Source organism: Demequina soli (assembly GCF_000971195.1).
GTDB lineage: Bacteria > Actinomycetota > Actinomycetes > Actinomycetales > Demequinaceae > Demequina > Demequina soli.
In genome coordinates, this window is record NZ_BBLZ01000001.1 from 359,460 (window position 1) to 417,130 (window position 57,671).

Sequence of the window (57,671 nt, forward strand, 5' to 3'; positions counted from 1 at the left end):
GGACGAGGTATCCCTCGTCCCACCCGCCACATCTGTCATTGCGAGTCGACGAGGCCCCCGACTCCGGAGGGGGGTCGGGGGCCTCGAGGAGGAGCCGCGGGTCAGGCCTTCTTGGCGGAGGCCTTCTTCGCGGGGGTCTTGGCGGCGGGAGCGGCCTCGGCCTTGCGGTTGGCCTTCACCTCGTCCCACGTGATGCCGTAGTACGCGGCCTCCATCATCACCTTCATGTCCTCGAGGATCGGAAGGCGCGGGTTGGCAGGGGCGCACTGGTCGGCGTAGGCGTTCATCGCGAGCGTGTCGAGCGAGGCCATGAAGTCGGTCTCGTCGACGCCCACCTGGCTGAACGAGCGCTCGATGCCCACCGCGTCGCGCAGCTCCTCGACGGCCTTGGCGTAGGACTCCACGCCCTCCTCGGGGGTCGAGGCCGGGAGGCCCAGGTGCTTGGCGATCTGCTGGTAGCGCTCGGGGGCCACGTAGGACTCGGCCTTGGGCCACGAGGCGGGCTTGGTCGGGACCTTGCCGTTGTAGCGGATGACGTGCGGCAGGTAGATCGCGTTGGTGCGGCCGTGGGCGACGTGGAACGTCGAGCCGGTCACGTGCGACATGGCGTGCACCAGGCCCAGGAAGGCGTTGGCGAAGGCCATGCCCGCGATGGTCGCGGCGTTGTGCATCTTCTCGCGGGCCTTGTCCTGGTTCGGGCCCTTGTTCACGGACTCCGCGATGTGCTCGAAGACCATCTTGATGGCCTGCAGGGCGAGGCCGTCGGTGTAGTCGTTCGCGTACACCGAGACGAACGCCTCGGTCGCGTGGGTCAGCGCGTCCATGCCGGAGTCGGCGGCGACGCGCGACGGCAGGGCGGCGGTGAGGACCGGGTCCACGATCGCGACGGTCGGCGTGAGCGCGTAGTCGGCGAGCGGGTACTTGCGGCCGTTCTCCGGGTCGGAGATCACCGCGAACGGCGTCACCTCGGAGCCGGTGCCCGACGTGGTCGGGATGCAGACCAGCTTGGCGAGCTCGCCCAGCTTCGGGAACTGGAACGCGCGCTTGCGGACGTCGAAGAACTTCTCCTTGAGGTCCGCGAAGTCGACCTCAGGGTGCTCGTAGAGCAGCCACATGACCTTCGCGGCGTCCATCGGCGAGCCGCCGCCGACGGCGATGATCGTGTCGGGCTTGAAGGCGCGGAGCACCTCGGCGCCCTTGCGGACGGTGGAGACGCTCGGCTCGGGCTCGACGTTGTCGATGATCTGGACCGACACGTTGTTGGAGCGGCGGTTGAGGACGTCGAGGACCTTGTCCACGATGCCGATGCGGGTCATGGTCGCGTCGGTGATGATGGTGACGCGCTCGACGCCGTTCATGTCGTGCAGGTACTGGATCGCGTTGGGCTCGAAGTACGTCTTGGCCGGCACCTTGAACCACTGCATGTTGTTGTTCCTCCGGCCGATGCGCTTGACGTTGATCAGGTTCACCGCGGTGACGTTGTTCGACACCGAGTTGTGGCCGTAGGAGCCGCAGCCGAGGGTGAGCGACGGCATGAACGCGTTGTAGATGTCGCCGATGCCGCCGTGGCTCGAGGGCGAGTTCACGATGATGCGGATGGCCTTGCAGCGCTTGCCGAAGTCCTTGATGAGCGCGTCGTCGGTCGCGTGGATCGCGGCCGAGTGGCCCAGGCCGTGGAACTCGACCATGCGCTCGGCATAGTCGAGGCCCTGCTCGGTCGACTCGGCCTTGAGGACCGCGAGGACGGGGCACAGCTTCTCGCGGGTGAGCGGCTCGCTCTCGCCGACGGTCGAGACCTCGGCGAGGATGATCGAGGTCTCCTCCGGCACGGAGAAGCCGGCCTGCTCGGCGATCCACTGCGGCGACTTGCCCACCACGTTCGGGTTGAGCTTCGCGCCGGCGCAGTTCTCGCCCGAGGCGGTCACGCCGAAGATGAACTCCTCGAGCTTGGCCTTCTCGGCCGGGGTGACCTTGTAGGCGTGGAGGCGGTCGAAGAGCGCCAGCGCCTTGTCGTAGATCTCGGCGTCGAGGATGACGGCCTGCTCCGAGGCGCACACCATGCCGTTGTCGAAGGCCTTGGAGATCACGAGGTCGTTGATCGAGCGCTCGAGCACCGCCGACTTGTGCACGTAGGCGGGGACGTTGCCCGCGCCGACGCCGAGGGCCGGCTTGCCGCAGCTGTAGGCCGCCTTGACCATGGCGTTGCCGCCGGTCGCGAGGATGAGCGCGACGCCGTCGTGGTTCATCAGCAGGTTGGTCGCCTCGAGCGAGGGGGTCTCGACCCACTGGATGCAGTGCTCGGGGGCGCCGGCCGCGATGGCCGCGTCGCGCACGATCTTGGCGGCGGCGACCGAGGACTTCTGGGCGCTCGGGTGGAACGCGAAGATGATCGGGTTGCGGGTCTTCAGCGCGATGAGCGACTTGAAGATCGCGGTCGAGGTGGGGTTGGTGACCGGGGTGACGCCGGCGACCACGCCGACGGGCTCCGCGATCTCGGTGATGCCCTTGATCGGGTCCTCGTTGATGATGCCGACGGTCTTCATCGGGCCCATCGAGTGCGTGACGTGCTCGCACGCGAAGATGTTCTTGACGGCCTTGTCCTCGAACACGCCTCGGCCGGTCTCCTGGACCGCGAGCACGGCGAGCTCGCCGTGCTGGTTGAGGGCGGCCACGGAGGCCTTCTTGACGAGGAGGTTGACGTCGTCCTGCGTGAATACGCTGTAGGCGTCGAGCGCCTCCTGCGCGTTGGCGACGAGAGTGTCGATCGCGGCGGCGACGTCGGTGGTCGCGCTCTCCGGGGCGGTGGTGGTCATCTTTGTCTGGCTCCTAAGTGCCGGGTGCCGGCCCCCTCCGGGCCTCGATCCCCATGACCTCCACGCTAGGGGCGGCCCGCCCCGATCTCGCGGGGCAGAGGTCCCGGGGACCATGGGCCTAGTACCAGGCATTTCATACCCCATGGGGTATGTTGACCAGGCGTTTTCGACACCTGTCGAGGGGACGATGCGCATCCCGGGTGGGCGCGGATCGTCCCGCCGCGCGGGTTGACGCGGCGCGCCGGCGTCAGTCGGCGACGACCCCCCCGCCCCAGGCCGAGATGCCGCCGTCGAGGCCCACCGTGTGCTCGACGCCGTCGGCGGCCATCTCCTCGATCGCGGCGCGCGAGCGGTTGCCCGACTGGCAGTAGACGGCGTAGTCGGCGGCGGGGTCGAGGTCGCCGACCTGCGCGTCGAAGGTCGTCGCGGAGACGTCGATGTTGACGGCGCCGGGCAGGTGGCCCGCGGCGTACTCCTCGGGCGTGCGCACGTCGATCACGGTGACGCCGTCCTGGGCGACCGCCTCGGCGAAGCGGTCGGCGGACACGTGGCCGCCGTCGAAGGCGACGGGCCCGGAGTCGGCCGAGCATGCGGCGAGGGTCGTGGCGAGCAGGAGCGTGGCGGCGGCAAGAGAGGCGGCGCGGAGGGTGCGGGTCATGCGGGGAATAATACCCCAGGGGGTATAGGCGGCGACGCCCGTCGCGACAACGGCATCGGATCCTGCGGACCTGAGCGGCCGATCGCGTCAGCGGCAGACGACACTGCGATCGGGCCGCCCAGCGCACCGCACAGACACGCCGCACGCAGCCCTCGCGTCACCCGGCTCGCCCTCCGGTTCGGCCTCCGGTTCGGCCTCTGGCTCGTCAGCAGCCGATCACACCAGGCGCTGCCACTGTGCGGAAACCCGTCCTGGATCCGCAGCAAACCCGGTCATCGCGCCCACGCCGCAGGCACCCCGCCCGCTCCCGCGCACAGACGCGACAGCGCCCGGCGCGCACCCCCGGGAGAGCAGGGGCGCGCGCCGGGCGCGGCAGGCGATGCGTCAGGCGACGCGGATGAGCTTCTTGTTGACGAACTCGTCCGCCGCGAGCAGGCCCATCTCTCGCGAGGTGCCGGAGCGCTTCACGCCGCCGAAGGGCAGCTCGGGGCTGTCCGCGAGCACGCAGTTGACGTAGACCATGCCGGCCTCGATCGCGTCCGCGACGCGATCCGCCTGCTCCGGGTCCGTGGTGAAGACGTACGAGCCGAGCCCGAAGGACGTGTCGTTCGCCAGGGCGACCGCCTCCTCCTCGGACGTCACCTTGTACACGGCGGCCGCGGGGCCGAACAGCTCCTCGCGGTACACGTCCATCGCGGGCGTGACGTCGGTCAGCACGGTCGGCTCGAAGAACGCGCCGTCGCGCTTGCCGCCGGCGACCAGGGTCGCGCCCTGCTCCACGGCGCGGGAGACCTGGGCGTCGAGGCGCTCGGCCGCCGCGAGCGACGACAGCGGGCCGATGTCCGACGCCTCGTCGAACGGGTCGCCGGCGTTGCACGCCACCATGGCGGCGGTGAACTTCTCGAGGAACGCGTCGTAGAGGCCGTCGATGACGATGAACCGCTTGGGCGCGTTGCACGACTGCCCCGAGTTGTCCATGCGCGCCTCGACGGCGCCCGCGACCACGGAGTCGAGGTCGTCGGTCGACAGCACGATGAACGGGTCGGAGCCGCCGAGCTCGAGCGCCACCTTCTTGAGGTGCTGGCCCGCGAGGGACGCGACCGCGGAGCCGGCCCGCTCGGAGCCGGTGACCGAGACGCCCGCGATGCGCGGGTCCGCGATCATCGTCGCGGCCTGGTCGTTCGACGCGTAGACGTTGACGTAGACGCCCTCGGGGAAGCCGGCGTCGGCGTACATCTGCGCGATCGCGGCGGCGGACTCGGGGCACTGCGGCGCGTGCTTGAGCACGATCGCGTTGCCGACCACGATGTTCGGCGCCGCGAAGCGTGCGACCTGGTAGTAGGGGAAGTTCCACGGCATGATGCCGAGCAGCGCGCCGAGCGCGCTGCGGCGGATCACCGCGGTGCCCTCGCCGAGGATGTCGATCGGGGTGTCGCCCGTGATGCGCTCCGCGTTGTCCGCGTAGTACTCGGTGATGTCGGCCGCGAAGTCGACCTCGCCGAGCGCGTGGGACAGGGGCTTGCCCATCTCGCGCACGATGATCGCGGCGAGCTCCTCGCGGCGCTCGCGGTGCAGCTCGGCCACCCGGCGCACGAGCGCGGCACGCTCGGCGACCGTCGACGAGCGCAGCCACCCCCGGTACGCGCCGTCGGCGGCGGCGAGCGCGTCCTGGACGCCCGCGTCCGACATCGTCGGGTAGTCGGCCAGGCGCTCGCCGGTGGCCGGGTTCACAACTGCGTAGCCGGTCATGTCTCTCCTCGGTTGGGGGGTGAAGGGAACGCGCTCAGGCGTTCGGGATGAGCGTGTACTTGGTGGACAGGTACTCGTGGATGCCCTCGGCGCCGCCCTCGCGGCCGATGCCGGACTGCTTGACGCCGCCGAACGGCGCGGCGGCGTTGGACACCACGCCCGCGTTGAGGCCCATCATCCCGGTGTCGAGCGAGTCGATGAGGCGGTGGCCGCGGGCAAGATCCCTGGTGTAGGCGTAGGACACGAGGCCGAACTCGGTGGCATTGGCCAGCGCGACCGCCTCCTCCTCGGTCTCGAACGTCGCGATCGCGAGCACGGGCCCGAAGATCTCGGTCGAGAGGATGTCCGAGCCCGGCTGGACGCCGGTGAGGACGGTGGGCTGCACGAACGAGCCCGGCCCGTCGATCGCCGCGCCGCCGGTGGCGACGACGGCGCCCTTGGCCACCGCATCGTCCACGAGCGCGAGCGAGGTCGCGACGGCGCGGTCGTCGATGAGCGGACCGATGGTGACGCCGTCCTCGGTGCCGCGGCCGACGCGCATCGCGTCGACGCGCGCGGTGACGCGGCGTGCGAACTCGTCGGCGACGGACGCGTGCACGATGAACCGGTTGGCAGCCGTGCAGGCCTGGCCGATGTTGCGGAACTTCGCGGCGAGCGCGCCCTCGACGGCCTTGTCCAGGTCCGCGTCCTCGAACACGAGGAACGGGGCGTTGCCGCCGAGCTCCATCGACACGCGCAGCACGCCGTCCGCGGCCTGCTTGATGAGCGCGCGGCCCACCTCGGTCGAGCCGGTGAAGGACAGCTTGCGCAGGCGCGGGTCCTCGAGCAGCGGCTTGGTCACTGCGCTCGAGTGCGTGGTCGTGATGACGTTGACGACGCCGGCGGGCACGCCCGCCTCCTCCAGCACGCTCACGAGCAGCAGCGTGGTGAGCGGCGTGAGGGCCGCGGGCTTCACCACGACGGTGCAGCCGGCCGCGAGCGCGGGGCCGATCTTGCGCGTCGCCATCGCGAGCGGGAAGTTCCACGGCGTGATGAGGTACGAGGGCCCGACGGGGCGCTGCGAGACGACCATGCGGCCCGTGCCCTCGGGGTTGGACCCGTAGCGGCCGTCGATGCGGACGGCCTCCTCCGAGAACCAGCGCAGGAACTCGTTGCCGTAGGTGACCTCGCCGCGCGCCTCCGCGAGCGGCTTGCCCATCTCGAGCGTCATGAGCAGCGCGAAGTCCTCGGCACGCTCGCGCACCAGGTCGAAAGCGCGGCGCAGGATGTCGGAGCGCACGCGCGGGGCCGTCGCGGCCCACGCGTCCTGCGCGGCGACGGCCGCGTCGAGGGCGCGCTGGGCGTCCTCCGGGGTCGCGTCCGCGATGCTCGCGATGACCTCGCCCGTGGACGGGTCGAGCACGTCGAAGGTCGCGGCGGACGATGCGGGGACCCACTCGCCGCCGATGTGCAGCAGGGTGGGGACGGAGTCGAGCAGCGTGCGCTCGGCGGTGGCGGTCATGCGGACGCCTCCGCGGCGAGGGCCGACGCCACGACGTCGAGGCCCTCGTGCAGCAGCGCGTCGCCGATGGTGAGCGGCGGCAGGAACCGGAGCACGTTGCCGTAGGTGCCGCACGTGAGGACGATGACGCCCTCCGCGATGCAGCGCCTGGCGACCGCGCCGGCGAGGGCCGCCGCGGGCGCCTTCGTCTCGGGGTCGACGAGCTCGATGGCCACCATCGCGCCGAGGCCGCGGACGTCTCCGATGCGGGCGTCTCCGTCCTGCATCGCACGGAGGCGGCCGAGCATGACGTCGCCGATCGCGGCGGCGCGCTCGACCAGGCCCTCGGTCTCGAACGCCTCGATCGAGGCGAGCGCCGCGGCGCAGGCGATCGGGTTGCCGCCGTAGGTGCCGCCGAGGCCGCCCGCGTGGGAGGCGTCCATGATCTCGGCGCGGCCGGTGACGGCGGCGAGCGGCAGGCCGCCCGCGATGCCCTTGGCCGTGGTGACGAGGTCGGGCACGAGCCCGAGCTGCTCGGACGCGAACATCGAGCCCGTGCGGGCGAAGCCGGACTGGACCTCGTCCGCGATGAGCACGACGCCGTTGGCGGTGCACCACTCGGAGATCGCGGGCAGGAAGCCCTCGGCCGGGACGATGAAGCCGCCCTCGCCCTGGATGGGCTCGATGATGACGGCGGCCGTGTTGTCGGCGCCCACCTGCTTCTCGATCACCGAGATCGCCTTGGCGGCGGCCTCCGCGCCCGTCAGGCCGTCGCGGTACGGGTACGACATCGGCGCGCGGTAGATCTCCGACGCGAACGGGCCGAAGCCGCTCTTGTAGGGCATCGCCTTCGCGGTGAGCGCCATGGTGAGGTTGGTGCGGCCGTGGTAGGCGTGGTCGAACGCGACGACCGCGGGGCGCTTGGTGAACTTGCGCGCGATCTTGATGGCGTTCTCGACGGCCTCGGCGCCCGAGTTGAACAGGGCGGACTTCTTGGCGAAGTCGCCGGGGGTGAGGCGGTTGAGCGCCTCCGCGACGGCGACGTAGCCCTCGTAGGGGGACACCATGAAGCACGTGTGGGTGAACTGCGCGGCCTGACGCTGGACGGCCTCGACGACCTTGGGGTGAGCGTTGCCGACGCTCGTGACGGCGATGCCGGAGCCCAGGTCGATGAGCGAGTTGCCGTCGGCGTCGACGACGACGCCGCCGCCCGCGGCGACCGCCGCGATCGGGGCGGTGTGGCCGACGCCGGCCGCGACGGCGGCGGCCTTGCGGTCGAGCAGCTCCTGCGAGCGGGGACCGGGGATGGCGGTGACGAGGCGGCGCTCCTGCGCGAGCGAGGGCCCACCGAGGGTGGCGGGGGCGCCGTCGGCGGCGATGTCGAGGGTGGTCATGGTCGCGACGCTAGGCCCGGGCGGGCGCGAGCCGCACTCGCCATCGCGTATAACGGGTTGCGCCGGACTGTCCACGGTGGCACGCTCGGCGCATGGCCTCCCCCACGATCCGCGCGCTGCTCGCGCGGCCGGAGCTCCACCTGCGCCTCGCGACCCCCGAGGACGCCGTCGCGCCCGGGGCGCTCGACGCGACCGTGCGGTGGATCCACAGCTCCGACCTCGCCGACCCCACGCCGTTCCTCGCGGGCGGGATGGTGCTGCTCACCACCGGCACGCAGTTCCGCGACGCGGGCGACGATCCCGCCGCGTACACCGCCTACGTGAGGCGCCTCGCGCGCTCGGGGATGATCGGCCTGGGCTTCGGCACCGAGGTGGCCCGCGAGGGCATCCCGGAGCCGCTGCTCGCGGCGTGCCTCGCCGCACGCCTGCCGCTGTGGGAGGTGCCCTACGACACGCCGTTCATCGCGCTCGCGCGCGCCAACGCGGAGGCGCTCGCCGCGGTCGCGTACGAGCGCCGCACGTGGGCGCTCGAGGCGCAGCGGGCGGTCGCCGTCGCCGCGCTGCGACCCGACGGGCTGCGCGCGATGATCGCCGAGCTGGCCCGCCGGCTGGGCGCATGGGTCGGGCTCGTCGACGCCGACACGCTCATGCACGAGCACCCGGGAGGCGGGGTCGACGCCGCCACGGTCGCGGCGCTGCGGGAGCACGCCGCCGCGATGATCGTGCGCGGCGCGCAGGCCACCTCGGGCGCGACGATCGGCGGCCGCGCCTTCCACCTGCAGACCCTGGGTCAGCACCGCCACCTGCGCGCGGTGCTCGCGATCGCGGCGGAGGACCTCGACGAGCAGCACCGGGCCGTCGTCACGACGGTCGTCGCCATGGCGGCGCTCGCCCTCGAGCAGCGCCAGGACCTCGACCTCGCGCGCGACACCCTCGCGGCAGGCGTCCTGGAGGCGCTGATGCGCGGCGACGTCGCCCTGGCCGCCGCGGTCGCGCGCGCGTCCGGCTCCCCCCTGCCGGAGGCTCCCGTGGTCGTGGGCGTGGCCGACCAGCGCCTCGCGGACACGGGCGGGGCCGGCCGGTGGCTCGACGCGCGTGGCGTCGCGGCGCTGCACGCGACCGAGCACGGCGACCTCGTGGTCGTGCTCGGCGTGGACGACGCCCCCCTGCTCGACGAGCTGGTGCTGCGTCACGGCGGCGCCGTCGGCGTGTCGACCCCGGTGCGCCTCGACGGCATCGCCGAGGCCCTGGGGCAGGCGCGCGCCGCCCGCGACCGCCGCCTCGGGCCCGTGACGCGGTTCGGCGACCTGCCCGGCGCGGGCGTGCTGTCGCTGCTGGACTCCCCCGAGGCGCGCATCGTCGCCCGCGGGGCGCTCGAGCCGCTCGCGGCGCACGATGCGGCCCAGGGCACCGCGCTGGTCGAGACCCTCGCGGCCTGGTTCGCCGCCGACTGCGCGCACGATGCGGCGGCGCGGGCGCTCGGCGTCCACCGGCACACGGTTCGCGCACGCCTCGCGACGGCGCAGGAGCTCCTGGGCCACGACCTCGCGACCGTCGCGGGCCGGTCGCAGGTGTGGGCGGCGCTGCGCGCGGCGGGGCTGCTGGGCTGAGCCGCCCACCCCCGGCCCCCCAACCCCACCGACCCTCCTCCACACTAATTTCGCAGTTCGCGGCGCGTACGTCGGGGTTCGCTACGTGACCTGCATCGCGGGAGCGGTCTCAGCCGCCAGCGCGTGTGGAGGGAGGTCGGGGGATGAGGGCGGGCTACGCGATGAGCGCGTCGATCTCGCTCAGCGCCTCGTCGATGACCGCGAGGCCGCGACGGAGCTCGTCCTCGGTGATGATCAGCGGCGGGGCGACGTGGGTGCGGTTGAAGTGCACGAAGGGCCACACGCCGGCGTCCTTGCACGCCTTCGCGAACACACCCATCGGGGCGGCGTCCTTGCCGGACGCGTTGAAGGGCACGAGCGGCTCGCGCGTGGCCTTGTCGCGCACCAGCTCCACGGCCCAGAACAGGCCCGTGCCGCGGACCTCGCCCACGCACGCGTGGGACTCCACCCAGGACTCGAGGATCGGCTGGACGACCCGCGAGCCCAGGTCCTTGACGTGGTCGAGGATGCCGTCGCGCTCGAACACCTCGAACGTCGCGACGCCGGGGGCGCACGCGAGCGGGTGGCCCGAGTAGGTGAGGCCGCCCGGGAACGCGCGCTCGTCGAAGTGCGCGGCGATCTCCGCGGAGATGATCACGCCGCCCAGCGGCACGTAGCCGGAGTTGACGCCCTTGGCGAAGGTCACGAGGTCCGGGGACACGCCGTGGCCCTGGTACGCGAACCACTCGCCGGTGCGGCCGAAGCCGACCATGACCTCGTCCGCGATGTAGACGATGCCGTGCTTGTCGCACAGGGCGCGCACGCCGGCGAGGTAGCCCGGCGGCGGCACGAGCACGCCGTTGGTGCCCACGACCGTCTCGATGAGGATCGCGCCGATGGTCGACGCGCCCTCCAGGATGATGGTCTGCTCGAGGTGCTCGAGCGCGCGGGCGGCCTCCTGCTCCGGGCTGTCGGAGTGGAACGGCGAGCGGTACGCGTACGGGCCCATGAAGTGCACGACCGAGCCGTCGGCGGGCTCGTTGGGCCAGCGGCGCGGGTCGCCCGTGAGGGAGATGGCCGTGGTGGTGTTGCCGTGGTAGCTGCGGTACATCGCGAGCACCTTGCGCTTGCCCGTGAAGAGGCGGGCCATGCGCACGGCGTTCTCGTTCGCGTCGGCGCCGCCATTGGTGAAGAACACCTTGGTGAAGCGCTCCCCCGCGACCTCCGTGATGCGGCGGGCGAGCTCGCCACGCACGTCGTTCGCGAACGACGGCTGGATGGTCGCGAGGCTGCGGGCCTGGCGCTCGATCGCCGCGATGAGGTCGGGGTGCTGGTGGCCCAGGTTGAGGTTGACCAGCTGCGCCCCGAAGTCCAGGTAGCGGTTGCCCGCGTAGTCCCAGAACTCCGAGCCGGCGCCGCCGGCGACGGGCAGCGGGTCGATGAGCGCCTGAGCGCTCCACGAGTGGAAGACGTGGGCGCGGTCGTCGGCGCGCACGCGCGCCTCCGCACCCGTCATCGCATCGGTCTCGAGGGTCATGTCAGCCTCTCAGTGGTTGCTCGGGAAGCCCAGGTCGACCTGCGACTCGCTGGGAGCGGGCCAGCGGGTGGTGACGACCTTGCTCCGCGTGTAGAAGTGGATCGACTCGGGGCCGTAGATGTGCGAGTCGCCGAAGAGCGAGGCCTTCCAGCCGCCGAACGAGTACGCGCCGATCGGCACGGGCAGCGGCACGTTGATGCCGACCATGCCGACCTCGATGTCGATCTCGAACGCGCGGGCGGTGGCGCCGTCGCGCGTGAAGATCGCGGTGCCGTTCGCGAACGCGTTGGCGTTGACCAGGGCCACCGCATCGCCGTAGGACGATGCGCGGGCCACGGCCAGCACGGGGCCGAAGATCTCGTCGTCGTACACCTTCATGCCGGGCGCGACGTGGTCCACGAGCGACGTGCCGACGAAGAAGCCGTCGCCCTCGAACTCCTGCGTGGTGCCGTCGACCACGACGGTCGCGCCCTCGGCCGCGGCGCCGGTGACGTAGGACGCCACCTTGTCGCGGTGCTCGCGGGTGATGAGCGGCCCCATCTCCGAGGCGGGGTCGGTGCCGTCGCCGATGGTGAGGACCGCCATGCGCTCGGCGACCTTGGCGACCAGCGCATCGGCCGTCTCCTGGCCCACGGGCACGAGGACCGAGATCGCCATGCAGCGCTCGCCGGCCGAGCCGTACGCCGCCGACACGGCGGCGTCGGCCGCGGCGTCGAGGTCCGCGTCGGGCATGACGATCATGTGGTTCTTCGCGCCGCCGAGCGCCTGCACGCGCTTGCCGTTGGCGGTGCCGCGCTCGTAGATCGCGCGGGCGACGGGCGTCGAGCCCACGAAGGACACCGCGCGCACGTCGGGCGAGTCGAGGATCGTGTCGACCGCGACCTTGTCGCCGTGGACCACGTTGAGGACGCCCGCGGGCAGGCCGGCCTCCTCGAACAGCGCGGCGAGGAACAGCGACGCCGACGGGTCCTTCTCGGACGGCTTGAGGACCACGGTGTTGCCGCACGCGATCGCGGACGCGGCCATCCACAGCGGCACCATGACCGGGAAGTTGAACGGGGTGATGCAGCCGACCACGCCGACGGGCTGCTTGGTCGAGTGCACGTCGACGCCGCGCGCGACCTGCTCCGAGTGCTCGCCCTTGAGGTGGTGCACCAGGCCGGCCGCGAACTCGACGTTCTCGATGCCGCGGCTGATCTCGCCCTTCGCGTCCGCGAGCACCTTGCCGTGCTCGCGGGTGATGATGGCGGCCAGCTCGTCCTGACGCTCGATCAGCAGGTGACGCAGGCGGAAGAACACGTCCGCGCGCTTGATCAGGCCGGTCGCGCGCCAGCCGGGCAGCGCGGCCTTCGCCGCCGCGATGGCCTGCTCGACCTCGGCGATCGAGGCGTAGGCGACCTCGGCGACGACCTCGCCGGTCGCGGGGTTGAACACGCTGCCGGTGCGCTCGCCGGCGCCGGCCTCGGCCCCGGCGATGTGATGACGGATCAGGCTCACGGCTCTCCTCTCGGGACGCGCCGGACACTCTGCACGGCGCGGATATGGTGCGATGCCTCAAAGATTCACACATACGATGGCCGGATGGAGCCCTCCGACCGTCGCGATCTCAGCGCCTCTCCGACACATCGTCCGGGCGCCGCGGCGCTGGCGGCGCTGCCGACCGTGGCGGACCTCCTCGAGGACGACGCGTTCCGCGCCGGGCTTCCCGAGGTGATCGTCGGCGGGCCCGCGCTCGAGGCCCCCGTGCGCTGGATCCACACCTCCGAGCGCGGCGACATCGCCCGCATGCTCGAGGGCCGCGAGCTGCTGCTGTCGATGGGAACGGCCTGGCCCGAGGACGATGCGGGGCTCACCGCCTTCGTCGACAGCCTCGCCGACGCGGGGGTCGCCGCGCTCGTGCTCGAGCTCGGCACGCATCATGCCGCCGTCCCGCCCGCGGTCCTCGCCACCGCGCAGCGGCGCGGCCTCGCGCTCGTGGTGCTCCACCACGAGGTGCGGTTCGTCCACCTCACCGAGGCGGGCCACGGCCGCATCATCGCGGACCAGACGGCGGCGCTGCGGGCGCGCGACGAGGTTCGCGACACGTTCACCACGCTCGCGCTGCGCGGCGCGCCCGCCGACCACGTGGTGCACGAGCTCGCCCGCACGCTCGGCTGCCCGGTGGTGCTCGAGAGCCTCGCGCACGAGGCCCTCATCGCCGAGGTGCCCGTCGGCGCCGACGCGACCGTCCTGGCCGACTGGGAGCGACGCTCCCGCTCCGCCCACCGCGACCTCGACGAGGACGAGTCCGGCTGGCTCGTGGTCCCGGTCGACGCGCGCGGCAAGCGCTGGGGCTCGCTCGTGGCCCTGCCGGGCCCCGCGCACGCCGCGGGGCGCCGCAACGTGCTGTCCCAGGGCGCGATCGCGCTCGCGCTGGGCCGCCTCGCCGACGGCGCGCGCGACGAGTGGGCCGCCATCGCGCGCCGCCACGTGCTCGATCCCCTGCTCACGGGCCGGTTCGCCACGCCCGAGGCGATGGCGGCACGGCTCGAGGCGGCGGGCGTGCCCGTCGCGGGCCGACGCCTGTACGGCCTCGCGATCCGCGGCGCCGAGCCGACCGCGGCGGAGATCGAGGCGTGGGCGCTCGCGCTCGGGGGCCGCGCCCGCGCGCTCGCCGTGCCCGCCCGCACCGGCGGCCCGGTGACGGTCGTGCTGCTGTCCCTGCCCGCGCATCGTCCCCTCGACGACGACGCCGCCGCGTCCCTGCCGCGCGCGCTCCGCGACGGCTCGCGGGCCGCCATCGCGATCGGCCGGGAGGCCGAGACGGTGGACGCCGCGACGCACGCGCTGCACGAGGCGATCGACAACGCCGGCGAGCCCGGGCCGGGCGAGGTGCTGTGGGTCGAGCGGCGCCCCCTCGCGCGGCTGCTCGCGAGCCTGCGCGACGACCACCGGCTGCTCGACCACGGCGAGCGGATGCTCGCGCCCATCGTCGAGCACGACCAGCGCACCGCGGGCGACCTGCAGCGCGTGCTGCGCGCCGCGCTGTCGCACCCGGGCAACCGCACCGCGGCCGCGCGCGCCGCCCACCTGTCACGATCGGTGTTCTACCAGCGCCTCGAGCTCATCGAGCGGCTGCTCGGAGTCGACCTCGAGGACGGCGAGACGCAGACCGCGCTGCACGTCGCGCTGCTCACGCGGCCCCGCGGCTGACCGGGCCGCGACCCGCTACGGCGCGAGGTAGACCTTGCGCAGCGTCTCGGTGACGGTCCAGCGGGTCTTCATGCCGTCCGCGAGGCGCACCACCACGCCGGGATGCAGCGCCACCGTCGGCAGCGCGGGCTCGAGGAACTCGAGGGTGCCGGCGCCGGCGATCACCACGAACACCTCGTCGAGCTCGACGTCCTCGTCGACGCCGGGCGCCATCTCCCACGCGCCGACCTCGAGCTCGCCGAGGTAGCCGATCGCGCTCAGCCCCGTCCCGTCCTCGAGGACGATGTCCAGCGCCAGCGCGTCGTGCGGCTCCCCGGGTCTCATGCCTCGAACCCTAGCCCGGCCACCGCGAGGTGCGGCGTGCGCGACTCGCGCCAGCGGTGCGCGACGGCGCGCCAGCAGCGTGGCACGTTCGACAGGATCGCGAGCGCGCCGAACGCGAGGTAGCTCGGGATCGCCGCGGTGCCGGTCCAGCCCGCGCCGATCGCGACGTAGATCACGCCCTCGGCGGCGCTCACGGCGGTCGCGAGGACCGAGATGCCGGCGACGTCGGCCGCGCGCAGGCCGGACCACAGCGCGGGCAGCGAGTACGCGGCGGTGACCGCGACGAGCGCCATACCGACGGACAGGCGCAACGCGCCGACCGCCTCGCCGACGAGGCCGATCAGCGCGAGCCCCGCGACCGTGGCGCCGGCTGCGCGCGCGATGACCGTGCGGAACCCGGCGTCGAGGCGCGACGCCTCGACGCACAGGCGCGCGTGGAACACGGCCCACAGCAGCGTCGCGACGATCACGCCCCACGCGTGCGCGAGGACCGCGACCGCCAGCCACGCGGGGATCGAGCCGAGCAGCACGCCGAGCGACGCGGCCGACAGGCCCGCCACGCTGCGCGAGCGCCGCACCCTGAGCCACGCGGGCACCGAGCGGGCGAGCTCGACGCCCACGAGGGCCGCGCCCGAGGCGACGGCCCAGACGAGGGGGCTCACGAGTCGAAGCCGAGGCCCACGGCGTCGAGGCCGCGCAGCAGCAGGTTCCGACGGCCCTCGCGGTGGTCGGCGCGGTCCAGGCTCCAGCGGGTCGCGTTGATGCCCAGGCTCGCGACGGGCTCGGGCGGGAACGGCAGCGGGCGCTCGCGCACCATCCGCAGCCGCGTCCGCTCGGTCTCGTCGCCCGCGAGCAGGTCGAGCATCACCGCGGCGCCGAAGCGCGTCGCGCCGACGCCGAGGCCCGTGAAGCCGAGCGAGTACGCCACGTCGCCGCCGCGCGCCGTGCCGAAGAACGCGCAGAAGCGGGTGCTCGTGTCGATCGCGCCGGCCCACCGGTGGGTGGCGCGGATCCCGTCGAGCTGCGGGAACGTGGTGAGCAGGTGGCTCGCGAGCTTCTCGTAGGACTCGGGACGGTCCTGGTAGGACGCCCGCACGCGGCCACCGGCGTGGTAGATCGCGTCGTAGCCGCCGAACAGCAGGCGGTCGTCCGCGGTGAGCCGGTAGTAGTGGAACTGGTTGGCCATGTCGGACACGCCCTGGCGGCCCTCCCAGCCGATCTCCGCGAGCTGGGCCGAGGTGAGCGGCTCCGTCATGAGGACGTAGTCATAGACCGGCACCGTCATGAGGCGGTTGCGCCTCAGCAGGGACGGGAACACGTTGGTCGCGAGCGCCACCTTGCCGGCGCGCACGATCCCGTCGCGCGTGCGCACGGCCGGGCCGTCCTCGACGGCCGTCACGGGCGAGCCCTCGAAGATCCGCACACCCAGGTCCTCCGCGACCCTGGCGAGCTCGCGGGCGAGCTTGCCCGGGTGGACCAGGGCCGTGTCGTCGGGGCTGAGGTGCCCGGCCAGGTAGGTCGGCGAGTTGACGAGCGCGCGGGTCGCCTCGGCGTCGAGCCCGCCGGGGCCCTCGAGCCACTCCACCTGGTGCGGCTCCACGGCGACCGAGAGCGCGCCGGTGCGCTGCCAGTCGACGTCCATGCCGTACCGCGCGACCGTCGCCTCGATGGCGTCGAGGTTCTCCATCCCGAGCCGGTCGAGCTGGTCGATCTCGTCGGGCCAGCGCGACTCGCCGTTCTCGCGGCCGTGCGTGAGGCTCGCCTCGCAGAAGCCGCCGTTGCGGCCGGACGCCGCCCAGCCGATGCGGCGCGCCTCGAGCAGCACCACGTCCAGGCCGGGCTGGCGCTCCTTCGCCTGCACCGCGGTCCACAGCCCGGAGTAGCCGCCGCCCACGATCACCAGGTCGGCACGGTGGCTGCCGGCGAGGCTCGGCCGCGCGGGGCCGGGCGCATCGTCCGTCCAGAAGGGCGAGAGCCGCGAGCCCTCCAGCATGCTCGCGATGGACGATGCGGCGGCCGGGTGGCGCTCGAAGACCGTGGTGCCCACGGGTATCACTCCTGACGGTGGTGGGGTCTGGTGGGCATCGAACCGCACCCGCGGGGCGCGCGCAAGGGACCTCGGACACGGCGGCCGTTCCGCGGGAGGCTCGCGACGCATCGTCCGACGCCGCGTGGACCTGGGGCGGGGGGATCGGCTACCTTCGGAGGTGCACTCCCCGGGTGTGCGACCCCAGCGCCAGGCCGGCGGGCGGTCGCGAACCTCACCTCATGAAGATGCCCGTCGCCAGGCCGGTCGGGTGGAGGAGTCATGCCTGTCACGCTCGACCGCGCCCGTATCAGCCAGCTGATCGAGGAGCAGACCGCGCTGCTCAACGAGCGCACCCAGAAGTCCAAGGCCATGTACGGCCACGCCTCGGAGCACCTCTCCGGCGGCGTCGCGTCCAGCTACCAGGGCCGCGACCCGTGGCCCATCTACATCGAGTCGGGTGCGGGCGACCGCATCACCGACGTCGACGGCAACGAGTACTACGACTTCCACAACGGCTACGGCTCGATGGTCCAGGGCCACGCGCACCCCGCTATCGGCGAGGCCATCGCGAAGCGCTACCCGCTCGGCACCCACTTCGGCTCGGCGACCGAGGACTGCGTGTTCGTCGCCGACGAGCTCGCGCGCCGCTGGGGCCTGCCGAAGTGGCGCTTCACCAACTCGGGCTCCGAGTCCACCATGGACGCCATCCGCATCGCTCGCGCCTACACGGGCCGCGACACGGTGATGAAGATCTTCGGCTCGTACCACGGCCACCACGACACCGTCATGGTGTCGATCGGCGTCGAGTACGACAAGATCGGCGACCGCGAGAACTACGAGTCGCTGCCCTACGGCGGCGGCATCCCGCAGTCCGTGGTCGACATGACCGTCGCCGTGCCGTTCAACGACGCGGGCGCCATGGAGCGCCGCATCGAGCGCCTCGACGCCGAGGGTCGCAAGCCCGCGTGCGTCATCATGGAGGCCGCGATGATGAACCTCGGCGTGGTCCTGCCCGAGCCGGGCTACCTCGAGGCCGTGCGCGAGATCACCCGCAAGCACGGCATCGTGCTCATCTTCGACGAGGTCAAGACGGGCCTCGCGATCGCCGCGGGCGGCGCGACCGAGAAGTTCGGCGTCACGCCGGACATGGTCACGCTCGCCAAGGTGCTGGGCGGCGGCATGCCGTCGGGCGCGATCGGCGGCACCGCCGAGGTCATGTCCGTGGTCGAGGACCACACGGTCTACCAGGTGGGCACCTACAACGGGAACCCGCTGTCGATGGCGGCCGCGAAGGCGTCGCTGCTCGAGGTGCTCACGCCGGAGGCGTACGACCGCCTCGCGGAGCTCAACGACAAGATCGTCGCCGGCTGCCAGGGCGTCATCGACAAGTACGACTTGCCCGGCTACGCGATCGGCATCGGCTCCAAGGGCTGCGTGACGTTCTCGACCGAGAAGATCGTGGACTACGAGACGTTCAAGGAGGCGCAGGACGCCGAGCTGTGCGACCTCGCGTGGCTGTGGAACATGAACCACGGCATCTTCATGACGCCGGGCCGCGAGGAGGAGTGGACGCTGTCGGTGGTCCACACCGACGCGTCGGTCGACGCCTACATCCGCGTGTTCGACGAGCTCGCGGCGGCGCTCACCGCCTGAGGCGTTCCGGCTTGACCGGTCGGAGGCCGGGTCCCCACGGGGGCCCGGCCTCCGCCGTTCCAGGGGCGCAACCGTGGAGGGCCGCCAGGACGTGATGGCGGCCCTCCACGGAGATCAGAGCTCCGCCAGCGCCTTGCCGATGATGTCGACCACGCCCGGCGGCATCACGAGCGCCTGCTTGCGGAAGGTGCCGCGCGGCCCCCATTGGACCGAACGCAGGAAATCGCTGGTGCCGTCCACTCCCAGAGCCGACACGAGCGCGCTGCGGATCGCGGCGTAGGCGACGTCGCTCCTGCGGATCTCGATCAAGGGCGTGTCGACGGTGAACCGCGTGCGCGTCAGCGAGGGCAGAGGGGCCGGCGCCATCCATTCGTGCGTGCCGGACCCGACGGTGACCACCTCATCCGATCCTGGCAGCGTCACCGATGCCGACGTGTTGGGCGGCACGGTGACCGTGACCCGCACCACCTCGCCCACCCGCTCCCAGCCGGCCGCGTGAACGCCGTACGCGGACTCGAAGGTGCTGTGCGCGCGCTCGAGGCCATCGAGGATCACGGGGCGTACCTCGATCGCGCTGTACCCCGGCTCGGCGGGCGCGAGTCCCGCGACGCGGCGGTGGAGCCAATCCGCGATGGCGCCGAGCGCATAGTGGTTGAATGACGTCATCTCGCCGGGGTTGACGGTGCCGTCCTCCAGCATCGAGTCCCAGCGTTCCCAGATGGTGGTCGCACCCATGGTGACGGGGTAGAGCCACGAGGGGTTCTCGTCGTTCAGCACGAGACGCCCCGCCACATCGGCGTGCCCGGTGTCGGTGAGCGCGTCCGCGATGAGCGGCGTGCCCACGAACCCGGTGGAGATGCGGTAGCCCGCTCGCTCGACCAGCTCGGCCAATCGGTCGCCCATCGCCTGCCGGCGCGCGTCGTCGACCAGTCCGAAGCCGATCGCCACGGCATACGAGCTCTGAGCATCCGACATGAGGCGCCCAGACGGCGTCACGTACTCGCCGTGGAAGGCGTCACGGATCCGAGAGGCGAGGGCGCCGTAAGTCTCAGCCGTCGCATCGTCGCCCAGCACGCGAGCCGCCTCGGCGACCACCGCCGCCGACCTGTAGAAGTATGCGGTGGCGATCAGGTCGCGATCCGCCTTCGCCTCGACCGGGCGCTCGGGCGGCGCGGTCGGGTCGAGCCAATCGGCGAACTGGAAGTCGCCCTGCCACAAGAGCTTCTCGCCGGCGCGGCCAGCCATCCAGTCCACCCACAGTCGCATGCTGGCGAACTGGCGCGCGAGGGTGTCGCGGTCGCCGAACCGCTGGTAGAGCGTCCATGGGACCAGCGTCGCGGCGTCGCCCCACGCTGCCGTGCCGATCTCCGCCGACTCCAGGATGTCCGGCACGACGAACGGCACGGAGCCGTCCTCGGTCTGCTCGATCGCAAGGTCCTCCAGCCACGACGACAGGAACGCGTCGGAGTCGTAGAGGAACGATGCTGTGGGCGCGAAGACCTGGATGTCGCCGGTCCATCCGAGGCGCTCGTCGCGCTGCGGGCAGTCGGTGGGGATGGACAGGAAGTTGCCGCGCATGGACCACACGACGTTCTCGTGGAGGCGGTCGAGCAGCGCGTGCGAGGACTCGAAGGTCCCGGTGCGGCGCATGTCCGAGCCGACCACGACCGCGGTGACGTCCGCGGGGTCGAGCTGGCCGGGCCAGCCGTCGAGCTGCGCGTAGCGGAAGCCGTGGAACGTGAAGCGCGGCTCCCAGACCTCCTCGCCGTCGCCGGCAAGCGTGTAGCGGTCGGTGGCGGCGGCACGGCGCAGGGTGCGCAGCGCGAGCTCGCCGTTCTCGAGCACCTCCGCGTGACGCAGCGTCACCGTCGCGCCGGCGGGGCCGCTCACGCGGATGCGCAGGTGGCCCACGAGGTTCTGCCCGAAGTCGAGCACGGTCGCACCGGACGGCGTCCGGATCATCTCGACCGGCGCGATCTCCTGCGTGGCGCGCACGGGCGGGCTGGTGCGCGGCACCGGCGCCGTCTTGACTGGGGACGATGCGGCGGGCACCCAGGCGGTCGGGTTCCCCTTGCGCGCGTCGACGTGCTCGCCCGCGTAGATGCCCGAGGCGATGACGGGGCCCTCGTCGGTCACCTCCCACGTGCCGTCGGTGACGACCTCCTCGACGGTGCCGTCCGCGTACACGAGGGTCAGGACCGCCGAGAAACGTGGCTGGTCGGAGCCGTACATGCACTTCTCGAGCCCGCCCCACCCGTACTTCTCCGCGAACCAGCCGGCCGCGAGGTCGACGGTCAAGGTCCTGGCGCCGTCCGGCAGGAGGGCGGTGACGTCGGTCGCGGCGTAGGTGTCGCGCTCGCCGTACGCGGTCCAGCCAGGCTTGAGCCGCTCGTCGTCGACGGCGACACCGTCGACGTAGGCCTGGTAGACGCCATGCGCGGTCGCATGCAGCATCGCGGACACCAGGCCCTCGCGCACGTCGACGGTGCGGCGCAGGCGCACGGGGCACTGCTCGGCGCGCGGACCCGGGTGTGCGATCCACGTGGCGGGCCAGCCATCGCGGACTCCGCACCCGACGGTGACAGGCTCGCTCCAGGGCGACCAGCCCGACTCCGTCGAGCGCACGCGGACCTCGAGCGTCCCGGCATCGTTCGCCTCGAGCGGGCTGAACGGCCACGGCACCTGCGCCGATGCGGGCCCGACCAGCTCGCGGATGAGCGAGCCGCGGGAGGACACCCAGCGGACCTCGGCGGCGCCTTGGATCCAGCCGGCGGCACCGGTGCTGGTCGCCCAGGACAGGCGTGGCGTGCGCGTCATGACGATGTCGCCGAACTGTGCCGACTCGACGCGGACACGGACGGTGGTGGAGGCCACGGTCACCCCTTGACTGCGCCGGAGGTCATTCCGGCGACGATCTGACGGTTGAAGAAGATGTACATGATGAGCATCGGGACGGTGATCAGGAGGATGTCCATGAACAGGAGGTTCCACGACGTCGAGAACTGCCCCTGGAAGTTGTAGAGGGTGACCTGGACGGTCGCGCCCTTGTCTCCGGGCAGGAAGTACAGCGGGTTCTGAAAGTCGTTGAACACTGTGACGGACTGCACCACGATCACGGTGACGATCACCGAACGCAGCAGTGGGAAGATCACCTTGAAGAAGAGCCGCACGGGCCCGGCACCGTCCATGGTGGCCGCCTCGTCCAGCTCGCGCGGGATGGTGGAGACGAAGGCGCGGAACATGAGGATGCAGAACGCCATCCCGAACGCGACCTCGATGAGGATCAGGCCGTGGAGCGTCTTGTAGATCCCGAGGCCCTGCATGACCCAGATGGTGGGCACCACGGCCGGCGGGACGATGAGGCCCGCGAGCACGAGGAAGTTGATGAGCGGGTTCCAGCGGCTCTTGCGGCGCTGGAGGACGTAGCCCACCATCGCCGACACCACGACCATGATGGTGACCGACCCGACTGTGAGGATGGTCGAGTTGATGAACGCGGTGATGAGGATGTAGTCGCGCGACTGCACCACCTCGACCAGATTCTCGACGAACGCCCATTCCGTGGGCCACGAGAACTCGAGCAGGGACGCCTCGGCGCGGGTCTTGGACGCCGTCACGAAGATGAAGGCGAACGGCACCAGGAAGACGACCGCGGTGACGATGATGCCGGCGAGGCCGCCAAGGCGGGAGTAGGTGCGGTTGAGCTTCGACGTCTGAACAGCGGTGCTCACTGGTCGACCTCCTTGCGGTTGAGGAACCAGAAGAGCGGGATGATGATCGCCGCCACGAGGACGAAGAGGACCACGTTGCCGGCGGTGGAGAGACCATAGAAGCCCGCCTGATACTGCTTGTAGACCACGGACGCGAGCACGTCCGAGCTGAATCCGGGACCGCCCTTCGTCATGGTCCAGATGAGATCGAAGGACCTCAGGCCGCCGATGAGCGACAGGATGATCACGGTGGTGGTCGCCGGACGCATGAGCGGAAGGGTCACGTGCCAGAAGCGGTGCCAGGCGTTCGCGCCATCGACCTTCGCGGCCTCGAAGTACTCCTGGGGGATCGCGACGATTCCGGCGATGTAGATCAGCGTGGCGAGGCCGACGCCGCGCCACACGTCGACGAAGGCGACGGAGAAGAGCGCAAGGTCGGGATCGGTGAGCCAGCCCGGCCCCTCGACACCGAAGACGGCGAGGACCTTGTTGATGAGGCCATCGAACGGGTCCATGAGCACGGAGAACGTCACGCCGACGCCCACCGCGGACACCAGCACGGGGAAGAAGACCACGCTGCGCAGATACCCGCGCGCGATGATCTGGCTCGACAGGAACACCGCGAGCAGCAGGCCGAGCACGACCTTCGCCCCCGACGTGAACGTCGCGTAGAAGAGCGTGTTGAGCAGGCTCTCGAACAGATACGGCTCGGCGAAGAACGTCTTGAAGTTCTCGAGTCCGATGAACTCGGAGTCGAAGATGGTCCAGCGCGTCAGTGCGAAGTAGAACGAGGCGAACGTCGGGATGACGAAGAGCGCGCCGTAGATCACGCCGGCCGGCGCGTAGAACCACATCGGGTAGGTGCTGCGCTTGCGGGCCTTCCGGGTGCGGTCCGGCGCGTCGATCGAGGCAGGGGCTTCCTGCGTGCGTGCGTGAAGTGTGTCAGTCATGAGAGGGCTCCGCTCGCCCTCCGGGCCCCGGCCGTGGCCGGGACCCGGAGGTGTGCTGATGGGTGTGGCGTGGGGCTTACCAGCCCTCGAGGCCCAGCTGCTGAGCCTGCTTCTTGACGTCCTCGTCGTAGAGGGCCGCGCCGTCCTGAGCGGAGCGGATCCCGGAGCCGACCTCGACCATGATGTTCTCGAGGGCAGGGCCCTTGACCGGCGAAAGGAACTCGAGCGCGGGGCCGGTGTTGCCCGCGTCGAAGTAGGGGAGCATGTCCGCGACCATCTGCGGAACGTCGTCCGGCAGGGTGCAGCCGTCCACGAAGTACGGACCCTGTGCGCCCACGGCCTCGGTCTGGACCTCGCACGCCTCGGGGGTGGCGACCCAGTTGAGGAAGTCCTTGGCTGCGTCGGAATGCTCGCTCGTCGCGGGGATGTAGTAACCGGGCGAGAGCCAGGTGGTAAGCGGGCTGTCACCCGAGCTGCCGGGGATGGCGAACAGGCCGACGTCGTTGAGGTTGTCGGGGTTGTTGGCCTGGAGCTCGGAGAAGGCGAACGTCAGCATCGGGTAGTGCGCACCCTCGCCCGTCGCGACCATGCGCATGCCGTCTGCCAGGCTCGCGGACGCGAAGTCCTTGTTGAGGTAGCCGGCGTCGGCGACGTCCTGGAGGTGCTGGAAGCCGTCGATGGCGGGCGAGCCGTCGGCGTACTTCGCCTCGTTCGCGGTGTACTTGTCGGCCCACTCCGGGTCCGCTGCGAGAACATTGGCGAAGTCGCCCAGCACGAACAGCTGCGACGTCCAGGTCTCGCCATAAGTCTGGACGACAGGTGCGGCGTCGGACTTCTCGGCGATCGCCGCGTTGTTGGCCATGAACTCGTCCCACGTGGTCGGGACCTCGAGGCCCAGCTCCTCGTACAGCGGGATGTTGTACAGGATGCCGCCGCCCATCGCTGTACCTGCGGGAATGCCGTAGACCCCGCCGTCGGCGGTGACGCCGGCCTTGAAGGTGTCGGAGACGGCCGCCATGTTCGCGATGTCGTCGAGCGGGAGCAGCGTCTGCGACGGTGCGAGCGCCTGGAAGAGCGAGCCGGTGTTGTAGACGAAGAGGTCCGCCATGTCACCGGTCTGCAGACGGGTCTTAACGATGTTGTCGCCCTCGGTGCCGCCCGGTCGCTGCTCGATCTCGAAGGTCACGTTCGGGTGCGCCTCGGTGTACGCCGCGGTCAGGGCTTCGGCGATGCCGACGGTGACCTCCGCGTTGTCGACCAGGAAAGACAGCTCGACAGGCTCAGCGGAGCCGTCGCTGCCAGCAGAGCCGCTCGATGACGGCGAGCTGCCGGTCGAGCATGCGGCGAGCCCGAGCGCGGAGGCCGCGAGCAGGGCGGGCACAGCGAAGGTGCGCCCGTGAAGAGTGAAAGGCATCGTTGTCCTCCTCCTTGGTCAGCGAGGCCCCAATGCCTTGCCGATGAACGGATTCAATCATAAGTCATGCGGGTTTGGCCAGCCTGAATGTAACGGTTCAGCATCGCGTCACCGTCACGAGGCCGCCTCGGTGCGCCGTCCAGCCGTCGGCCGCCTCGCAGGTGCGCCCGCGAGGCGGGACACGACGCCCGGCACATGGCAGTGCCCGCTCGCAGTCGGCGCTAGCGCGCAGCGCCGCTGCTGGCTCGCACCGTCAGCTCCGGGGCGAGTCGATACTGCTGGTGCACGTGCGGTGCATCGGCGGTCGCCCTCTCCTCGTCGAGCAGGAGCCTGAGCGCCTCGGTCGCGATGGTCGTGCGAGGCTGGGCGATCGACGTCAGCGCCACGCTCGCGGTCTTCGCATAGTCGATGTCGTCGTACCCCACGAGCGCAACATCGCCGGGCACGTCGATGCCGGCGCCCTGGAACTCCGCGAGGATCCCTAGTGCGACAAGGTCGTTGGCGGCGAAGATGCCGTCGGGCCGGTCACGGGCGTCGAGCGCCGCGATACGACTGCCGACGGCGCGCCCCTGATCCACCGTCAGGTCCGGCACCTCGAAGACGCTCAACAAGGCGCCGGGCGCCTCGTCGACCGCGCGAGAGACCCCCGCAAGGCGATCTGTGACCTGCGTGATCGGCCCACCCACGAACGCGAGCCGACGCCGGCCCCGCTCGAGCAGGTGGGAGGCGGCGAGGTATCCGCCGGCCGTACCGTCGAGCGAGACGGAGCAGAACTGCTCGGCCCCCGCATGCTCATCGAGCAGGACGATCGGCATCCCGCGTCGCTGCGCCGCCACCAAGCCCGGCGTCACTCCATGGACGGGCGCGACGATGAGGCCGCGCGCACGCGACTCCTCGAACATGGTCAACAGCCGCGCCTCGAGTTCGGGGTCCTGATCGCTGCTCGCGATCACCAACGGCGAGCCCTCCGGCTGCGCGAGCTCCTGCACGACATGAGCGACATCCGCGAAGAAAGGATTGCCCACGTTGAGCACGAGCATGCCGATCGTGTCGGATCTCCCGCCGCGAAGCTGCCTCGCATGGGAGTTCGGCACGAAGCCCAGCTCACCGATCGCGCGCTGCACGCGCGCGACGTTCTCCGGGCTCACCGTCGAGAGGCCGTTGACGACGTTCGACACGGTGCCCATGGACACGCCCGCGCGCTCCGCCACCTCACGGACGCCGACTTTGCGACCCATCAGCCCCTCCCCAATCCGCAGCACTGCACGAGGTCCCGCCGTGCGTGTGCCGTCGACATCGACGGCAACGGTGGGACAAGCCCGGCTCAGGACGTGCACGATGCTACACGGAGAATGAACGCTTTCATTCAAACCCGGACCTCCGTGTCGAACGTGCGCGTTCGCCATGGATGAAGCCGGCGCCGCGCAGGCGCACGCGCGGGATCGGCGCCAATGCGAAACTTCGGCCGACCGCCCGGCCGGCCGGCCCGCGCATCGTCCTACATCACGGTGATGCCGCGGCTCGCGAACTGCCCCCTCACCCGGTCGAGCAGCTCGTGCGACGGCGTGGGCGTGTCCTCGAGCAGGTACGGCTCCCCCGTCGCGGCCCACTTGTCGCGGCCCAGCTGGTGGAACGGCAGCACCTCGACGCGGGCAACGCCGTCCAGCGTCTCCACGAAGGACGCGACCGCGTCGACGTTCTCGACCGCGTCGGTGAGGCCCGGCACCAGCACGAACCGGATCCACATGGTGCGCCCCTGGTCCGAGAGCCTGCGCGCGAAGTCCAGGGTCGGCTGCAGCGGGCGACCCGTGACGCGCGTGTAGGTCTCGGGGATGCCGGACTTGATGTCGAGCAGCACCAGGTCGATCGACGTCAGGTCCTCGTCGGACAGGCGCGCGCCGAGCAGGCCCGCGGTGTCGAGCGCGGTGTGGATGCCCCGCTCCTGGCAGCGGCGGAAGATCTCCATGACGAACTTGGCCTGCAGCAGCGGCTCGCCGCCGGAGATGGTGATGCCGCCGCCGGAGACCTTGAGGACCTTCTCGTAGCGCTCGACCTTCTCCATCACCTCGTCGACGGTGTGGCGCTTGCCGTCGCGCATGCGCCACGTGTCGGGGTTCTGGCAGAACTGGCACCGCATCCCGCAGCCGGCGAGGAACAGCGCCATGCGGGTGCCGGGGCCGTCGGCGCCCGTGACGAGATCCCACGAGTGGACCGACCCGGACGTGTGGTCGACGATGCGCTCGGCGGCGGCCATCTCCTCGTCCGCGATCTCCATGGGAGGGGACGCGAGAAGCGGCACGGGAACGGGGTGGCTGGTGTCGGACATGGGGGACCTCCTGAAGCCGATGATAGAGAGAGCGGCGCCCCGCCCCCGGAGGGGCGAGGCGCCGCTGAGGGTCCTGTCCGCGCTGAGCTGCTACAGCCCGGCGTGGAACGTGCGGGAGAGCACGTCGAGCTGCTGCTCGCGGGTCAGACGGACGAAGTTCACGGCGTAGCCGGACACGCGGATGGTGAGCTGCGGGTACTTCTCCGGGTGCTCCATCGCGTCCTCGAGGACCTCACGGTTGAGGACGTTGATGTTCACGTGGAACCCGTTCGACACGTTGTACGCGTCGAGGATGCCCACCAGGTTCTTCACCTGGTCCTCGCGGGTGCGGCCGAGGCCGGACGGGACGATGGACGTGGTCAGCGAGATGCCGTCCTGCGCCTCCGCGTAGGGCAGCTTCGCGACGGAGAGGGCCGAGGCCATCACGCCGTGCACGTCGCGGCCGTTCATCGGGTTGGCGCCCGGCGCGAACGGCTCGCCCGAGCGGCGGCCGTCCGGGGTGTTGCCGGTGTGCTTGCCGTACACCACGTTGGACGTGATGGTGAGGACCGACTGCGTGTGCTGCGCGTTGCGGTACGTCGGCTGCTGGCGGATCTTCTCCATGAAGCGGCCCACGAGCGCGACGGCGATCTCGTCGACGCGGTCGTCGTCGTTGCCGTAGCAGGGGAACTCGCCGTCGATCTCGTAGTCCACGGCGAGGCCGGACTCGTCGCGCACGGGGCGGACGGTCGCGTACTTGATGGCCGACAGCGAGTCCGCCGCGACCGACAGGCCGGCGATGCCGCAGGCCATGGTGCGGAGGATGGTGCGGTCGTGCAGCGCCATCTCGATGCGCTCGTACGCGTACTTGTCGTGCATGTAGTGGATGCAGTTGAGGGCGTCCACGTAGGTCTCGGCGAGCCAGTCGAGCAGCGTGTCGTAGGCCTCGAGCACGGTGTCGAAGTCGAGGACCTCGTCCAGGATCGGGGCCGACACCGGCGCGACCTGCTTGCCGGAGATCTCGTCGCGGCCGCCGTTGATCGCGTACAGCAGCGACTTGGCGAGGTTGACGCGGGCGCCGAAGAACTGCATCTGCTTGCCGACGGCCATCGCGGACACGCAGCACGCGATCGCGGTGTCGTCGCCGTAGCAGGGGCGGATCAGCTCGTCGGACTCGTACTGGATCGCGGACGTGTCGATCGACACCTTCGCGCAGTAGTCCTTGAAGCCCTGGGGCAGCTTGTCCGACCAGAACACGGTCAGGTTCGGCTCGGGGGCCGGGCCGAGGTTGTACAGCGTCTGCAGGTAGCGGAACGAGGTGCGGGTCACCAGCGGGCGGCCGTCCTCGCCGATGCCGCCGATGGTCTCGGTGACCCACGTCGGGTCGCCGGAGAACAGGGCGTCGTACTCGGGGGTGCGGAGGAAGCGGACGATGCGGAGCTTGATGACGAAGTCGTCGATGATCTCCTGAGCCTGCTCCTCGGTGAGGGTGCCCTCGGCGATGTCGCGCTCGAGGTACACGTCGACGAAGGTCGAGGTGCGGCCGAGCGACATGGCGGCGCCGTTCTGCTCCTTCACCGCGGCGAGGTACGCGAAGTACAGCCACTGGACGGCCTCGCGGCCGTTGGTCGCGGGGCCGGAGATGTCGAAGCCGTACGAGGCGGCCATCTCCTTGAGCTCCTTGAGCGCCTTGATCTGCTCGGAGTTCTCCTCGCGGTCGCGGATGATGTCCTCGGTCGAGCGCTCCATGTCGAGCTCCATGCGCTCGAGCTTCTTGCCCGCGATGAGGGCGTCGACGCCGTACAGCGCGACGCGGCGGTAGTCGCCGATGATGCGGCCGCGGCCGTAGGCGTCCGGGAGGCCCGTGACGATGTGCGAGCTGCGGGCCGCACGGACGTTCGGCGGGTACGCGTCGAAGACGCCGTCGTTGTGGGTCTTGCGGTACTTGGAGAAGATCTCCTCGAGCTCCGGCTTGACCGGGTACCCGTAGGTCTCGAGCTCCTTCACCACCATGCGCCAGCCGCCGTACGGCATGATCGCGCGCTTGAGCGGCGCATCGGTCTGGAGGCCGACGATGACCTCGTTGTCCTTGTCGATGTAACCCGGCGCGTGCGCCGTGATGGTGGCGGGGTGCTCGAAGTCGACGTCGTAGACGCCCTTCTCGCGCTCCTCGGGGAACATCGCGGACAGCTTGTCCCACACGCCCGTGGTACGGGCGGTCGGGCCGGCGAGGAACGTGTCGTCGCCCTCGTACGGGGTGTAGTTGGCCTGGATGAAGTCACGGACGTCGATGCCGTCGCACCAGGCGCCGGCGGAGAAGCCGCGCCACGCCTGCGAGCGGGGGTCTCCCGCGTCGTCCTGGATCGTGGTGCTGTCGACGGCTTCGGTGGTCATGGCCTGTACTCCCTCTCCCTGGGTGAGGCCCTTGTGGGGCCGTGTCTTTGGGGGGCTCGCTCCTGCCGGCTGGCGGTGTGGGGGCACCTCGTGTTTCACCGTACGGGTCGGGCCGATGCTTTGCTTGGGACCAAGTGCCCGCGGACCTAGGGCCCCAGCGCCCTCGCCGACGCGGACGCGCTCAGATCCACCCGACCCGGCAGCCAGGATGCCCCGAACAGGACCGGCGCGTGCAGCGCGACGGTCACCTCCACGGTGGTCCCGTCGGGGGACGATGCGCGGGTCAGCACCGCGCCCGCGAGGCCCTGGCGGCGGGCCGAGACCGCGAGCTGGGCGCGCGCCTCGTCCTCGAGCGTGCCCGCGTCGACGCGGACCGTGCCGGTCGCGTAGTAGGCGTCGACGTCGATGGTGTCGGCGGCCGCGAGCGCGGCCTCGTCCGCGGCGTGGGCCAGGCGGGCCCGCTGGAGCTGAACCTGGGTGATGGACGCGACCGTGACGATCGCGGCGAGGAGGACGGCGACGAGGCCGATCGTCAGGACCATCACCGAGCCCTCGTCGCGGGCGGGCCGGGTCACGGCACGTACCCGTCGACCGGGCTCGCGCCGGTCGCCTCGACCGTGACGCGCGCGGGGATCGCCGCGCGGAGCACCGACGGCAGCCCCGGCAGGGGGACCCGCACGGAGGCGCGAGCCGTGACCGCCGAGCCGGCCGCGAGGCAGGCCCCCTCGCAGCCCAGCTCGATCGCCACGTCGTCGACCCCGAAGTCCGCGGCCGTCACGTCCGCGGCGAGGCCGGCGGCGTCGCGCGCGACCCCCAGGGCCGCCTCGGTCCCGGCGCCGGAGTCGAGCGCGTCGAGCCCCCGCACCACCGCCGCGCGGGCGGCGGCGTAGGCGGCGGCCTCGGCGGCGTACGCGCCGGACTGCACCCGCGTGACCGCGACCACCAGGTAGACGAGCGGCAGCAGCAGGACCAGCGTGAGCGCGACGAACTCGACCGCCGCCGCGCCCGCATCGTCCCTCGCGTCACGCACCGGCGACCTCCCGGATGGCGCGGCCGCTCGCGGACACGTCGCCTCCGTGCCACAGCACGAGCACGGGAGACGGCCCGGTGAGCGTGACGCGCACGCCCGCGAGCCCCGCGACGTCCTCGTCTCCCGCGGTGGCCGCGGCCGTCATGCCGAGCGAGTCCCGGGCGCAGCCGACCGCGCGGGCGAGGCCCGCATCGTCCCCCTGACGCGCGACGGCGGCGACGCGGGCGCCCTCGGACGCGCACGCCGTGAGCGTGGCGCGCACGTGGGCCGCGAGGACCAGCTGCAGGACCGCGAGCGCGACCACGATCACCAGCGAGGCGACGAGCACGAGCTCGACGACCGCGCTGCCCTCGTCAGGCCCCGGTGACCGACTCAAGGGCGGTGGTGAACATGTCGCCCAGCGCCGGGCCCGCGAGGGCCCAGATCGTGGCGACGAGCCCGGCTGTCATCAAGGTGATGAGGACCCAGCCCGGCACGTCGCCGCGGTCGTCCCTCCAGTCGAAGCGTTTCCTCATGCCTTCCCCCTCTCTCAGGCCCCGAGCCTCAATGCGACGAGTCCGGGGAACAACGCGAACAGCACGGTGACGGGCAGAATCAAGAGGACAACAGGTACGAGCATGGCGATCTCACGCTTGCCGCCCTCCTCGAGGAGGTGCTGGCGGCCGCGGTCGCGCACGTCGGTGGCCTGGGAGTGGAGCACCTCCGCGAGCGGGGTGCCGCGCTCGATGGCGGTGACGATCGCGTCGCAGAAGCTCGTGACCACCGGCTCGGCGACGCGCGCCGCGAGCGCGTCGAGCGCGCGGCCGACGGTGCCGCCGGCGCGGATGTCGGCGAGCGCGAGGCGCAGCTCGTCGCCGAGCGGCCCGGGCGCGAGCGCCGCGACCCGGTCGAGCGCGGCCGGCACCGACTCCCCCGCCACGACGGCCAGCGCGAGCATCTCGGCGGCCGCCGGCAGCTCCGCGCGGATGCGGGCCGCACGTGCGGCGGCCCGGCGGGCGAGCAGCAGGTCGGGCGCGGTGGCGCCGGCCGCCGCGCCGCACACCGCGACGAGGAGCACCACCACGGGGCCCGTGCCGCGCACGGACGCGAGCAGCGCGCCCACCGCGAGCCCCGCGGCGAGACCGGCCGCACCCCCGGCCACGCCCTGCGCGCGGTGGCGCGCGACCGTGCCCTCGAGCCCGGCGCGGGCGAGGCGCCGCTCGACCTCCTCGGCGGGCGCGCCCCACCGCGCGATCAGGCGCGACGCGTCGGCGACGAGCGGCGCGACGATGCGGGCGAGCGGACCCCGCTCGACGGCGACGGCACCGCCGCGAAGCCGGGGCGCGAGCCGTCGCTCCAGGGAGAATCGCCGCTCGCGCGCCCACGACCACACGAGGGCGAGGCCGGCCGCGAGCGCGAGGCAGATGAGGGCGGTCATCTCAGCACCCTCTCCTCGACCGGCAGCCGCCCGAGCGTGCGCATGAGCCGGTAGGCGCCTGCGCATGCGGCCGCGCCGCCGACGAGGACGGCGACACCCGCGGCGGTATCGAAGGCCTCGAGCCCGCCGGGGCGGGTGGCGAGGAGCGCGAGCAGGACCCACGGCGCGGCGACGGCGAGCCGGGCGGCGTTGACGGTCCAGGACTGGCGGGCCTCGAGCTCACCCCGGACCCGCGCATCGTCCCGCAGGAAGCGCGCGAGGGCGCGCAGGACGGAGCCCACCTCGGTGCCGCCGACGTCGCGGGCGAGGCGCACGGACTCGACGATGCGGTCGGCGACGGGGTCCGCGAGCGCGGCCTTGAGCCGATCGAGGCACGCGCCGAACGCTCCGGTGGCGCGATAGTCCTCCGCGAAGCCGCGGAAGGCGGGACGGAGCGGCTCGGGTCCGCGCTCGCCGAGGGCCGCGAGGGCCTCCGGGAGGGCGAGCCCGGCACGGATGCCGGAGGCGAGGGCGTCGACGGCCTCGGGCCAGGCGGTGCGCAGCGCGGCGCGACGGGATCGCGCACGCGACGCGACCAAGGCGTACGGGCCGTAGGCGGCCCCGCACGCGACGATGCCCGCGACGGCGAGCGAACGGGTGACGGACCACGAGATCACCAGCGCGGCGAGCCCGGCGCCGAGCGCGGCCGCCCCGAATGCGGTCGCGTTCACCCCCTGGATCCCCGCCTGGACGAGCCGGTCCTCGAAGTCGACGGCGCGCGAGCGGCGCTCGCGGGTGCGCGGCGGCGCCTCCCAGCACGCGAGCCACACGAGCAGCAGCCCGGTCCCCAGCAGGAGCCCGAGCGCCGCGTCCATGTCAGGCCGCCAGGATCTCGGCGAGGGGGAGCCCGAGCCCGGTGAACCGCTCCGGGTGGGGCGGGAAGCCGCCTCCCCTGACGAGCGCGCCGTCGCGGGTGGTGAAGATCTCGGCCAGCTCGATCACGCCGGACTCGACGCGGCCGGACACGCCCGCGATCTCGCGCACGCGGCGCCGGCCGTCGGCCTCGAGGCCCAGGTGGACCACCAGGTCCACGGCGGAGGCGACGGCGGGGACCACGAAACGGTCGGACACGTTGTCACCGGCGAGCAGTGGCAGCGTGCACATCTTGGCGAGGGCGTCGCGGGCGGAGTTGGCGTGGATGGTGCACAGCCCCGGAAGTCCGGCGTTGAGGCCGATCAACAGGTCCAGCGCCTCCGCCTCGCGCACCTCCCCGACCACGATCCGGTCGGGACGCATCCGCAGCGCCTCCTTGACGAGGCGCCGCAGGGAGATCTCGCCCGTGCCCTCGAGCGAGGCCTGGCGGCATTGGAGCGCGACCACGTCTCTCACCGGCAGCGCGAGCTCGAAGACCTCCTCGCACGTGATCACCCGCTCGCGCGAGGGGATCGCGCCGGCGAGCGCCCCGAGAGTGGTGGTCTTGCCCGCCTGGGTACCGCCCGACACGAGGATGGTGAGCCCGGCCCGGACGGCGGCCGCGAGGAAGCGCGCGGCCGCGTGGGTGAGGGTGCCGAGCGCGACGAGGTCATCGACGTCGGTGGCGCGGGCGATGTACTTGCGGATGTTGACGGCCCAGTGGCGGCGCGTGACGTCCGGGATGGCGACGTGGAGGCGCTCCCCGCCGGGCAGCGCGGCATCGACGAACGGCGAGCTCAGGTCGAGTCGCCTGCCCGCGAGCGCGAGCATCCGCTCCACGAGCGAGCGCACCTCCTCGGCGGTCAGCAGGATGCTGGTGAGCTCGCTCGCGCCCTTGCGGGCCACGTAGACCTCGTGCGGGGCGTTGATCCAGATCTCCTCGATCTCGGGATCGTCGAGCAGCGGCTGCAGCGGGCCGAGTCCCGCCACCGCGTCGGTGACGGTGCGGGCGAGCGCGGCACGGTCCGCGACGGGGGCGTCGCCGCCGAGGAGGGCGCGCTCGTCCCACTCGTCGATGACGGCCGCCACGAGCAGCTCGACGGCGCGCGCGTCCCGCGTCGGGTCCACACCCGTGTCACGGATCCGCGCGCGCACATCGTCCTCGATGCGCGCCTGCGCCTCTCCCCCCATGGCGGCGACGCTAGCGCGAAACGGACAATTAGGACAAGGGGTGTGGATATCGAAAGGTGCTGGCAGGCGGCCCAAACGGGGTCCCGCACGGCCCTGGCGTGCCTACGCTGGCCCCATGTGCGGCCGCTACGCGAACTTCCTCACCGAGCAGGAGCTCATCGACGCGTTCGAGGTGGCGGTGGTCGCGGACGATGCGCGGCTCGCCCCGCGCTACAACATCGGGCCGATGCAGGACACGTCGATCGTGGTCGCGCGCAAGGAGGCGGGCCGCTCGCTCGAGCGCACCCGGTGGGGGCTCGTGCCGTCGTGGGCGAAGGATCCCGCGATCGGCTCCAAGATGTTCAACGCGCGCGCCGAGACGGTCGCGGAGAAGCCGTCGTTCCGCTCCGCCTTCGCGAAGCGGCGCTGCCTGGTCCCGGCGAGCGGCTACTACGAGTGGCGCACCGTCGACGGCGTGAAGACCCCGTACTTCATCCACACCGAGGACGGGGCGCCGCTCGCGTTCGGCGGCCTGTTCGAGTTCTGGAAGGACAAGGCCCTGGGGGACGATGCGCCGTGGCTCGCGACGTGCGCGATCGTCACCACCGCGTCGCGGGGGGACATGCAGGAGATCCACGATCGGCAGCCGGTGATGCTGATGCCCGAGGAGGCCGACGCGTGGCTGGACCCCGCGTCATCCCGGGACGACCTGTTCGCCGCCATCGCGGCGCCCGCACCCGACCTGACGTGGCACGAGGTCGGTCGCGAGGTCGGCAACATCCACAACCAGGGGGAGCAGCTGGTCCTGCCGATCTGACGCCGTCGGCGCAGAACGTGCGGCGAGGGCGTCAGAACGTGCGGACGGCGCGCATCGCCCCTCGCAGATCGATAGCCTGACCATCCTGCCCCGGGGCGCCACCCCCGGCGACTCGATGACGCAAGGACGCCTCATGCACCTCCGGACCGCCCGTTCGTCCCGGGGTGCCTCCATCACGCCGTTTTACACTGGTCCAGCAGTCGAACGGCAGGGAGCACAGTGATCAGGATCGGGATCGTCGAGGACGACGCGACCTACCGCGACACCCTCATGGCGCATCTGGCCAGGTACGGCGAGGAGCACGCCCTCGAGCTCGACATCCGCGACTTCCCGGACGGCAAGGCCGCGGTGCAGGACTACCGCCCGCAGTACGACCTGCTCTTCCTCGACGTCGAGATGCCCGGGATGGACGGCTTCGAGGCCGCCCACCGGATCCGCGAGGTCGACTCCGACGTCATCATCATCTTCGTCACCAACATGGGTCAGTTCGCCATCCGCGGCTACGAGGTCGACGCCCTCAGCTACCTGCTCAAGCCCGTGCCCTACTTCGCGTTCGCGCAGGAGCTCACCCGCTCGCTCGCGCGGCTGCGCAAGCGCGAGAGCCGCAGCGTGGTCATCACCGTCAACAACACGGTCATCCGGCTCGACCCGGCGGACATCGTCTACATCGAGTCCGTGAAGCACCGCATCACCATCCACTCGCTCGACCGCGAGTACACGTTCTCGGGCACGCTCAAGGCGCTCGAGGACGAGCTCGGCGCCCTGGGCTTCTTCCGCTCGAACAACTGCTACCTGGTCAACCTGCGCCACGTACGTCGGTTCGAGGACGGCGCGAGCGTGATGGTCGGCGGCGACGCCCTCCAGGTCAGCCGCCCCCGCAAGAAGGCGTTCCTCGACGCCCTCGCCGCGCACATGGACGGCCAGCGCGCGTGATCAACCAGCCCCTCGAGGAGATGCCTCGACTGCTGCCCGCGCTCGCGGAGTGGTCCACCTGCCTGCTCTACATCTCGATGGTGCCGCGCCGCCTCAAGGGCCCGGCCCTGGGCGCGGCGCTGGCGGTGGGGCTCGGCGTCATCATCGGCGTGCAGGAGCTCACGGGCGCGCTGCCGCTCGGGCTGTGGTCGCTCGGCATGACGCTCGCGGCCTTCAGCATGTTCCTGCTGATCTGGGCGTGCACCGACACGAACGCGAAGGCGGCGGGCGACCTGCTCGCGCGCGCCTTCGTGCTCGCCGAGCTCTCGGCGTCGCTCGCGTGGCAGCTCGACCAGCACTTCTTCGTCACCGGCGTCTGGACCGGCGTGCGGGTGCTCTCGCTGATCCTGCTGGGCGGGGCGTGCCTGGGCGCCGCGTGGCTGGTCGAGCGCCGCAACTTCCCTGCCGGCGTGCGGCTCGAGATCGACGGCCGCACGCTCGCGGCGACGCTGTCGATCGCCGTCGTGACGTTCCTGCTGTCCAACCTCAGCTTCGTGAACGAGGACACGCCCTTCAGCGGGCGCGACGGCCGCGAGATCTTCTACATCCGCACGCTCGTCGACCTCGCGGGCTTCATCGCCCTCTACGCGATGCGCGGCCAGCGGCTTCACCTCCAGCGGGCCATCGAGGTCCAGTCGATGAACTCGCTGCTGCACCACCAGCATCAGCAGTACCTGCGGTCACGCGAGGAGCGCGAGGCCGTCAACGCGCGCTATCACGACCTCAAGAACTACATCACGGCGATCCGCGGCGAGACGGACGCCACCGCGCGCTCCTCGATGGTCGACCAGCTCGAGGAGTCGATCCGCGGCTACGGGGCGGCGGCCATCGACACCGGCAACGCCGTGGTGGACACCGTGCTCGCGAGCAAGATGGCCCAGGCGGACGTCCACGGCATCACCGTCACCAGCGTCGTCGAGGGAACGGTGGTGGACTTCATGGACGTGATGGACGTCGTGACGGTCTTCGGCAACGCGCTCGACAACGCGATCGAGGCGACCGCGCAGGTGAGGGACCGCGAGCGGCGGCTCATCCGAGTCGCCGTGTACCGCCAGGGCCACTTCGCGATCCTGCGCTTCGAGAACTGGTTCGGCGGCGAGCTCAGCCTGGTCGACGGGCTGCCGGCGACCACCAAGGACGATGCGCAGCACCACGGCTACGGCCTCAAGAACATCCGTCAGGCCGCGGAGCGCTACGACGGCACCATGGCGGTCGAGTCCGCCGATGGGTGGTTCGTGCTGCGCATGCTCATCCCGCTGCCGGTCTGACGCGGCGCGACCGGAGGAGGCTGACATGAGGGCGACCCGACGCGCGCGCGTCCTCGCGGCCACGGCCACCGCCGGACTGGCGCTCGGCGGCTGCGCGGGCGACGCATCGTCCCGCTCCCCCGTCCTCGACGGGCCCGAGGTGGTCGCGTCCGGCTCCTCGCCCACCGGGTACGAGGTGACCTTCCGGCTCGCCGCGCCGGACGCCGACCAGGTGTGGCTCGCCGGGGACCTGTACCTCACCACGCCGGACCTGCTGGGGGTCGCGGGGGCGTCCCGCTCGTGGCTCGGCGACGGCTGGACGCCCGGCGACGTCCCCACCCTGCCCCTCGCGGAAGACCTCGCACCGCTCACGCGCGGCGACGACGGGGTGTGGGAGCTCACCGCCGCTGTCCCCGCGGGCCTGTGGAACTACGGCTTCGTCACGCGGGAGTGCACGCTCGTCCTCGTCTGCGAGGTGACGGCGGACCCCGCCAACCCCGCACCGCTCGCGACCGACCCGGACGAGGCGCAGCAGTGGTCCCGGCTGTTCGTGCCGGTCGACCCCGCGCATCCGACGTACGACGCCGCCGACCAGCTGCCCGCCGCCCCCGCGGAGCGCGGCACCGTCGAGGCGCGCACCTACGCATCCGCGCTGTCGGTCGACCCCGCCGGGCGTCACGCGCTCGGCGTGTACCTGCCCGCGGGGTTCGACCCGGACCGCGAGGAGCCCTATCCGCTCCTCGTGCTCTCGCACGGCGCCTACGACGACGAGACGGCGTGGTGGATCAAGGGCGGGGCCGCGGAGCAGCTCGACCATGCGATCGCGACGGGCGAGATCCCGCCCGTGGTCGCGATCACCACCGACTTCTCGGGCCTGTCGGCGGACGGCATGGAGGACCCGGCGTTCTTCGACCTGTATGCACGGGAGCTGGTCGACAGCGTCCTGCCGTACGCGGAGTCGCACCTCCATGCGACGGCCGACCCGGCGCTGCGCGCCTTCGCGGGCCTGTCGATGGGCGGGCGCCTCGCCGAGCACCTGATGCTCACGCGCGCCGACCTGTTCGACGCGTACGGCATGTGGTCGATGCCCGCGGCGGTCGCACCGCACGGCGCCGCCGAGGACCTCACCGACGCGGAGCTCGCGACCGCCGCCACCGCGCGCGCCGTGCACCTGGGCACCGGCGCCCAGGACCCGCTCACCGCGGGCGCCGGGTCCTTCGAGGCCCTCGCCGCGCGCTATCGGGAGGCCGGCCTCACCGCGACGACCCTCGAGACGGAAGGCGACCACTCCTGGTGGGTGTGGCGCCGGATGCTCGGCGACTTCCTCGCGACCACGGCGTTCGCGTCGTGACAGGACAGCGCCCCCGTGCCGGGCAGGGCACGGGGGCGGACGGGGCGCGGGAGGCGCGCCCGCGTCAGTTGAGCGCGAGCGCCCAGGACGCGCCGCGGTAGGCGGCGACGGCGGCCTTGCGGCCGGGCTTGCCGGGCAGGTGGACGATGCGCCCCAGCGCCCCGCGCTTGAGCCGGCGGTAGACCTCCGGGTCGTCGTAGCGCAGCTCGCGCCACAGCTCGACCTTGCGGGCGAAGTCCTCGTCGCGGCCCGACCGCAGCAGCATGGTGGACGAGATCACGCAGACCACCTGCAGGTGGTGCAGCAGGTAGGCGTACAGGGCCGGCGGCACGTCGTAGGGGCTGACCTCGACGTCCATGAGCAGCCGGTTGACCTTGAGCTGCTGGTCGATGCGGCGGATCATCACGGCCTCGTTGACCGACTGGTCGGGACGGCCGATGAAGTACCGGTAGAGGTCGACGTCGAGGTAGTACATCGTCTCGACGTGCAGCAGCGGCTGGTAGACGTACAGGTTGTCCACATAGAAGGTGTGCTCGGGAAGCCGCAGCCCGGACTCGCGCAGCAGGTCGGTGCGGTACACGAGCGAGTGCATCATGAGGAACTGCCCGGTGCGGAACTTCCCGACCTCGTCCCAGCCGAACACCCTCTCGCGGGGCAGCACGTTGCGGTAGCGCACCGCCCGCTTGTACCGCCGCCCGACCTTCTCGTAGACGAAGTTGGACAGCACCAGGTCGATCGGGCGCTCGGCGGCGACGAAGCCGCGGAGCGTGTCGAGCAGCGCCGCGAACGCGCGTCCGTCGACCCAGTCGTCCGCGTCGACCACCTTGAGGTAGCGGCCGCGGGCGACGTCGATGCCGACGTTGATGGTCGAGCCGTGCCCGCCGTTGGGCTTGTGCATCGCGCGGACGATGCCGGGGTGGGCCGCCTCGTAGCGGTCCGCCATGGCGGCGGTGCCGTCGGTCGAGCCGTCGTCCACGATGAGGATCTCGAGGTCCTCCGCGCCGATCAGCAGCGAGTCGACGCAACGCTCCAGCCATCCCTCCGCGTTGTACGACGGGACGACCACCGTGAGGGTGGGGTGCATGACGGCTCCTTTACCGTTCCCGGCCGCCGTCCCGCGTCGCGTCGACACCCGCTCCCTCGAGCTCGGTGGCCGCGGCGGGGACCGGCGTGGTGCCGGTCGAGCCATCGTGAGCGGCCACGATACCGCCCTGCTGAGCGTCCTCGAGACCTGCCTGGTCCTCGTCGGGAACGCGCTTGAAGATGATCTTGAAGATCGGGAAGAACACCCAGAACGAGATGGCCGAGTTGATCACCATGACGAGGACGTCGGCGATGGTCTGGCCCGTGGAGCCCCAGTCGAGCGTGTTCATGAAGAAGTCGTACAGCGGCGCCTTGTAGAAGCCCTGCGCGGCGGCGGCGACGAACGTGATCGCGATGTACGCGATGACGTACCAGAACGCTGCCCTCCAGGCCGAGGTGTTCGACTTGAACGTCACGTTGCGCTGGAGGAAGAAGTTGATGATCTGCGCGATCGCGAGCGTGATCTGCACCGACAGGAAGTACGACAGGCCGCCGCCACCGCCGTCGGAGATCGCGCCGGCCGCGTAGTCGAACATGAAGTACTGCGAGCCGTCGACGTTGGAGCCGACCGGGAGCACCTGGAAGGCCGTGTCGAGCAGCTGGGTGGTGTCGAGCCACGCCTTGAGCAGCGGCATCAGCAGGAGCTGGAGCGCCGTCACAGCGTTGGAGAACACGAAGAACATGAGGAACTGCGCCGTTCCGGGGCGCTTCTCCTCGAAGCGCTGCCACGCGCGCACGATGGGCTTGAACATGAGTGGTGGATCCTTGGTCGGTTCAGGCCTGCGCGGCGGCGGGCTCGGGGGTGGTCGGGGTGGCGGTGGAGGCGAGGTCGGCGGCGAGGCGCTTGGACTCGCGCGCGTTGCGCACGAAGCCCGACACGATCCCGCCGATGCCGCGCAGGTGCCGGCCGTTGACGAGCGTGACGATCGAGTCGACCATCTCGGTGGACATCGCGCCGTTGGTCATCTTGGCCATTGCCCGGAAGGGCATGTTGTACAGGAAGTAGAGGTTGAGGTCGGGCTTGCCCTTGCGCTCCGAGCGAGCGATGAGCGACCGCAGCGCGCGGGCCGCGACGCGCGCCAGCGGGCTGCGCGCCTCGTGCATCGCGAGCAGCGGCGAGTTGGCGTCGAGGTCCACGCGTCCGGCGGTGGGGCGCGGCAGCGCCCGGCCCAGCAGCGCCGCGAACTCGGCGTCGTCGACGTCCGTGACGGTCGCCGCGTAGTAGGACGGCAGCTCCGCGCGCCGGTCGATCGTGGTCGGGTCCCCCGCGACACGCAGGGTCGCGCTGCCGCGGATGTCCTCGACGGACGCCCCCACCGCGACCTCGTACTCGCCCGCCTCGACGCTCCACGCGCCGCGCGCGACGCTGTAGTGCCGGAACGTGGACCCGTCGAACGGGACGGTGACGGTGGCCCGCTCCCCCGGCTCGAGCGCGACCTTCCGGAAGCCCTTGAGCTCGCGGACGGGACGGTGCACGCCGTTGGAGACGCGCCCGACGTACACCTGGGCGACCTCGGCGCCCGCCACCGGGCCGGTGTTCTCGACCGTGAAGGTGACGCCAGCATCGTCCACCGTCACGTCGCCGTAGGCGAACGTGGTGTAGCTGAGACCGAAGCCGAACGGGAAGCGCACGGGGATGCCGGCCGACGTGTAGTAGCGGTAGCCGACGTACAGGCCCTCGCGGTACTCGGCGACCTCGGCGCGGCCCGGGTAGTAGGCGTGGCTCGGGTTGTCCTCGAGCGCGATCGGGTAGGTCTCGGCGAGGCGCCCCGACGGGTTGACGGCGCCGGTGAGGACGTTGACGGTCGCCTCCGCGCCCGCCTGGCCGCCCAGGTAGCCGTGGAGGATCGCGCGCGCGTCGTCGATCCAGTCCATCTCGACCACGGAGCCCGCGGAGAGCACCACGACGATGCGGTCGGTGGCCTGGCGCACGCGGTTGAGCAGCTCGACCTGGTTGAGCGGCAGCTCGAGGTGGCTGCGGTCGTTGCCCTCGGACTCGCTCGTCTCGTCGAGACCCAGGTACATCAGCACCACGTCGGCCTCGCGCGCCGCGGCGACGGCCTCAGCGGCGAGCGCCTCGTCCGCGCCGCCGTGGCGGCGGAAGCCCTGCGCGTAACGGGTGACCTCGAGGGACGATGCGTCGAGCGCGCCGAGCGCCGTGGTCACCTGCGTGGGGTTGACCAGCGAGGATCCGGCGCCCTGGTAGCGGGGGGTCTCTGCGAAGTCGCCGATGACGGCGACGCGCGTGCCCGCGGCGAGCGGCAGCAGGGCGTCGTCGTTCTTGAGGAGCACGTGGCTGGCCTCGGCGACGCGGCGCGCGAGGACGTGGTGCGCCTCGGCGTCGGCGACGCGGGCGAGCGACGGGTCGATGCGCTCGACGAGCGCGCGCATCTCCGCGACGCGGGCGTCCAGGTCGGCCTCGGACAGTCGACCCTCGGTCACCGCGGCCACCAGCTGGCGAGCGGAGTCCAGACCCGGCGACGGCATCTCGAGCGTGCCGCCCGCGGCCACCGCCGCGACGGCGTCGTTGGAGCCGCCCCAGTCGGACACGACCGCGCCGTCGAATCCCCACTCGTCGCGCAGGATCACCTGGAGGAGGTGGGCGTTCTCGTGGGCGTAGGCGCCGTTGACCTTGTTGTACGAGGACATGATCGCCTGGGGGGCGGCCTCGCGGACCACGATCTCGAAGGCGGACAGGTAGAGCTCGCGCAGCGTGCGCTCGTCGACCACGGAGTCGCTCGCCATGCGGCGGTGCTCCTGGCTGTTCGCGGCGAAGTGCTTGGGGCACGCCGCCACACCCTGCGCCTGGATGCCGCGCACGTAGCCGGCGGCGAGCTTGCCCGACAGGAACGGGTCCTCGGAGAAGTACTCGAAGTTGCGGCCGCACAGCGGGCTGCGCTTGATGTTGAGGCCGGGGCCGAGCACGACATCCACGTCGAGCGCGGCGGCCTCGGCGCCGAGCGCCTCGCCGACCTGGGCGGCGAGGTCGACGTCCCACGAGTTGGCGACGGTCGCGGCGGTCGGGAAGCAGGTCGCGGGCGCCGAGCCGTTGATGCCGAGGTGGTCGCCGGAGCCGAGCTGCTTGCGGATCCCGTGGGGCCCGTCGGAGAGGTTGATCGCGCGGATCCCCGCGCGGGGCACGGCGCGGGTCTCCCACACGCTCGCGCCGCTGAGCAGCGCGGCCTTCTCGAGGAGGGTGAGCTCGTCGGTCATCGTGGTGATTCCTTTCTGGTCCGTCGCGCCCCAGTCCCGGCTTCGTTGTCCGGGCGGCGGACGGGTGAGGCGGGCGGGGTGTCGACGACGACGCTCCCGCGCCCCAGGTGAAGTGCTGTGACTCCATTAAGCAGGAGCCGCGGGGGGACCCCGAGCCCCCTCGCACAACCTGCCCGCGCGGCCGCACGTTCTGTCACGGACCGCTGCGGAGCAGGGCGGATGCACCACCGGGGTGCCCGGACCGTGGAGAACGGTCCGGGCACCCCGGTGCGCATCGTGTGTCGGATCAGCGGGCAGCGACCGCGTCCGTGGTCTCGACGACCACCGACACCTCACGGTGACGGCGCACGCGGCGGACCACCATGAATCCGCCGGCGAGGACCAGCACACCCACGACGCCGGTGGCGGCGATCTGGACGACCACCCAGGTCGGCGGCGTGTAGTCGACGGTCGCGCCCGGGGCGAGGCCGTTCATGGCGTTGGAGTTGGCGACCGTGAACAGGATGTTGTGGGTCGCGTTGCGGATGTCCGTGACCGCCTTGGCCGACGAGGTGTCCTGGAAGGACTTCGACGGCTGGAACGTCAGGGTGAGGTCCGTGCCCGCGCTGATGCCCTGGTTGGGGTTCATGTACGGGTACAGGTTGAAGTCCGTGATCGTGAAGCCCTCGAAGCCCCACTCGTCACGCAGCACGTTGGTCATGAGCGCCTCGGAGCCGCCGGCCCAGGTGGCGCCGATGCGGTTGAAGGAGCTCATGACGCCGCCGAGGCCGATGGTCGTCTCGGAGACGGTGCCCTGGTCGTCGGACAGGTACTTGACGTCCATCGTGACGCCCTTGACGGCCATCTCGAAGGGCTTGAGGTAGACCTCGCGGATGGTCTGCTCGGTCGCGAAGGTGGCCGGGCCGTTGTTGACGCGGTTGGTCTCCTGCTCGTTCATCGCGAAGTGCTTGAGCGTGACGTAGACGCCCTTGGTGGCGACGCCGTTGGCGACGGAGGTCGCCATCGAGCCCGACAGGACCGGGTCCTCCGAGTAGTACTCGAACGCGCGGCCCTCGAAGGGCGAGCGGTGGAGGTTGGCGGCGGGCGCATACCAGCCGTTGATGCCCTTCTGGAGAGCCTCGTTGCCGAGCATGGTGCCCATGGCGTTGCCGAGCTCGACGTCCCACGTCTGCGCGATGAGGACCTCGGACGGGTAGGCCACGCCGTTGATCGACGAGTTGATGAAGGACGAGAAGCCGGCCGGGCCGTCGGGCTCGAGCGTGGTGGGCTTGCCGATCGAGCCGATGGCGGCGGTCTGGTAGGCGCCGTTGAGCAGCATGTCGGTCATCTCGGAGACCGTGAGCGAGTCGAGCAGCTCGTCCCACTTCGGGTCGTCCTTGGCGAGGCCGCGCATGTCGATGAGCGACAGGTCGGACGAGGCGCCGGTGGTGGGCTTGTCGCCCTCGAACGCCGCGGCCGCCGCCTCGGCGTCCCACGCCTCGAAGCGCTTCACGGTGTCCTCGGACGCGGTGAGCTGGTCGCCCGTGGGGGCGGTCGGGAAGGTGCCCGCGAAGTCGGCGCGCGAGAACACCGGGATCTTGCCGGCCTCGCCGGTGGTGGTGAACGCGGCGGAGACGTCGTCGAACTCGTTGGTGACGGCGGACGCGTCGGACGCGCGGTGGTCGTCGCCCGCGTACACCACGTCGGAGTCGACGGTGTAGGTGAAGGGCTCGGTGCCGGCCGCGACGGTGTGCGAGTCGGTCTGGACGGTGAGGTCGTAGTCGCCGGCCTCGAGGACGTACGCCTGGTTCGTCATGTAGTCGTACGACGCCATGTCCTCGACCGCGACCTCCAGGGTGACGGACTCGGACGCGCCGGGCTCGATCATGCCGGTCTTGGCGAAGTCGCCGAGCACCACCTCGGGCTTCTCGATGCCGCCCTTGGTGTACGGCGCGGAGTAGTACAGCTCGACCACGTCGCGGCCCGCGACGTCACCGGTGTTGGTGACCTCGACGGTGACGGCGATGGTGCCGTCGGTCGCGCCGGCCTGGGTGTCGGTGACGTTCCAGGCGAAGTCGGTGTAGCTGAGGCCGTAGCCGAACGGGTAGACCACGGACTTGTCGTAGTCGATGAACCCCTCGGCCGCGGCGGTCTCGTAGTAGCGGTAGCCGAAGTAGATGCCCTCGGCGTAGTTGAAGAACGGCGCGTCCGAGGTGACGGTCGCGTTCGACGTCGCGGACTCCGTCGCGGAGACCGGGTAGGAGGCCTCGATGTTGTCGTAGATGAAGCTGCCGAAGTTGGCGAACGTCGGGTCGGCGGTGAAGTCCGCGGCCCACGTGTCGACGGTGCGGCCCGACGGGTTGACGTCGCCGTCGAGGATGCCGCCCAGGGCGTTGAAGCCGCTGGCGCCGGGCGAGCCGGCGAGGATGATCGAGTCGACGCCCGGGTCGTCCTGGAGGTCGCCCATCTCGAGCGTCGTGGAGGCGTTGACCACCACGACGACCGTGTCGAAGCTCTCCTTCGCGAGCGCGATGAGGTCCTTCTCGTCCTGGTTGAGCTCGAGCTGGTGCTGGCCCTCGATGGCGTTGTCGTCCCACCCGGTCATGTCCGTGGTGAGGTCGCCGCCCTCGCCGCCGGGGCGGCCGATGAAGACGATGCCGGCGTCGCCGTAGTCGGCGAACGTCGAGGCCTGCGCCTCGTACTGGTCGACCGGCAGCTCGCCGATGTTGTAGGTCGAGATGTCGGGCTGGTCCATCTCGATGTGGCCGCGCGTGTTCTCCGCGGCGAACGCCTCGATGGTCGAGTACACCTGGTCGTTGACGCCGAAGCCGGCGTTCTCGAGGCCCGCGCGCGGGGTGACCGCGGAGTTGGTGTCGACCGATCCGGAGCCCGCGCCGCCGAAGACCGGGTCCGCGGCCGCGCGACCGAGCATCGTCACCTGCGCACCGGACGCGAGCGGCAGCGCGCCGCCCTCGTTCTTGGCGAGGACCATGCCTCCGGCGGCGATCTCCTCGACGAGGTCCTTGGCCGCGACGTCGACCGCGTCCATGTCCGCATAGTCGGACTCGTAGTACGAGGTGTCCCAGCCCTCGGACTCGGCCGAGTTGGTGAATGTGTAGGTGCCGTTGCCGAGCTGGGACGCGACCCAACCGCCCGCGATGACGAGAGCCATGTTGGCGACGACGGTCACGATGGTGACCAGCGACAGCACGGGGATCCAGATGGACAGGTACTTCTTGTTGGACATCCGCTTCCTTGCGGGCGCGGCGTCCTTGCGCGGACGGGCGTTCACTTCGTGTCTCCTTGCTTGGCTGAGGGATGGGCGGGGACGGGCGGCATCGCCGTCCTCCGTGCCAGCACGTGCGCGTGACGCGCACGCCCCCACCGCTGGCGGGATGCGTCGTGCCCGTGCCGAGGGCCCGGGGACGCCCGCCGCGGATGCCGCCCCGAGGGGCGGGCCGCGGCGGGCGGTCTCACGACGCGACGGTGCGGATTACTCCGTCACCTCGGTGATGGTGCCGTCCTGGTCGATCTGCCAGGTCTGACCGGTCGCGGCCGAGTCGGCCTCGATCGTGAAGTCGCCACCGTCGATGGTGATGGTGCCCTGCACGCGCGACGAGGCGTCCGACGCCACGTACGGCATGACCATGAGGCCGTACTTGATGGTGGGGGCGGTGACGTCGCTGGCGAGCATGACCTGCGCCCAGTCGTCGTCCGCGAGCGCGTCGAGGACGGTGGTGCGCGCGAGCTCGAGGTCCGCGGCGACGTCGACCGTCGACTGCTCGGTGGCGGCGGTGTCGGCGGACGCGCCAGTGTCGGTGGTGTCGCTCGAGCAGGCGGTGAGGCCGAGCGTGCCGGTGGCGGCGATGAGCAGAGCGAGGCCGGTGGCCTTCAGCTTCGTGGTGATCATGTCTGTTCCTTAACTGTGCGAGCCACGGCGTGATCGCGCGGCCGGGTCGCCCACCGTACCTTCCGTGAGGAAGGTGGCCCGAGGGACCTACGGCGGGTGGGTCGTGGCCGGCGGAGGTGCCGCCGGCCACGACCCGGGGGGTGGTGCGGGTTACTCGGAGATGGTGCCCGAGTAGTTGAGGCCGAAGCCGAACTTCCAGTCGTTGCCGGCCGAGTCGACCCAGGTCTCCATGTCCTCGCCGACGTCCTCCTGCTGCGCCTCGACGGCGTCCATGGAGGCCGGGAAGCCGATGGGCAGGCGGCCCTGGGGCTCGTGCATGCCGGCCGCGACCTGGAGGGTCGCGAGGTCGCTCACGCCGAAGCCGACGAGAACGGCGTCGGACTTGGCCTCGAACTCGGCCGGGACGACCGGGTTGTTGGCCTTGACGACGGTGATGACCGGGATGTCCTTGCCCGACTTCTCGACGGCCTTGACGGCACGGTCGAAGGCCTTGATGTCGGCCTCGTTCGTGATCTGCGAGGTGTGGCCGAAGTACGAGCGGTTCTCCTTGGTGCCGTCCTCGAGCGTGTCACCCGAGATCGAGACCTTGCGCACGTTGTCGCCGTCGGCGGTGTAGGGCGCCCACTGGAGCGAGAACGGGTACCACTCGCCGGTCTCGGTGTCGAAGCCGGACGCGGAGAACGGGTCGCCGTTGTTCGGCGAGCGCAGGCCCACGAGCACCGCATCGACATCGGTGAGGTCGGGGGCGGTCTCGGAGACCACCTTGCCGTCCTTGTCGAGCTTCACCTCGTCGGTGAGGACGGTGCCGAAGATGCCCTCGGCGGCGGCGATGTCGAGCGAGCCGCCCTCCGTGTAGGTGCCCGGACCGAAGAGGCCGTCGCGACCGATGTCGTAGGTGTGCGGGATGTACACCGTCTTGTCGGACCAGTCCGTGCCCGCGGCGATCGCGCCGTCGTTCTTGAGCATGACCACCGAGTCGAGCTGGGCCTGGAAGCCCTCGTTCACGTTGGCCTCGGAGCCGACGGTCTCGAGCGACTTGTCGAGGTCGAGGTACGGGCTGTCGAACAGGCCGGGCGCGAAGTAGGAGGTGAGGATGCGGGCACCCGACTCCTGCCAGCGGGTGGCGGCGTCGACCGTCTCCTCGCCCTTGGCGAACTTCTCGTCCCACTTGGTCGCGGCCTCGAGGACCAGGGTCGCGTCGTTGACGCCGCCGAACATGTCGACGCCGTTCTCGAGGACGCGCACGTAGCGGTCCACCGGAGCGATGTCGTCGATGCCCCAGCCGGTGCCGAAGAACGCACCCTCGTCGTTCGCCGAGGACATGACGCCCCAGTCGGTGACGATCGCGCCCTCGTAGCCGAGCTCCTCGCGGATGTACTTGAGGGTCTCGCTGTTGTAGGCGGTGCCGATCGCCTCGTCGCCGAACAGCGGGTTGCCGTCGCCGTCGAGCTGGATCGAGTAGTCGGTCATCAGGCCGAGCGAGTCCTTGGCGGCCTCGAAGACCGAGCCGTGCTCGTCGATGTTGCCGCCCGGGAACACCTCGTACTTGCCCACGAACGTGTGGGACTCGCGGCCGCCCTCGGCGGCACCGTCACCAGGCGCGTGCTTGATGGTCGTCGGCACGGACTCGAGACCCCAGCCGACGTTGTTGCCGTCCTCGTCATAGGTGCTCTGGAAGCCCTTGACGTAGGCGGCGGCGAGCTCCTGCGACAGCTCGGCGTTCTCGCCGAGGGTACCGGACACGCGCAGCCAGCGCGGCTCGGTGGCGAGGTCGATCTGCGGGCTGAGCGCGTTGGTGATGCCGAGCGCGCGGTACTCCTCGGAAGCGACGCGGCCGAACGCCTCGACGGTGTCCGCGTCGAACGTGGCGGCGAGACCCAGCACCGACGGCCACAGCGACACGCCGGCACCGGTCTCGGTGTACGTCGAGCCGGACTGCGCCTCGGAGCGCGGGTCGGAGCTGAAGTTCGCGGGCACGTAGGGCGTCTCCGCGGTGCCGAGCGACTCCACGTACGCCTGCATCGCGTTGACCCAGGTCACGTTCTCGGCGACGTCGGAACCGCCCGCGTTGAGCACGTTGCGCAGGTGCGACGCGTCGAGGTACTCCTTCTGCGCGTCGGTGAGGCCGTCCGCGGGGGAGCGCTCGTGCGAGCTGAACAGCATCATGCCGGAGATCTGCTCGATCGTCAGGTCGTCGGCGTAGTCCGCCGCACGGTCCTTGGCGTCCACACGCCAGTCCTCGAACGTGTCGAGCGTGCCGTTCTTGTTGATGTCCTTGAACGCGAGCGTCGAGCCGTCGACCTCCTCCTCCAGCAGCGTGATGCCGCTGTCGGCGCCGTACGACAGCGTGGCGCCGCCGTTCGGGTTCGTGACCTCGACGAACGACGTCTTGCCGTCCGTGACCTCGCGCGTCGTGTAGCTGCCGCCGGCGGCGGACGCGTCCGCGCTCGAGCTGGCGTCGTCGGACGACGTCCCCGAGCAGCCTGCCAGCGTGATCGCGATCCCCAGGCCGGCGAATGCCGCCGCGCCCCTGATCTGCATGGGCCTCATGCGCAATGTCCCCTTCGTCATCGTTGACTCCATCGGTTTCTTCTCATCGACCAGCGGCGCTGGTCAGCTTCTCCCGCGGCGAGCGCGGTCGTGGTTGGCACCCGCGGCGGGCATGCCTCCGCGGTGCTTGACGTGAGTCAATCAGCGGGCCGTCGGGACCCGGCCCCGGGTCGCACAACCTGTCGCGTCGGGCGCACGTTCTGCGCCGAGCGGCGTGCGCCGTGACCGTTCCGTTACCGGAGCGCGACCGGCCCGTGATCGGGCGGCGGGCGCCTCAGCCCCGGCGGACCCTGACGTCGCCCGCCATCACCACGCGCTCCTCGCCCGACACGGTGCGCACCACGAGCGCGCCGTCGTCGGTGAGCGCGACCGCGCGGCCCGCGACCGGCACCGAACCGGGCACGTCGACCGCGACGTCCCAGCCGAGCGTGGCGGTGACCTTCTCGATGTCGCCGCGCATCGAGGCGCCCGCGTCCCACATCGCGACGGCGCCGCGCAGCTCGCCCGCGAGCGCCCGCATGAGCGCCACCCGGTCCAGCGATGTCGCGCCGAGCGACGCGAGGGAGGCGGCGTGCGGCACCGGCAGCTCGGCCGGCGCCTGGGAGACGTTGATGCCGATCCCGGCGACGATCGCATCGTCCACCAAGGTCTCGCACAGGATGCCCACGGCCTTGCGCCAGCGCCCCCAGCCGGGGATCTCGCGCGCGCCCGCCTCGACCACGACGTCGTTGGGCCACTTCAGCCACGCCCCGACGCCCAGGCCGCGCAGCGCGCGCACGGTGGCGAGCCCGACGACGAGCGGCGCCCACCCGTAGTCCGCGCGGTCGACGTGCGACGGCCGCAGCAGGAACGACGCGGTGAGCGCGGCGCCCTGGGGGGTCACCCACGCGCGGCCCGCGCGGCCGCGGCCGGCGGTCTGGTGGTCGGCGACCAGCGCCGACAGGTGCGGCCACTCGGCGGGTGCGGACGCGGCCGACGCCAGCAGGCGCGTGTTGGTCGAGGGCGACGTGGGCACCACGACGAGGCGCGCCAGGGTGCCCGGCACGAGCGCCGCGAGCGAGTCCTCGCTCAACGGCCGACGCGACGAGGCGATGGCGTCGGCTCCGGGCGTGGTCACCGGGCTAGGCTATCGGGCAGTCATGACCCCAAGGAGAACCGTGTCACCCATGAGGCCGACGAAGTCCACCGCGTCCGCGCTGGAGGAGCTGCGCAAGAAGGTCGACGCCGCCGTCACCACCCCCGAGGCGACGGCCCAGGAGAAGCAGCACGCGCGCGGCAAGAAGACCGCCCGCGAGCGCGTCGAGCTGCTCCTGGACGAGGGCTCGTTCACCGAGCTCGACCGCCTGACCCGCCACCGCAGCCGCAACTTCGGGCTCGACCGGAACCGTCCCTACGGCGACGGCGTGGTCACCGGCTACGGCACCATCGACGGCCGCCAGGTGGCCGTCTACAGCCAGGACTTCACGGTCTTCGGCGGCTCGCTGGGCGAGGTGCACGGCCAGAAGATCGCGAAGATCCAGGACTTCGCGCTGCGCACGGGTGTGCCGCTCATCGGCATCTCGGACGGCGGCGGCGCGCGCATCCAGGAGGGCGTCGCGGCCCTCACCCAGTTCGCGGAGATCTTCCGCCGCAACGTGGCGGCCTCGGGCGTGATCCCGCAGATCTCGATCATCCTCGGCCCGTCCGCCGGCGGCGCGGTCTACTCCCCCGCCCTCACCGACTTCATCGTGATGGCCGACGGCACCTCGCAGATGTTCATCACCGGCCCCGACGTCATCAAGTCCGTCACGGGCGAGAACGTCACGTTCGAGGAGCTCGGCGGCGGCCAGACCCACAACGTCAAGTCGGGCGTGGCGCACTACCTCGCACAGGACGAGGACGACGCGATCGAGTACGTCCAGCACCTCATCCAGTTCCTGCCGCAGAACAACCTCACCGAGGCCCCGACGTGGGACGGCGAGGCGGACCTCGAGGTCACCGACGCGGACCTCGCGCTGAACACGCTCGTCCCGGACAGCGACAACCAGCCCTACGACATGACGAGCCTCGTCGAGGCGATCGTCGACGAGGGCGAGTTCCTCGAGGTGCAGCCCCTGTTCGCCCCGAACGTCGTGGTCGGCTTCGGCCACGTCGAGGGCCACTCGGTCGGCATCGTCGCGAACCAGCCGATGCAGATGGCCGGCACGCTCGACATCAACGCCTCCGAGAAGGCCGCCCGCTTCGTGCGCACGTGCGACGCCTTCAACATCCCGATCGTCACGCTCGTCGACGTCCCCGGCTTCCTGCCGGGCGTCAACCAGGAGCACCAAGGCATCATCCGCCGCGGCGCGAAGCTCATCTACGCGTACGCCGAGGCAACCGTGCCGCTCATCACCGTGATCACGCGCAAGGCCTACGGCGGCGCGTACATCGTCATGGCCTCGAAGCAGCTGGGTGCGGACGTCAACCTCGCGTGGCCCACCGCGCAGATCGCGGTGATGGGCGCCGGCGGCGCGGTCAACATCCTCCACCGCCGCACGCTCGCGGACGTCGAGGCCAAGGGCGGCGACGTCGAGGCGGAGCGCCAGGCGCTCGTCGAGGACTACGAGGACCGGATCGTCAACCCGTACGACGCGGCCGACCGCGGCTACGTCGACGCCGTCATCGAGCCCTCCGAGACCCGCGCCGAGATCGTCAGGGCGCTGCGCGCGCTGCGCACCAAGCGCGCCGCGCTGCCGCCCAAGAAGCACGGGAACATCCCGCTGTGACGCAGGACGATGCGCTGACGGGCGCCGCGGCCGGGCTGCGGGTGGTCCGGGGCACGCCGGACGAGGCGGAGCTGGCGGCGCTGGTCGCGGCGGCCGCCGCGATGGCGGCCGTCGCCGCGGACGAGGGCGAGGAGCCCGGCAGCCCGCGCTCGGCGTGGATGGACCGGTCGCGCACGCTGCGCGGCTACCGCGGCCCCCTGCCGCTCGCGCGCGGCGACGCCGCCTGGCGCCACTCGCTGCGCTGACATGGCGCGGGCGCGGATCGACCGGCGGCACCGCTGGAAGCTCGCCGTGCTCCTCGCCGTCCCGACGCTCGCGGCGCTGCCCTGGCTCGTGGTGACCGCCGAGGCGGCCCCCGCGGTGGAGCCCGCCGCATCGTCCGGCTTCTCTCACGCCGACGCTGCCCTGGTGCTGGGCGCGCGGGTCTACGCGGACGGATCCCCGTCGCCCTACCTCCGCGACCGCGTCGCGGTCGGCGTGCGGCTCTACCGGGACGGGATCGTCGACACGCTCCTGATGAGCGGCGACGGCGACGACTCGTCCGGCCACGGCGAGCCGACGGTCATGAGGGCGCTGGCCGAGGAGATGGGCGTGCCCGCCGACGCGATCGTCGAGGACCCGCAGGGGCTCGACACCTACTCCTCCTGCGCACGCGCGCACGACGCCTACGGCATGACCTCCGTGATCGTCGCGACCCAGCAGTTCCACGTCGCCCGCGCGGTGTGGCTGTGCGACCGGGTGGGGATGGACGCGCAGGGCGCGTATCCGCCACCGACCGCCACCACGCACACGCTTTACGGCCACGCGCGCGAGGTGCCCGCCGTCGCGAAGGCGATGCTCGACCTCGCGCGCGGCCGCACGCCCGCGGGATGATCGACGGGTGAAGCCCCTGCTCCCCCTCGCCGCCGCGACCGTCGGCGCCCTCGCCGCACCGCAGGCCTACGCCCGCGCATCGTCCCTGGGAGACCGACACCCCGCATCCGCGGCGACGTTCCGCGCCGCGGATGCCGCGATGGTGCTCGGCGCGCGGGTGTGGCCCGACGGGCGCCCGTCGCGGTTCCTGCGCCAGCGGGTGGAGGCGGGCGCCGCGCTGTACCACCGCGGCCTGGTCGCGCGCCTGCTGCTCACGGGTGCCGCCCGCAACCGCGAGGGCCTCGACGAGACCGAGGCGATGGCGCGCACCGCGCTGGCGCTGGGGGTGCCCGAGGCGGACCTGCTCGTCGACGGGTCCGGGCACGACACACGCGCGTCCGCCCGCAACGCGCGCGAGCGCCTCGGGCTCGCCGGCGTGATCGTGTGCACGCAGGAGTTCCACCTGCCGCGCGCGATGTGGCTGTGCCGGTCGGTCGGCCTCGACGCGCAGGGCGCGTACCCGCCGGTGCTCGCGCGGCGGCACACCCTCATCGGATACGGGCGCGAGCTGCCGGCCACGTGGAAGGCCGCGCTCGAGATCGCGCGGGACACCGTCGCTCCGCGCGACGCGCCCCGCTGAGGGCTCGCCCGGGTCAGACGGGGGTGCGGGCGTGCTCGAGGCCGGCGATCATCGCGTCGAGCAGCACCTTGGCCTGCTCGAGCTGCGCCTCGTCGAGCGCGGCGAGCTGGCGGCGGCGCTGGACCCGCGCGTCGCCGACGACCTCGCCCGCGAGCTCGCGGCCCATCGGCGTGAGCGTGAGGCGACGGATGCGGCGGTCGACGGCGTCCTCGTGGCGCTCGAAGATGCCGCGCTGGACCATGCGCTGGACGATGCCCGTGGCGACCGACGGGTGCACCCCGACGGCGTCCGCGAGATCGGTGGTGGTGCAGCCGTCCTCCGCGTAGAGGATGACCAGCGCGCGGAACTGGTGCAGCGTGAGCCCCAGGTTCGAGACGGTCTCCGCGGTGCGCGGGACCGATCGCCGCAGGAACACCACGAGCGCGTCGGTCGCGGCCTCCAACAGCTCCTCACGATCGCTCATCATTCTTCCCCCCATCGCCGTGATCAGCGGCGGATTTCACTATAGCCACGTTATTCAGGCGATTTGTCCCGCCGCGCCGAAAGGATCGCGACTCCGCGATGATCGGCGACTCGTCAAGCAACATCCTGCCCGCGGACGACCCCCGGCGCGAGCCCGGCCGACGGACCCGGCGCGCCTCGTCAGCGCGCGGCGTCGGGGCCGGCGTCCGCGACGATCGTCGCAAGGATGCCGCGCAGCTGCTCGACCTGCTCGTCGCTGAGCGCATCGAGGTGCTCGACGAAGACGCGCTCGGCGTCGTCGACCGCCTGGCCGACGAGCGCGACGCCGTCGTCCGTGAGCGACAGCAGCCGGACCCGGCCGTCCTCAAGGGACGGCTCGCGCGCGACCCAGCCGCGCTCGACGAGGCGCTGCACCACGCCCGTCGCGATGTTCGGGCGCAGCCCGGTCGCGTCGCCCGCCTCGGAGGTGGGCATGCCGGGGCTCCCGTGCAGGCACATGAGGAGCTGGAACTGGACGGGCGTGATCGACTCGTGGATGAGGGTGCGCGAGTGGCGGCGCATCGAGACGCGCATGAGGCGGCCCTGGAGGTCCAGGATCTCGGCGACGGTGCCCTCGCGGGTCATCGGCCCTCCTCGCTCCGGCCGGGCCATGCCCGGCGCCCATTACTTCGCCCTACACGAACTTGATTGTTCGCTTCACCTGAATTATCGTAGCGGATGTCCCGATGGCGTGACCTCCCCGCCCACCTCTTCAAGGAGACCTCCGTGCCCAAGACACCCGCCGCGCCGGCGTCGAGCCTCGAGGACGCCCTCGCCGAGGGCATCGCCGAGTCGACCTACCGCCGCCGCTGGGCGATCCTCGCGACGCTCTGCTTCGCGCTCATGACCGCGATGATCGCGAACATGAGCCTCAACCTCGCCCTGCCCGACCTGGCGGTCGAGTTCGAGATGACGCAGCTCCAGCTCACCTGGGTGGTCGAGGCGTTCTCCCTCGTGTTCGCCTCCCTGCTGTTCGTGGCCGCCGCCATCGCCGACCGCTACGGCCGCAAGAGGGTGATGATGGTCGGCCTCGCGATCTTCGTGATCGCGTCGATCTACTCGCCGTTCTTCGCGCAGACCGGCGGCGAGCTCATCGCGTCCCGCGCGCTCATGGGCATCGGCGGCGCGCTCGTCATGCCCACCACGCTGTCGCTCGTCAACGTGGTGTTCCCCTCGAAGGAGCGCCCCAAGGCGATCGCGATCTGGTCCGCCGTCGCGGGCGTCGGCATGATGTTCGGCTCGGTCCTCACGGGGGTGCTCCTGCACTTCTTCGACTGGCACGCGGCGTTCCTGCTCGGCGCGGTCTTCGGCCTCGTCGCGCTGCCGGTGACCGCGCGCATCGTCCCCGAGTCGGTGGACGAGAAGCGCACGCCCGTCGACTGGGTCGGTGGGTTCCTCATCACGGTCGCGCTCGCCGGCATCGTCTACACGATCATGGAGGTGCCCTCGCACGGCTGGGACGACACCCTCACCGTGGTCGCGGCCGTCGCCGCGGGCGTCTGCCTCGCACTGTTCATCGCGTGGGAGAACCGCGTCGAGCACCCCATGCTCGACCTCTCGCTGTTCCGCCGCTCGCGCTTCTCGCTGTCCGTCATCTCGGTGACGCTCACGTTCTTCGCGATGATGGGCGCCTTCTTCGGCATGACGCAGATCTTCCAGCTCGTCATGGGCTACGACGAGATCACCACCTCGGTGGCCTTCATCCCGTCGATGCTGCCGATGATGCTCGTCGGCCCGCTCGTGCCCAAGCTCGTCGAGAAGGTCGGCACGCGCTGGACCGTGGTGCCCGGCCTCGTCGTGATCGCCGGCGGCTTCCTGCTCATGACCACGTGGCCGACGGTCCCGTCGTACTGGGACTTCCTCGTCGCGATGAGCACGGTCACCCTCGGCATGGCCCTCGTCATGACCCCGGCGACCAACATGCTCATGTCCTCCGTGCCGCGCAACCGCTCCGGCATGGGCTCGGCCATGAACGACACGACGCGCGAGCTCGGCGCCTCGCTCGGCATCGCGGTGCTCGGCTCGATGATCGCGAACGCCTACGCCTCGAACATCGCGCCCGTCGCGGACCAGCTCCCCGCCGAGGCCGCCGGCTATGTCGGCGACTCCCTCGCGGGCGCCATGTCCGTCGCGGGCCAGATGGGCGACGCCGGCGCGTCGATCGCGCAGGCGGCCCAGGCCGCGTTCATGGACGCCAACCAGCACGCGATGCTCATCTCCGCGATCATCGCGGGTGTCACCGCGCTCATCATGCTGGTCGCGCTGCCGCGCGGGGAGAGGTCCCTGAGCGCGGAGCCCGTGGACGATGCGGACGAGGCCTTCGAGGCCGAGCTCGCCTCCGACGCGGCCGAGGCCGAGGCGCGCGAGCCCCTCGCCTGAACCCGCTCCCGCCCGACGCCCTCGCCCCCTCCGGGGACGGGGGCGTCGCGTCGTCTGCGGTTAGGCTCGCTGCCATGCCCGTCCCCCTCCTCCTGGCCTCCCAGTCCCCCGCCCGCCTCGCGACCCTGCGGTCCGCGGGCGTCGAGCCCGACGTGATCGTCTCGGACGTCGACGAGGACGCGGCCCTCGAGGCGGCACGCGCCTCGGCGGAGGCCGCGGGCGAGGCCCTGAGCCCGGCCGATGCGGTGCTCGCCCTCGCGCGTGCCAAGGCCGAGCACGTGGTCGCCGAGTACGAGTGCGAGGCGATCGTGCTCGGCTGCGACTCGATGCTCGAGCTCGACGGCGCGATCCTCGGCAAGCCCGCCGACGCTGCCGACGCGATCGCGCGCTGGCACGCGATGCGCGGCCGCACGGGCGTGCTCCACACGGGGCACTGGCTGATCGACGACCGCGAGGGAGGCACCGCCGGCACGCTCGGCGCCACCTCCTCGACGGTCGTGAGGTTCGCGCGCCTCACGGACGCGGAGATCGAGGCGTACGTCGCGACCGGCGAGCCCCTCAAGGTCGCGGGCGCGTTCACCGTCGACGGCCTCGGCGGCCCCTACGTCGAGGCCATCGAGGGCGACTACCACGGCGTCGTCGGCGTGAGCCTGCCGCTGCTGCGCGAGCTCCTCGCCGAGCTCGACGTGGCGTTCCACGACCTCCGCGCCTGACCACCCCGGCCCGCGGATTTGTAGGCGCGGCACAACCCGCGCGGCCCTAGCCGCGCATCGTCCCGCGTGTTGTTGTCGAGACTCGACAAAACGGGGGGTGCGCGCTTAGAGCCGGGCACAGACTTAGGTCCCGGGAGGGCGACGCGCCGGGGAGGGCGCGAGACCCCGCGCTACGGTTTCGGGGTGACTGCCTTCTCCTCCGTGCTCATCGCCAACCGTGGCGAGATCGCCGTCCGCATCATCCGCGCGTGCGCGGACGCGGGCCTGCGCTCCGTGGCGGTGTACGCGGACCCGGATCGCGACGCCCCGCACGTGTCGCTCGCCGACGAGGCGTACGCGCTCGGCGGCTCGACCGCCCGCGAGACGTACCTCGACATCGAGAAGATCGTCGACGCCGCGCGCCGCTCGGGCGCCGAGGCGGTCCACCCCGGCTACGGCTTCCTCGCCGAGAACTCCGACTTCGCCCGCGCGGTCATCGACGCCGGCCTCACGTGGATCGGCCCCTCCCCCGCCGCGATCGACGCGCTGGGCGACAAGGTCAGCGCGCGCCACATCGCGCAGCGCGCCGGCGCCCCGCTCGTCCCCGGCACCCCCGACCCCGTCGAGAGCGCCGACGAGGTGGTCGCGTTCGCACGCGAGCACGGCCTGCCCGTCGCGATCAAGGCGGCGTTCGGCGGCGGCGGCCGCGGCCTCAAGGTCGCCCGCACCCTCGAGGAGATTCCCGAGCTGTTCGACTCCGCGACCCGCGAGGCCGTCGCCGCCTTCGGCCGCGGCGAGTGCTTCGTCGAGCGCTTCCTCGACCGGCCGCGCCACGTCGAGACCCAGTGCCTCGCGGACGCGCACGGCAACGTCGTCGTGGTCTCCACGCGCGACTGCTCGCTCCAGCGCCGCCACCAGAAGCTGGTCGAGGAGGCGCCCGCGCCGTTCCTCACGGACGCGCAGAACGCGCGCCTGATCGAGGCCTCCGAGGCGATCCTCAAGGAGGCCGGCTACCAGGGCGCCGGCACGTGCGAGTTCC

47 protein-coding genes (1 of these 47 only partly in view) are annotated in these 57,671 nt (G+C 71.6%); 14 read left to right on the top strand and 33 right to left on the bottom strand.

What is annotated here, in order from left to right; genetic code table 11:
* Positions 1-101: 101 nt before the first annotated feature.
* The 5 genes from adhE to gabT all read right to left on the bottom strand — a co-directional run bounded on the left by adhE (position 102) and on the right by gabT (position 8,094).
* Complete coding sequence (gene adhE / locus AOM04_RS01740; RefSeq protein WP_062461339.1) at positions 102-2,813, bottom strand: bifunctional acetaldehyde-CoA/alcohol dehydrogenase; 2,712 nt, start codon at positions 2,811-2,813, stop codon at positions 102-104.
* A 247-nt stretch (positions 2,814-3,060) separates the two neighbouring features.
* Positions 3,061-3,471 (bottom strand): rhodanese-like domain-containing protein, encoded by a 411-nt coding sequence (locus tag AOM04_RS01745; protein ID WP_062461342.1) that lies wholly within the window; start codon positions 3,469-3,471, stop codon positions 3,061-3,063.
* Between the two features lie 384 nt (positions 3,472-3,855).
* A complete protein-coding gene (locus AOM04_RS01750) occupies positions 3,856-5,220 on the bottom strand; it encodes an NAD-dependent succinate-semialdehyde dehydrogenase (RefSeq protein WP_062461345.1) in 1,365 nt (454 codons plus the stop codon).
* 34 nt (positions 5,221-5,254) lie between these two features.
* Complete coding sequence (locus tag AOM04_RS01755) at positions 5,255-6,721, bottom strand: NAD-dependent succinate-semialdehyde dehydrogenase (RefSeq protein ID WP_062461348.1); 1,467 nt, start codon at positions 6,719-6,721, stop codon at positions 5,255-5,257.
* Complete coding sequence (gabT, locus tag AOM04_RS01760; RefSeq protein WP_062461350.1) at positions 6,718-8,094, bottom strand: 4-aminobutyrate--2-oxoglutarate transaminase; 1,377 nt, start codon at positions 8,092-8,094, stop codon at positions 6,718-6,720. The genes AOM04_RS01755 and gabT overlap by 4 nt, the downstream gene beginning before the upstream one ends.
* Positions 8,095-8,186: 92 nt before the next feature.
* Here gabT and AOM04_RS01765 point away from each other — a divergent pair, with 92 nt between their 5' ends.
* Complete coding sequence (locus tag AOM04_RS01765) at positions 8,187-9,704, top strand: helix-turn-helix domain-containing protein (RefSeq protein ID WP_062461353.1); 1,518 nt, start codon at positions 8,187-8,189, stop codon at positions 9,702-9,704.
* 154 nt (positions 9,705-9,858) lie between these two features.
* Here AOM04_RS01765 and AOM04_RS01770 read toward each other — a convergent pair whose 3' ends face one another.
* Positions 9,859-11,220: an aspartate aminotransferase family protein gene (locus AOM04_RS01770; RefSeq protein WP_062461356.1), complete on the bottom strand. Its 1,362-nt coding sequence runs from the start codon at positions 11,218-11,220 to the stop codon at positions 9,859-9,861.
* Positions 11,221-11,229: 9 nt separating this feature from the next.
* A complete protein-coding gene (locus AOM04_RS01775; RefSeq protein ID WP_062461359.1) occupies positions 11,230-12,717 on the bottom strand; it encodes a CoA-acylating methylmalonate-semialdehyde dehydrogenase in 1,488 nt (495 codons plus the stop codon).
* A gap of 84 nt (positions 12,718-12,801) precedes the next feature.
* On the opposite strand from AOM04_RS01775, the gene AOM04_RS01780 reads away from it, so the two are divergent.
* The gene (locus AOM04_RS01780) at positions 12,802-14,412 is read left to right on the top strand and encodes a PucR family transcriptional regulator (protein ID WP_228373583.1); all 1,611 of its coding nucleotides are present in this window, start codon (positions 12,802-12,804) and stop codon (positions 14,410-14,412) included.
* Between the two features lie 15 nt (positions 14,413-14,427).
* Here the strand turns inward: AOM04_RS01780 and AOM04_RS01785 are convergent, their stop codons facing one another.
* Genes AOM04_RS01785 through AOM04_RS01795 form a run of 3 tightly spaced genes read right to left on the bottom strand, consistent with a single transcriptional unit; the run spans position 14,428 to position 16,783 of the window.
* Positions 14,428-14,736, bottom strand: coding sequence for a cupin domain-containing protein (locus AOM04_RS01785; RefSeq protein WP_062461362.1), 309 nt, complete (start codon positions 14,734-14,736; stop codon positions 14,428-14,430).
* On the bottom strand, positions 14,733-15,398 hold the full coding sequence (locus tag AOM04_RS01790; RefSeq protein WP_062461365.1) for a hypothetical protein: 666 nt from the start codon (positions 15,396-15,398) through the stop codon (positions 14,733-14,735). The genes AOM04_RS01785 and AOM04_RS01790 overlap by 4 nt, the downstream gene beginning before the upstream one ends.
* Positions 15,395-16,783 carry an NAD(P)/FAD-dependent oxidoreductase gene (locus AOM04_RS01795; RefSeq protein ID WP_062461368.1) on the bottom strand — a complete coding sequence of 463 codons (1,389 nt, stop codon included), beginning with the start codon at positions 16,781-16,783 and terminating at the stop codon, positions 15,395-15,397. The genes AOM04_RS01790 and AOM04_RS01795 overlap by 4 nt, the downstream gene beginning before the upstream one ends.
* A 261-nt stretch (positions 16,784-17,044) precedes the next feature.
* Between AOM04_RS01795 and AOM04_RS01800 the strand changes: the two genes are divergently transcribed.
* Positions 17,045-18,418, top strand: coding sequence for an aspartate aminotransferase family protein (locus AOM04_RS01800; protein ID WP_062461371.1), 1,374 nt, complete (start codon positions 17,045-17,047; stop codon positions 18,416-18,418).
* A 114-nt stretch (positions 18,419-18,532) separates the two neighbouring features.
* On the opposite strand, the gene AOM04_RS01805 is transcribed toward AOM04_RS01800, so the two are convergent.
* From AOM04_RS01805 to AOM04_RS01865, 14 genes are all read right to left on the bottom strand, one after another.
* Positions 18,533-21,292: an alpha-L-rhamnosidase gene (locus tag AOM04_RS01805; RefSeq protein ID WP_228373584.1), complete on the bottom strand. Its 2,760-nt coding sequence runs from the start codon at positions 21,290-21,292 to the stop codon at positions 18,533-18,535.
* 2 nt (positions 21,293-21,294) lie between these two features.
* Positions 21,295-22,149 (bottom strand): carbohydrate ABC transporter permease, encoded by an 855-nt coding sequence (locus AOM04_RS01810; protein ID WP_082104282.1) that lies wholly within the window; start codon positions 22,147-22,149, stop codon positions 21,295-21,297.
* Entirely contained in the window at positions 22,146-23,078 is a 933-nt protein-coding gene (locus AOM04_RS01815) for a carbohydrate ABC transporter permease (RefSeq protein ID WP_062461374.1), read from the bottom strand. Before AOM04_RS01815 ends, AOM04_RS01810 begins: the two co-directional genes overlap by 4 nt.
* Positions 23,079-23,154: 76 nt before the next feature.
* On the bottom strand, positions 23,155-24,492 hold the full coding sequence (locus tag AOM04_RS01820) for an ABC transporter substrate-binding protein (protein ID WP_062461377.1): 1,338 nt from the start codon (positions 24,490-24,492) through the stop codon (positions 23,155-23,157).
* Between the two features lie 221 nt (positions 24,493-24,713).
* Complete coding sequence (locus AOM04_RS01825; protein ID WP_062462316.1) at positions 24,714-25,730, bottom strand: LacI family DNA-binding transcriptional regulator; 1,017 nt, start codon at positions 25,728-25,730, stop codon at positions 24,714-24,716.
* A gap of 260 nt (positions 25,731-25,990) precedes the next feature.
* Positions 25,991-26,818 carry a pyruvate formate-lyase-activating protein gene (gene pflA, locus AOM04_RS01830; protein WP_062461380.1) on the bottom strand — a complete coding sequence of 276 codons (828 nt, stop codon included), beginning with the start codon at positions 26,816-26,818 and terminating at the stop codon, positions 25,991-25,993.
* 90 nt (positions 26,819-26,908) lie between these two features.
* Entirely contained in the window at positions 26,909-29,191 is a 2,283-nt protein-coding gene (gene pflB, locus AOM04_RS01835) for a formate C-acetyltransferase (protein ID WP_062461383.1), read from the bottom strand.
* 146 nt (positions 29,192-29,337) lie between these two features.
* Positions 29,338-29,766 carry a pilus assembly protein TadG-related protein gene (locus AOM04_RS01840; RefSeq protein WP_062461388.1) on the bottom strand — a complete coding sequence of 143 codons (429 nt, stop codon included), beginning with the start codon at positions 29,764-29,766 and terminating at the stop codon, positions 29,338-29,340.
* Complete coding sequence (locus AOM04_RS01845) at positions 29,763-30,221, bottom strand: hypothetical protein (RefSeq protein WP_062461391.1); 459 nt, start codon at positions 30,219-30,221, stop codon at positions 29,763-29,765. The genes AOM04_RS01840 and AOM04_RS01845 overlap by 4 nt, the downstream gene beginning before the upstream one ends.
* Complete coding sequence (locus AOM04_RS01850) at positions 30,214-30,597, bottom strand: TadE/TadG family type IV pilus assembly protein (protein WP_082104283.1); 384 nt, start codon at positions 30,595-30,597, stop codon at positions 30,214-30,216. Before AOM04_RS01850 ends, AOM04_RS01845 begins: the two co-directional genes overlap by 8 nt.
* Positions 30,575-30,736, bottom strand: a complete 162-nt coding sequence (locus tag AOM04_RS14745) for a hypothetical protein (protein WP_169816394.1) — start codon at positions 30,734-30,736, stop codon at positions 30,575-30,577. The genes AOM04_RS01850 and AOM04_RS14745 overlap by 23 nt, the downstream gene beginning before the upstream one ends.
* Before the next feature lie 14 nt (positions 30,737-30,750).
* A complete protein-coding gene (locus AOM04_RS01855; RefSeq protein ID WP_062461396.1) occupies positions 30,751-31,638 on the bottom strand; it encodes a type II secretion system F family protein in 888 nt (295 codons plus the stop codon).
* Entirely contained in the window at positions 31,635-32,492 is an 858-nt protein-coding gene (locus AOM04_RS01860) for a type II secretion system F family protein (protein WP_062461399.1), read from the bottom strand. The genes AOM04_RS01855 and AOM04_RS01860 overlap by 4 nt, the downstream gene beginning before the upstream one ends.
* Before the next feature lies 1 nt (position 32,493).
* Positions 32,494-33,720: a TadA family conjugal transfer-associated ATPase gene (locus tag AOM04_RS01865; RefSeq protein WP_062461402.1), complete on the bottom strand. Its 1,227-nt coding sequence runs from the start codon at positions 33,718-33,720 to the stop codon at positions 32,494-32,496.
* 115 nt (positions 33,721-33,835) lie between these two features.
* Between AOM04_RS01865 and AOM04_RS01870 the strand changes: the two genes are divergently transcribed.
* The 4 genes from AOM04_RS01870 to AOM04_RS01885 all read left to right on the top strand — a co-directional run bounded on the left by AOM04_RS01870 (position 33,836) and on the right by AOM04_RS01885 (position 38,086).
* Positions 33,836-34,516 (top strand): SOS response-associated peptidase, encoded by a 681-nt coding sequence (locus AOM04_RS01870; RefSeq protein WP_062461404.1) that lies wholly within the window; start codon positions 33,836-33,838, stop codon positions 34,514-34,516.
* A gap of 219 nt (positions 34,517-34,735) precedes the next feature.
* A complete protein-coding gene (locus tag AOM04_RS01875; protein ID WP_062461407.1) occupies positions 34,736-35,449 on the top strand; it encodes a LytR/AlgR family response regulator transcription factor in 714 nt (237 codons plus the stop codon).
* On the top strand, positions 35,446-36,756 hold the full coding sequence (locus tag AOM04_RS01880) for a sensor histidine kinase (protein ID WP_062461410.1): 1,311 nt from the start codon (positions 35,446-35,448) through the stop codon (positions 36,754-36,756). The genes AOM04_RS01875 and AOM04_RS01880 overlap by 4 nt, the downstream gene beginning before the upstream one ends.
* 25 nt (positions 36,757-36,781) lie before the next feature.
* On the top strand, positions 36,782-38,086 hold the full coding sequence (locus AOM04_RS01885) for an alpha/beta hydrolase-fold protein (RefSeq protein WP_062461413.1): 1,305 nt from the start codon (positions 36,782-36,784) through the stop codon (positions 38,084-38,086).
* A gap of 64 nt (positions 38,087-38,150) precedes the next feature.
* Here the strand turns inward: AOM04_RS01885 and AOM04_RS01890 are convergent, their stop codons facing one another.
* From AOM04_RS01890 to AOM04_RS01920, 7 genes are all read right to left on the bottom strand, one after another.
* Positions 38,151-39,170: a glycosyltransferase family 2 protein gene (locus AOM04_RS01890; protein WP_062461416.1), complete on the bottom strand. Its 1,020-nt coding sequence runs from the start codon at positions 39,168-39,170 to the stop codon at positions 38,151-38,153.
* A gap of 10 nt (positions 39,171-39,180) precedes the next feature.
* Positions 39,181-39,921, bottom strand: coding sequence for a GtrA family protein (locus AOM04_RS01895; RefSeq protein ID WP_228373585.1), 741 nt, complete (start codon positions 39,919-39,921; stop codon positions 39,181-39,183).
* A 22-nt stretch (positions 39,922-39,943) separates the two neighbouring features.
* The gene (locus AOM04_RS01900) at positions 39,944-42,382 is read right to left on the bottom strand and encodes a glycoside hydrolase family 3 C-terminal domain-containing protein (RefSeq protein WP_062461419.1); all 2,439 of its coding nucleotides are present in this window, start codon (positions 42,380-42,382) and stop codon (positions 39,944-39,946) included.
* 286 nt (positions 42,383-42,668) lie between these two features.
* Positions 42,669-45,653, bottom strand: a complete 2,985-nt coding sequence (locus AOM04_RS01905) for a glycoside hydrolase family 3 C-terminal domain-containing protein (RefSeq protein ID WP_062461422.1) — start codon at positions 45,651-45,653, stop codon at positions 42,669-42,671.
* A gap of 201 nt (positions 45,654-45,854) precedes the next feature.
* Complete coding sequence (locus AOM04_RS01910) at positions 45,855-46,271, bottom strand: hypothetical protein (protein WP_062461425.1); 417 nt, start codon at positions 46,269-46,271, stop codon at positions 45,855-45,857.
* Between the two features lie 150 nt (positions 46,272-46,421).
* Positions 46,422-48,821: a glycoside hydrolase family 3 N-terminal domain-containing protein gene (locus tag AOM04_RS01915; RefSeq protein ID WP_156160561.1), complete on the bottom strand. Its 2,400-nt coding sequence runs from the start codon at positions 48,819-48,821 to the stop codon at positions 46,422-46,424.
* A gap of 274 nt (positions 48,822-49,095) precedes the next feature.
* The gene (locus tag AOM04_RS01920; protein ID WP_228373586.1) at positions 49,096-49,938 is read right to left on the bottom strand and encodes a biotin--[acetyl-CoA-carboxylase] ligase; all 843 of its coding nucleotides are present in this window, start codon (positions 49,936-49,938) and stop codon (positions 49,096-49,098) included.
* A 49-nt stretch (positions 49,939-49,987) separates the two neighbouring features.
* Here AOM04_RS01920 and AOM04_RS01925 point away from each other — a divergent pair, with 49 nt between their 5' ends.
* Genes AOM04_RS01925 through AOM04_RS01940 form a run of 4 tightly spaced genes read left to right on the top strand, consistent with a single transcriptional unit; the run spans position 49,988 to position 53,060 of the window.
* Entirely contained in the window at positions 49,988-51,568 is a 1,581-nt protein-coding gene (locus AOM04_RS01925; RefSeq protein ID WP_062461432.1) for an acyl-CoA carboxylase subunit beta, read from the top strand.
* Positions 51,565-51,813, top strand: a complete 249-nt coding sequence (locus AOM04_RS01930) for an acyl-CoA carboxylase epsilon subunit (protein ID WP_082104286.1) — start codon at positions 51,565-51,567, stop codon at positions 51,811-51,813. The genes AOM04_RS01925 and AOM04_RS01930 overlap by 4 nt, the downstream gene beginning before the upstream one ends.
* A gap of 1 nt (position 51,814) precedes the next feature.
* The gene (locus AOM04_RS01935) at positions 51,815-52,441 is read left to right on the top strand and encodes a SanA/YdcF family protein (RefSeq protein ID WP_062461435.1); all 627 of its coding nucleotides are present in this window, start codon (positions 51,815-51,817) and stop codon (positions 52,439-52,441) included.
* Positions 52,442-52,448: 7 nt separating this feature from the next.
* Positions 52,449-53,060 (top strand): SanA/YdcF family protein, encoded by a 612-nt coding sequence (locus tag AOM04_RS01940; protein ID WP_062461438.1) that lies wholly within the window; start codon positions 52,449-52,451, stop codon positions 53,058-53,060.
* A 13-nt stretch (positions 53,061-53,073) separates the two neighbouring features.
* On the opposite strand, the gene AOM04_RS01945 is transcribed toward AOM04_RS01940, so the two are convergent.
* Together AOM04_RS01945 and AOM04_RS01950 are read right to left on the bottom strand one after the other, a co-directional pair.
* Complete coding sequence (locus tag AOM04_RS01945) at positions 53,074-53,526, bottom strand: MarR family winged helix-turn-helix transcriptional regulator (protein WP_169816395.1); 453 nt, start codon at positions 53,524-53,526, stop codon at positions 53,074-53,076.
* A 176-nt stretch (positions 53,527-53,702) separates the two neighbouring features.
* A complete protein-coding gene (locus AOM04_RS01950) occupies positions 53,703-54,146 on the bottom strand; it encodes a MarR family winged helix-turn-helix transcriptional regulator (protein ID WP_062461444.1) in 444 nt (147 codons plus the stop codon).
* A gap of 141 nt (positions 54,147-54,287) precedes the next feature.
* On the opposite strand from AOM04_RS01950, the gene AOM04_RS01955 reads away from it, so the two are divergent.
* The 3 genes from AOM04_RS01955 to AOM04_RS01965 all read left to right on the top strand — a co-directional run.
* The gene (locus AOM04_RS01955; RefSeq protein ID WP_169816396.1) at positions 54,288-55,940 is read left to right on the top strand and encodes an MFS transporter; all 1,653 of its coding nucleotides are present in this window, start codon (positions 54,288-54,290) and stop codon (positions 55,938-55,940) included.
* 74 nt (positions 55,941-56,014) lie between these two features.
* On the top strand, positions 56,015-56,653 hold the full coding sequence (locus AOM04_RS01960) for a Maf family protein (RefSeq protein WP_062461450.1): 639 nt from the start codon (positions 56,015-56,017) through the stop codon (positions 56,651-56,653).
* 183 nt (positions 56,654-56,836) lie between these two features.
* A protein-coding gene (locus AOM04_RS01965; protein ID WP_062461453.1) for an acetyl/propionyl/methylcrotonyl-CoA carboxylase subunit alpha crosses the window boundary here: on the top strand, positions 56,837-57,671 show its 5' end (the start). It continues 947 nt past the right edge of the window; the window shows 835 of its 1,782 coding nt (coding positions 1-835); the start codon lies at positions 56,837-56,839; its stop codon lies beyond the right edge, outside the window.

Bases quoted from the DNA above. Each gene is read 5' to 3' on its own strand.
- adhE (WP_062461339.1), bottom strand. From the start codon at position 2,813: ATGACCACCACCGCCCCGGAGAGCGCGACCACCGACGTCGCCGCCGCG.
- AOM04_RS01745 (WP_062461342.1), bottom strand. From the start codon at position 3,471: ATGACCCGCACCCTCCGCGCCGCCTCTCTTGCCGCCGCCACGCTCCTG.
- AOM04_RS01750 (WP_062461345.1), bottom strand. From the start codon at position 5,220: ATGACCGGCTACGCAGTTGTGAACCCGGCCACCGGCGAGCGCCTGGCC.
- AOM04_RS01755 (WP_062461348.1), bottom strand. From the start codon at position 6,721: ATGACCGCCACCGCCGAGCGCACGCTGCTCGACTCCGTCCCCACCCTG.
- gabT (WP_062461350.1), bottom strand. From the start codon at position 8,094: ATGACCACCCTCGACATCGCCGCCGACGGCGCCCCCGCCACCCTCGGT.
- AOM04_RS01765 (WP_062461353.1), top strand. From the start codon at position 8,187: ATGGCCTCCCCCACGATCCGCGCGCTGCTCGCGCGGCCGGAGCTCCAC.
- AOM04_RS01770 (WP_062461356.1), bottom strand. From the start codon at position 11,220: ATGACCCTCGAGACCGATGCGATGACGGGTGCGGAGGCGCGCGTGCGC.
- AOM04_RS01780 (WP_228373583.1), top strand. From the start codon at position 12,802: ATGGAGCCCTCCGACCGTCGCGATCTCAGCGCCTCTCCGACACATCGT.
- AOM04_RS01785 (WP_062461362.1), bottom strand. From the start codon at position 14,736: ATGAGACCCGGGGAGCCGCACGACGCGCTGGCGCTGGACATCGTCCTC.
- AOM04_RS01800 (WP_062461371.1), top strand. From the start codon at position 17,045: ATGCCTGTCACGCTCGACCGCGCCCGTATCAGCCAGCTGATCGAGGAG.
- AOM04_RS01815 (WP_062461374.1), bottom strand. From the start codon at position 23,078: ATGACTGACACACTTCACGCACGCACGCAGGAAGCCCCTGCCTCGATC.
- AOM04_RS01820 (WP_062461377.1), bottom strand. From the start codon at position 24,492: ATGCCTTTCACTCTTCACGGGCGCACCTTCGCTGTGCCCGCCCTGCTC.
- AOM04_RS01825 (WP_062462316.1), bottom strand. From the start codon at position 25,730: ATGGGTCGCAAAGTCGGCGTCCGTGAGGTGGCGGAGCGCGCGGGCGTG.
- pflA (WP_062461380.1), bottom strand. From the start codon at position 26,818: ATGTCCGACACCAGCCACCCCGTTCCCGTGCCGCTTCTCGCGTCCCCT.
- pflB (WP_062461383.1), bottom strand. From the start codon at position 29,191: ATGACCACCGAAGCCGTCGACAGCACCACGATCCAGGACGACGCGGGA.
- AOM04_RS14745 (WP_169816394.1), bottom strand. From the start codon at position 30,736: ATGAGGAAACGCTTCGACTGGAGGGACGACCGCGGCGACGTGCCGGGC.
- AOM04_RS01855 (WP_062461396.1), bottom strand. From the start codon at position 31,638: ATGACCGCCCTCATCTGCCTCGCGCTCGCGGCCGGCCTCGCCCTCGTG.
- AOM04_RS01860 (WP_062461399.1), bottom strand. From the start codon at position 32,492: ATGGACGCGGCGCTCGGGCTCCTGCTGGGGACCGGGCTGCTGCTCGTG.
- AOM04_RS01865 (WP_062461402.1), bottom strand. From the start codon at position 33,720: ATGGGGGGAGAGGCGCAGGCGCGCATCGAGGACGATGTGCGCGCGCGG.
- AOM04_RS01870 (WP_062461404.1), top strand. From the start codon at position 33,836: ATGTGCGGCCGCTACGCGAACTTCCTCACCGAGCAGGAGCTCATCGAC.
- AOM04_RS01885 (WP_062461413.1), top strand. From the start codon at position 36,782: ATGAGGGCGACCCGACGCGCGCGCGTCCTCGCGGCCACGGCCACCGCC.
- AOM04_RS01890 (WP_062461416.1), bottom strand. From the start codon at position 39,170: ATGCACCCCACCCTCACGGTGGTCGTCCCGTCGTACAACGCGGAGGGA.
- AOM04_RS01895 (WP_228373585.1), bottom strand. From the start codon at position 39,921: ATGTTCAAGCCCATCGTGCGCGCGTGGCAGCGCTTCGAGGAGAAGCGC.
- AOM04_RS01900 (WP_062461419.1), bottom strand. From the start codon at position 42,382: ATGACCGACGAGCTCACCCTCCTCGAGAAGGCCGCGCTGCTCAGCGGC.
- AOM04_RS01910 (WP_062461425.1), bottom strand. From the start codon at position 46,271: ATGATCACCACGAAGCTGAAGGCCACCGGCCTCGCTCTGCTCATCGCC.
- AOM04_RS01915 (WP_156160561.1), bottom strand. From the start codon at position 48,821: ATGAGGCCCATGCAGATCAGGGGCGCGGCGGCATTCGCCGGCCTGGGG.
- AOM04_RS01925 (WP_062461432.1), top strand. From the start codon at position 49,988: ATGAGGCCGACGAAGTCCACCGCGTCCGCGCTGGAGGAGCTGCGCAAG.
- AOM04_RS01935 (WP_062461435.1), top strand. From the start codon at position 51,815: ATGGCGCGGGCGCGGATCGACCGGCGGCACCGCTGGAAGCTCGCCGTG.
- AOM04_RS01945 (WP_169816395.1), bottom strand. From the start codon at position 53,526: ATGATGAGCGATCGTGAGGAGCTGTTGGAGGCCGCGACCGACGCGCTC.
- AOM04_RS01950 (WP_062461444.1), bottom strand. From the start codon at position 54,146: ATGACCCGCGAGGGCACCGTCGCCGAGATCCTGGACCTCCAGGGCCGC.
- AOM04_RS01960 (WP_062461450.1), top strand. From the start codon at position 56,015: ATGCCCGTCCCCCTCCTCCTGGCCTCCCAGTCCCCCGCCCGCCTCGCG.